Origin of the sequence: Gordonia sp. (in: high G+C Gram-positive bacteria) (assembly GCF_052106715.1) — a bacterium.
In the GTDB taxonomy this organism is placed as follows: domain Bacteria; phylum Actinomycetota; class Actinomycetes; order Mycobacteriales; family Mycobacteriaceae; genus Gordonia.
Map to the genome: position 1 here is coordinate 77,964 of NZ_JBQEDL010000008.1, position 54,544 is coordinate 132,507.

General features: G+C 66.4%; 49 protein-coding genes, 2 pseudogenes and 1 riboswitch (1 of these 52 running past the window's edge). Of the genes and pseudogenes, 21 read left to right on the forward strand and 30 right to left on the reverse strand.

Going from position 1 to position 54,544, the window contains the following annotated elements:
- Both ACTIMF_RS06085 and ACTIMF_RS06090 read left to right on the forward strand, forming a co-directional pair.
- Window positions 1-967: the 3' portion of an NADH:flavin oxidoreductase gene (locus ACTIMF_RS06085; protein WP_442349386.1), read on the forward strand. The gene continues 311 nt to the left of window position 1, outside the view; only the last 967 of its 1,278 coding nucleotides appear in the window; its start codon lies off the left edge, out of view; its stop codon occupies window positions 965-967.
- Window positions 960-1,730 carry an SDR family NAD(P)-dependent oxidoreductase gene (locus ACTIMF_RS06090; protein WP_442349387.1) on the forward strand — a complete coding sequence of 257 codons (771 nt, stop codon included), beginning with the start codon at window positions 960-962 and terminating at the stop codon, window positions 1,728-1,730. The genes ACTIMF_RS06085 and ACTIMF_RS06090 overlap by 8 nt, the downstream gene beginning before the upstream one ends.
- A gap of 69 nt (window positions 1,731-1,799) precedes the next feature.
- On the opposite strand, the gene ACTIMF_RS06095 is transcribed toward ACTIMF_RS06090, so the two are convergent.
- On the reverse strand, window positions 1,800-2,666 hold the full coding sequence (locus tag ACTIMF_RS06095; protein WP_442349388.1) for a TIGR03619 family F420-dependent LLM class oxidoreductase: 867 nt from the start codon (window positions 2,664-2,666) through the stop codon (window positions 1,800-1,802).
- A 176-nt stretch (window positions 2,667-2,842) separates the two neighbouring features.
- On the opposite strand from ACTIMF_RS06095, the gene ACTIMF_RS06100 reads away from it, so the two are divergent.
- The 6 genes and pseudogenes from ACTIMF_RS06100 to ACTIMF_RS06125 all read left to right on the forward strand — a co-directional run.
- A complete protein-coding gene (locus ACTIMF_RS06100; RefSeq protein WP_442349389.1) occupies window positions 2,843-4,003 on the forward strand; it encodes a Rieske 2Fe-2S domain-containing protein in 1,161 nt (386 codons plus the stop codon).
- Between the two features lie 7 nt (window positions 4,004-4,010).
- The gene (locus tag ACTIMF_RS06105; RefSeq protein ID WP_442349390.1) at window positions 4,011-4,265 is read left to right on the forward strand and encodes a hypothetical protein; all 255 of its coding nucleotides are present in this window, start codon (window positions 4,011-4,013) and stop codon (window positions 4,263-4,265) included.
- The gene (locus ACTIMF_RS06110; RefSeq protein ID WP_442349391.1) at window positions 4,262-6,031 is read left to right on the forward strand and encodes a 3-ketosteroid-delta-1-dehydrogenase; all 1,770 of its coding nucleotides are present in this window, start codon (window positions 4,262-4,264) and stop codon (window positions 6,029-6,031) included. Before ACTIMF_RS06105 ends, ACTIMF_RS06110 begins: the two co-directional genes overlap by 4 nt.
- 57 nt (window positions 6,032-6,088) lie before the next feature.
- Entirely contained in the window at window positions 6,089-7,594 is a 1,506-nt protein-coding gene (locus tag ACTIMF_RS06115; protein ID WP_442349392.1) for an MFS transporter, read from the forward strand.
- Window positions 7,595-7,713: 119 nt separating this feature from the next.
- Window positions 7,714-8,244, forward strand: a complete 531-nt coding sequence (locus ACTIMF_RS06120) for a flavin reductase family protein (protein ID WP_442349393.1) — start codon at window positions 7,714-7,716, stop codon at window positions 8,242-8,244.
- Between the two features lie 53 nt (window positions 8,245-8,297).
- A pseudogene (locus tag ACTIMF_RS06125) lies at window positions 8,298-9,164 on the forward strand (alpha/beta fold hydrolase); the annotation flags it as partial.
- A gap of 90 nt (window positions 9,165-9,254) precedes the next feature.
- Here the strand turns inward: ACTIMF_RS06125 and gcvP are convergent.
- The 8 genes from gcvP to secA2 form a co-directional block, all read right to left on the reverse strand.
- Complete coding sequence (gene gcvP, locus ACTIMF_RS06130; protein ID WP_442349394.1) at window positions 9,255-12,128, reverse strand: aminomethyl-transferring glycine dehydrogenase; 2,874 nt, start codon at window positions 12,126-12,128, stop codon at window positions 9,255-9,257.
- Between the two features lie 156 nt (window positions 12,129-12,284).
- Window positions 12,285-12,385, reverse strand: a riboswitch (glycine riboswitch).
- 82 nt (window positions 12,386-12,467) lie between these two features.
- Window positions 12,468-13,103, reverse strand: a complete 636-nt coding sequence (locus tag ACTIMF_RS06135) for a MerR family transcriptional regulator (RefSeq protein ID WP_442349395.1) — start codon at window positions 13,101-13,103, stop codon at window positions 12,468-12,470.
- 292 nt (window positions 13,104-13,395) lie between these two features.
- Complete coding sequence (locus tag ACTIMF_RS06140) at window positions 13,396-13,917, reverse strand: bifunctional nuclease family protein (RefSeq protein WP_442349396.1); 522 nt, start codon at window positions 13,915-13,917, stop codon at window positions 13,396-13,398.
- Window positions 13,918-13,954: 37 nt separating this feature from the next.
- Window positions 13,955-14,638: a transcriptional regulator FtsR gene (gene ftsR / locus ACTIMF_RS06145; protein ID WP_442349397.1), complete on the reverse strand. Its 684-nt coding sequence runs from the start codon at window positions 14,636-14,638 to the stop codon at window positions 13,955-13,957.
- A 41-nt stretch (window positions 14,639-14,679) separates the two neighbouring features.
- Window positions 14,680-15,138, reverse strand: a complete 459-nt coding sequence (gene garA, locus ACTIMF_RS06150) for a glycogen accumulation regulator GarA (protein WP_442349398.1) — start codon at window positions 15,136-15,138, stop codon at window positions 14,680-14,682.
- Window positions 15,139-15,399: 261 nt separating this feature from the next.
- The gene (gene gcvH, locus ACTIMF_RS06155) at window positions 15,400-15,804 is read right to left on the reverse strand and encodes a glycine cleavage system protein GcvH (protein WP_442349399.1); all 405 of its coding nucleotides are present in this window, start codon (window positions 15,802-15,804) and stop codon (window positions 15,400-15,402) included.
- Window positions 15,805-15,908: 104 nt separating this feature from the next.
- Window positions 15,909-16,517, reverse strand: coding sequence for a CDP-alcohol phosphatidyltransferase family protein (locus ACTIMF_RS06160; RefSeq protein ID WP_442349400.1), 609 nt, complete (start codon window positions 16,515-16,517; stop codon window positions 15,909-15,911).
- Entirely contained in the window at window positions 16,514-18,808 is a 2,295-nt protein-coding gene (secA2, locus tag ACTIMF_RS06165; RefSeq protein WP_442349401.1) for an accessory Sec system translocase SecA2, read from the reverse strand. The genes ACTIMF_RS06160 and secA2 overlap by 4 nt, the downstream gene beginning before the upstream one ends.
- A gap of 99 nt (window positions 18,809-18,907) precedes the next feature.
- Here secA2 and ACTIMF_RS06170 point away from each other — a divergent pair, with 99 nt between their 5' ends.
- Genes ACTIMF_RS06170 through ACTIMF_RS06185 form a run of 4 tightly spaced genes read left to right on the forward strand, consistent with a single transcriptional unit; the run spans window position 18,908 to window position 22,244 of the window.
- Window positions 18,908-19,756: an META domain-containing protein gene (locus ACTIMF_RS06170; RefSeq protein ID WP_442349402.1), complete on the forward strand. Its 849-nt coding sequence runs from the start codon at window positions 18,908-18,910 to the stop codon at window positions 19,754-19,756.
- A gap of 28 nt (window positions 19,757-19,784) precedes the next feature.
- The gene (gene ppk2, locus ACTIMF_RS06175; RefSeq protein ID WP_442349403.1) at window positions 19,785-20,615 is read left to right on the forward strand and encodes a polyphosphate kinase 2; all 831 of its coding nucleotides are present in this window, start codon (window positions 19,785-19,787) and stop codon (window positions 20,613-20,615) included.
- Between the two features lie 29 nt (window positions 20,616-20,644).
- Window positions 20,645-21,931, forward strand: coding sequence for a polysaccharide pyruvyl transferase family protein (locus ACTIMF_RS06180; RefSeq protein ID WP_442349404.1), 1,287 nt, complete (start codon window positions 20,645-20,647; stop codon window positions 21,929-21,931).
- 13 nt (window positions 21,932-21,944) lie between these two features.
- Window positions 21,945-22,244, forward strand: coding sequence for a DUF503 domain-containing protein (locus ACTIMF_RS06185; protein WP_442349405.1), 300 nt, complete (start codon window positions 21,945-21,947; stop codon window positions 22,242-22,244).
- Here the strand turns inward: ACTIMF_RS06185 and ACTIMF_RS06190 are convergent.
- Together ACTIMF_RS06190 and ACTIMF_RS06195 are read right to left on the reverse strand one after the other, a co-directional pair.
- Window positions 22,192-23,616: an MFS transporter gene (locus tag ACTIMF_RS06190; RefSeq protein ID WP_442349406.1), complete on the reverse strand. Its 1,425-nt coding sequence runs from the start codon at window positions 23,614-23,616 to the stop codon at window positions 22,192-22,194. The two genes, ACTIMF_RS06185 and ACTIMF_RS06190, sit on opposite strands and share 53 nt — an antisense overlap.
- A 71-nt stretch (window positions 23,617-23,687) precedes the next feature.
- Window positions 23,688-26,108 (reverse strand): Tex-like N-terminal domain-containing protein, encoded by a 2,421-nt coding sequence (locus ACTIMF_RS06195; RefSeq protein WP_442349407.1) that lies wholly within the window; start codon window positions 26,106-26,108, stop codon window positions 23,688-23,690.
- Window positions 26,109-26,212: 104 nt separating this feature from the next.
- On the opposite strand from ACTIMF_RS06195, the gene ACTIMF_RS06200 reads away from it, so the two are divergent.
- Complete coding sequence (locus ACTIMF_RS06200; protein WP_442349408.1) at window positions 26,213-27,403, forward strand: CaiB/BaiF CoA transferase family protein; 1,191 nt, start codon at window positions 26,213-26,215, stop codon at window positions 27,401-27,403.
- Here ACTIMF_RS06200 and ACTIMF_RS06205 read toward each other — a convergent pair.
- The 3 genes from ACTIMF_RS06205 to ACTIMF_RS06215 form a co-directional block, all read right to left on the reverse strand.
- A complete protein-coding gene (locus ACTIMF_RS06205) occupies window positions 27,346-28,638 on the reverse strand; it encodes an MFS transporter (protein WP_442349409.1) in 1,293 nt (430 codons plus the stop codon). The genes ACTIMF_RS06200 and ACTIMF_RS06205 overlap by 58 nt on opposite strands.
- A 106-nt stretch (window positions 28,639-28,744) precedes the next feature.
- Window positions 28,745-29,554 carry an ABC transporter ATP-binding protein gene (locus ACTIMF_RS06210; protein ID WP_442349410.1) on the reverse strand — a complete coding sequence of 270 codons (810 nt, stop codon included), beginning with the start codon at window positions 29,552-29,554 and terminating at the stop codon, window positions 28,745-28,747.
- On the reverse strand, window positions 29,551-30,222 hold the full coding sequence (locus ACTIMF_RS06215; RefSeq protein ID WP_442349411.1) for a FadR/GntR family transcriptional regulator: 672 nt from the start codon (window positions 30,220-30,222) through the stop codon (window positions 29,551-29,553). Before ACTIMF_RS06215 ends, ACTIMF_RS06210 begins: the two co-directional genes overlap by 4 nt.
- Before the next feature lie 165 nt (window positions 30,223-30,387).
- Here ACTIMF_RS06215 and ACTIMF_RS06220 point away from each other — a divergent pair, with 165 nt between their 5' ends.
- Complete coding sequence (locus tag ACTIMF_RS06220; RefSeq protein ID WP_442349412.1) at window positions 30,388-31,962, forward strand: 2-isopropylmalate synthase; 1,575 nt, start codon at window positions 30,388-30,390, stop codon at window positions 31,960-31,962.
- Here the strand turns inward: ACTIMF_RS06220 and ACTIMF_RS06225 are convergent.
- Window positions 31,920-32,378 carry a MarR family winged helix-turn-helix transcriptional regulator gene (locus ACTIMF_RS06225; RefSeq protein WP_442349413.1) on the reverse strand — a complete coding sequence of 153 codons (459 nt, stop codon included), beginning with the start codon at window positions 32,376-32,378 and terminating at the stop codon, window positions 31,920-31,922. The genes ACTIMF_RS06220 and ACTIMF_RS06225 overlap by 43 nt on opposite strands.
- A 155-nt stretch (window positions 32,379-32,533) precedes the next feature.
- Here ACTIMF_RS06225 and ACTIMF_RS06230 point away from each other — a divergent pair, with 155 nt between their 5' ends.
- Entirely contained in the window at window positions 32,534-34,018 is a 1,485-nt protein-coding gene (locus ACTIMF_RS06230) for an MFS transporter (RefSeq protein WP_442349414.1), read from the forward strand.
- Window positions 34,019-34,033: 15 nt separating this feature from the next.
- On the opposite strand, the gene ACTIMF_RS06235 is transcribed toward ACTIMF_RS06230, so the two are convergent.
- From ACTIMF_RS06235 to ACTIMF_RS06285, 11 genes are all read right to left on the reverse strand, one after another.
- Complete coding sequence (locus tag ACTIMF_RS06235) at window positions 34,034-35,011, reverse strand: glutathione S-transferase family protein (protein ID WP_442349415.1); 978 nt, start codon at window positions 35,009-35,011, stop codon at window positions 34,034-34,036.
- 94 nt (window positions 35,012-35,105) lie between these two features.
- Window positions 35,106-35,693: a hypothetical protein gene (locus ACTIMF_RS06240; protein WP_442349416.1), complete on the reverse strand. Its 588-nt coding sequence runs from the start codon at window positions 35,691-35,693 to the stop codon at window positions 35,106-35,108.
- A 118-nt stretch (window positions 35,694-35,811) separates the two neighbouring features.
- Complete coding sequence (locus tag ACTIMF_RS06245) at window positions 35,812-36,336, reverse strand: M15 family metallopeptidase (RefSeq protein WP_442349417.1); 525 nt, start codon at window positions 36,334-36,336, stop codon at window positions 35,812-35,814.
- A 9-nt stretch (window positions 36,337-36,345) separates the two neighbouring features.
- Entirely contained in the window at window positions 36,346-38,478 is a 2,133-nt protein-coding gene (gene helR, locus ACTIMF_RS06250) for an RNA polymerase recycling motor ATPase HelR (protein WP_442349418.1), read from the reverse strand.
- Between the two features lie 148 nt (window positions 38,479-38,626).
- Window positions 38,627-40,213, reverse strand: coding sequence for an alkaline phosphatase D family protein (locus ACTIMF_RS06255; protein WP_442349419.1), 1,587 nt, complete (start codon window positions 40,211-40,213; stop codon window positions 38,627-38,629).
- 62 nt (window positions 40,214-40,275) lie between these two features.
- Window positions 40,276-42,579, reverse strand: a complete 2,304-nt coding sequence (locus ACTIMF_RS06260) for an FdhF/YdeP family oxidoreductase (RefSeq protein WP_442349436.1) — start codon at window positions 42,577-42,579, stop codon at window positions 40,276-40,278.
- 61 nt (window positions 42,580-42,640) lie between these two features.
- Window positions 42,641-43,507 carry a formate dehydrogenase accessory sulfurtransferase FdhD gene (gene fdhD, locus ACTIMF_RS06265; protein WP_442349420.1) on the reverse strand — a complete coding sequence of 289 codons (867 nt, stop codon included), beginning with the start codon at window positions 43,505-43,507 and terminating at the stop codon, window positions 42,641-42,643.
- A gap of 42 nt (window positions 43,508-43,549) precedes the next feature.
- Window positions 43,550-44,683 carry a sulfate/molybdate ABC transporter ATP-binding protein gene (locus ACTIMF_RS06270; protein ID WP_442349421.1) on the reverse strand — a complete coding sequence of 378 codons (1,134 nt, stop codon included), beginning with the start codon at window positions 44,681-44,683 and terminating at the stop codon, window positions 43,550-43,552.
- On the reverse strand, window positions 44,680-45,468 hold the full coding sequence (gene modB, locus ACTIMF_RS06275; protein ID WP_442349422.1) for a molybdate ABC transporter permease subunit: 789 nt from the start codon (window positions 45,466-45,468) through the stop codon (window positions 44,680-44,682). Before modB ends, ACTIMF_RS06270 begins: the two co-directional genes overlap by 4 nt.
- Window positions 45,465-46,286, reverse strand: coding sequence for a molybdate ABC transporter substrate-binding protein (modA, locus tag ACTIMF_RS06280; protein WP_442349423.1), 822 nt, complete (start codon window positions 46,284-46,286; stop codon window positions 45,465-45,467). The genes modB and modA overlap by 4 nt, the downstream gene beginning before the upstream one ends.
- 1 nt (window position 46,287) lies before the next feature.
- The gene (locus tag ACTIMF_RS06285) at window positions 46,288-46,695 is read right to left on the reverse strand and encodes a TOBE domain-containing protein (RefSeq protein ID WP_442349424.1); all 408 of its coding nucleotides are present in this window, start codon (window positions 46,693-46,695) and stop codon (window positions 46,288-46,290) included.
- A gap of 159 nt (window positions 46,696-46,854) precedes the next feature.
- On the opposite strand from ACTIMF_RS06285, the gene ACTIMF_RS06290 reads away from it, so the two are divergent.
- The 5 genes from ACTIMF_RS06290 (at window position 46,855) to ACTIMF_RS06310 (ending at window position 50,155) form a co-directional block, all read left to right on the forward strand.
- Window positions 46,855-47,928, forward strand: a complete 1,074-nt coding sequence (locus ACTIMF_RS06290) for a ThiF family adenylyltransferase (RefSeq protein WP_442349425.1) — start codon at window positions 46,855-46,857, stop codon at window positions 47,926-47,928.
- A complete protein-coding gene (locus ACTIMF_RS06295; protein ID WP_442349426.1) occupies window positions 47,925-49,127 on the forward strand; it encodes a molybdopterin molybdotransferase MoeA in 1,203 nt (400 codons plus the stop codon). Before ACTIMF_RS06290 ends, ACTIMF_RS06295 begins: the two co-directional genes overlap by 4 nt.
- Window positions 49,124-49,600 carry a cyclic pyranopterin monophosphate synthase MoaC gene (moaC, locus tag ACTIMF_RS06300; protein WP_442349427.1) on the forward strand — a complete coding sequence of 159 codons (477 nt, stop codon included), beginning with the start codon at window positions 49,124-49,126 and terminating at the stop codon, window positions 49,598-49,600. The genes ACTIMF_RS06295 and moaC overlap by 4 nt, the downstream gene beginning before the upstream one ends.
- A 76-nt stretch (window positions 49,601-49,676) precedes the next feature.
- Window positions 49,677-49,922: a DUF6457 domain-containing protein gene (locus tag ACTIMF_RS06305; protein WP_442349428.1), complete on the forward strand. Its 246-nt coding sequence runs from the start codon at window positions 49,677-49,679 to the stop codon at window positions 49,920-49,922.
- Entirely contained in the window at window positions 49,919-50,155 is a 237-nt protein-coding gene (locus ACTIMF_RS06310) for a MoaD/ThiS family protein (RefSeq protein ID WP_442349429.1), read from the forward strand. The genes ACTIMF_RS06305 and ACTIMF_RS06310 overlap by 4 nt, the downstream gene beginning before the upstream one ends.
- 6 nt (window positions 50,156-50,161) lie before the next feature.
- Here ACTIMF_RS06310 and moaA read toward each other — a convergent pair whose 3' ends face one another.
- The 3 genes from moaA to ACTIMF_RS06325 are packed head-to-tail and all read right to left on the reverse strand — an operon-like array spanning window position 50,162 to window position 52,076.
- Window positions 50,162-51,160, reverse strand: a complete 999-nt coding sequence (gene moaA, locus ACTIMF_RS06315) for a GTP 3',8-cyclase MoaA (protein WP_442349430.1) — start codon at window positions 51,158-51,160, stop codon at window positions 50,162-50,164.
- Window positions 51,157-51,582: a molybdenum cofactor biosynthesis protein MoaE gene (locus ACTIMF_RS06320; protein ID WP_442349431.1), complete on the reverse strand. Its 426-nt coding sequence runs from the start codon at window positions 51,580-51,582 to the stop codon at window positions 51,157-51,159. Before ACTIMF_RS06320 ends, moaA begins: the two co-directional genes overlap by 4 nt.
- Window positions 51,579-52,076, reverse strand: a complete 498-nt coding sequence (locus ACTIMF_RS06325) for a MogA/MoaB family molybdenum cofactor biosynthesis protein (RefSeq protein ID WP_442349432.1) — start codon at window positions 52,074-52,076, stop codon at window positions 51,579-51,581. Before ACTIMF_RS06325 ends, ACTIMF_RS06320 begins: the two co-directional genes overlap by 4 nt.
- 188 nt (window positions 52,077-52,264) lie before the next feature.
- Here ACTIMF_RS06325 and ACTIMF_RS06330 point away from each other — a divergent pair, with 188 nt between their 5' ends.
- The gene (locus ACTIMF_RS06330) at window positions 52,265-53,707 is read left to right on the forward strand and encodes an ABC transporter substrate-binding protein/permease (protein WP_442349437.1); all 1,443 of its coding nucleotides are present in this window, start codon (window positions 52,265-52,267) and stop codon (window positions 53,705-53,707) included.
- 156 nt (window positions 53,708-53,863) lie between these two features.
- Here the strand turns inward: ACTIMF_RS06330 and ACTIMF_RS06335 are convergent.
- Window positions 53,864-54,535, reverse strand: a pseudogene (locus tag ACTIMF_RS06335) (MFS transporter); the annotation flags it as partial.
- Between the last annotated feature and the right edge of the window lie 9 nt (window positions 54,536-54,544).

The window sequence follows — 54,544 nt, forward strand, 5'->3', positions numbered from 1 at the left end:
CGGCCCGGTCTCATCGAAGAAGATCACCGGCGTCACCGCCATGGCGCCGAGCCGGATGGTCAATCCGACGTCGCTGGAGTACTGCCGACAGATCAGCGCCGCCGAGATATCCGGCGTCATCGAGCACTTCCGTGACGCTGCTGTACTGGCCGCCGATTGCGGATTCGACGCCGTCGAACTGCATTTCGGCCACAATTACCTGCCGAGTTCGTTCCTGAGCCCGCTGTTCAACCGCCGCAGAGACTCCTACGGCGGCGGAATCGACGCACGGAGCAAGCTTGTCCGGGAGATCGCCCGCGAGGTCCGTACCGCGGTCGGCGGCACGATCGCAGTGACCGCGAAGATCAGTATGGACGACGGCGTCCCGGGCGGTATCGACCTGGCCGAGTCGCTCCGGACGGCCCAGTTACTCGACGCGGACGGGAACCTCGATGCCCTCGAACTCACGCAGGGCTCGTCGGTGATGAAGCAGATGTACTTGTTCCGTGGCGATGTGCCGGTCCGCGATTTCGCGTCGGTGATGCCGCAGCCCTTCAAAACCGGCGTGTACGCGTTCGGTCGCAAGATGCTAGGCGAATACCCGTATTACAACCTCTACATGTTGGAGTCGGCTCGCCAGTTCGTGCCCGTGATGACGAGAACTCAGTTGATCCTGCTGGGCGGTATCACCAATTACGACCACATGTCCACGGGCTTGAACGAGGGATTCGACTTCGTCGCCATGGGTCGTGCGCTCCTGCGCGAGCCCGACCTGGTGAACTCCATCCGCGACAACCGCGCTAAGCAGACTCTGTGCACGCACTGCAACCGGTGCATGTACACCGTCTACGGCCGCACTCACTGTGTTCTAGATCCAGACGCAGCGTTCGGCACGCCCGATAACGTCGAATCTCTCGGAATGCCGAGCGCTGCGCGACGTGCCGCTGCGTCCGCTCCCGAGATTCCGAGGACGACGACCGATGCCTGAGCCGCAGATCGGCGAGCTGTCCGGCGCAGTAGCCCTGGTGACCGGAGCGGGACAAGGAGTGGGCCGAGGCATCGCGAGCGCTCTCGCGTCTCGCGGGGCGAGTGTCGTGGCGGTAGGGCGAACTCTCCCTAAAGTGGAGGCGGTGGCTGCCGAACTCCGATCTCGCGGACTCTCCGCGCACGCGGTGCGATGCGATGTCACTGACCCCGACGATTCCGCGCAGATGGTCGACGAGGTGGTTCGAACGTTCGGCGGGCCGTCGATCCTGATCAACAACGCACAGACGACCTTCAACCGACACCTCCTCGACCACACCGAAGACGAGTACCGACAGATCATGGACTCCGGCCCGCTCGCCACCTGGCGCCTCATGACGTTGTGCCATCCGCACTTGAAAGGCGACGGAGCAGTCGTCAATCTCGGATCGGCGGCGGGCGTCCGGTGGGACCCGTCTGGGTACGGGCTGTACGCGGCGGCGAAAGAGGCGGTCCGTTCGCTGACACGGACGGCGGCGTGCGAATGGGCGGACGACGGGATCCGGGTCAACGCGATCCTGCCGCTGGCGATGTCACCGGCATTGTCACAGTGGTCGGAGGCTCGGCCGAACGAAGCCGAAGAGTATCTGCGCACCGTCCCGTTGCACCGGTTCGGTGATCCAGAGCATGACATCGGGGCGGCAGTCGCGTTCTTGTGCAGCGACCAGGCCAGGTACATCACGGGCCACTCGCTGCCGGTAGACGGCGGTCAAGTGCTGATGCGCTGACTCTTCTCGGCGCGATCGACACCGGGTTGATCGCGCCGAGAGGTCTCGTCGAAGACGTCTACCTGCGGTCTAGTCGAAGACCACGCCGACGTCACGGCCGACCTCGGTGAGCCGGACCAACTGCTCGCAATAGTGGGCTGCTCCGTCTGCCCGGATCGTCGCGGTGGCGATGGTCGCGCCTGCGTCACGCGTCGCCTCCAGCGCTGCCATACACGCCGACGGGTCGCCGAGCGGATCAAGAATCCCACCGGCTTGCAGAATGAGCTCGAAGTCCGGCGGCACGTGGCACTCGGCCAGCATCTTCTCGAGCGTTTCGTGCGAGAGGCCGAACGGCACCCAACCGTCGCCGAGAGACAGTGCTCGACGCAACGACCTCATCGATCGACCACCCACCCACAGGGGGACGTCCGTCCGTGTCGCATGTGGTTCAACGAGGACGTCATCGAATTCGAAGTACTGCCCCGAATAGGTCGGGGTCGACCGACCGAGAGACGCCCGCAAGGCCGACATCGCCTCGTCAGCGATCGCACCCCGACCGTCGAACTCGGCCCCCAACAGCTCGAACTCCTCACGGAGGCTGCCGACGCCCACTCCGAGCACCACGCGGCCGCCGGTGACGACGTCGAGAGTTCCGTAGCGTTTCGCGATCGCCAACGGATGGTGATAACCGAGGACCAGCACCTGGGTGACGAAGGCTATCCGGTCGGTCCGGGCGGCCAGAAATCCGAAGGTGGCGAGCGGGTCCCAGTACGTGCCGCCGCGGACCGCGCCTGCGCCGGCGGGGACCGCGACGTGCTCGGAGCAGGTGAGATGGTGAAAGCCGAGCCGATCAGCGGCCGATGCGATCACCGCCAGATCATCGATGCCTGCGCCACGTTCCCACGGACTCGCCCCGGGGGGTTGGGCTACGACGGGGGTGAACAGGCCGATTCGCATCGTGTCCTCACTACTGGTCTCGGTGCGGACCCCGGTGGTCCACAGTGGGTCCAGCTTCCGTCGCTCCGATCGCCCACCGATGTGCGTTCCCGTTGACCGGGAACGTTTGGCGGCGCCCCATAGATGCTCGCCATTGTGATGGGCAGCACAGTGAACACCGAGTGAGGAGACGTGAAATGACGATCACACAGCCTGTGAATGCGCCCGACGACGTCCGGGATATCGATAACGGTCAGAACCCCGAGCGGTTCGCCCGTGGCTGGCATTGTCTGGGGTTGGCCGATTCGTTCCGGGACGGTCGGCCGCACGGGATCGATGCGTTCGGCGGCAAACTCGTGGTCTGGTCGGATTCGAAAGGAAAACTGAACATCCTGGACTCGTACTGCCGACACATGGGCGGAGATCTGTCCCAGGGATCGGTCGAAGGCGACGAAGTCGCCTGCCCGTTCCATTCCTGGCGTTGGGGAGGCAATGGGCGCTGCAAGTCGGTCCCGTACGCCAAGCGAGTGCCGCCGTTGGCAAAGACCCGGGCGTGGAAGACGATGGAGCGCAACGGTCAGCTCTTCGTCTGGAACGACCCCGAGGGCGGCGCCCCCGAGGACTACATTCCGACCATCGAAGGTTACGGCAGCGGCGAGTGGACCGATTGGAGCTGGAACTCGGTCACCATCACGGGGTCCCACTGCCGCGAGGTCGTCGACAACGTCGTCGACATGGCGCACTTCTTCTATGTGCATCTGAATCAGCCGCTTCACTTCCGGAACATCTTCGAGCAGCAGTTCGCCACGCAGGAGATGTCGTTCAAGCCACGCGCCGACATGACAGGCAAGGACTACGTCAACTTCGGCGAGGAGAGCGTCACTCAGTCGTACGCGTCGTACTACGGGCCGTCGTACATGATCAATCGACTCGTGGCCGACGACGGTCTGGAGATCGTTCTCATCAACTGTCACTACCCGATTCGTTCGGATGCGTTCGAATTGCTGTACGGCGTCATGGTCAAGCGCACGCCGGAGATGACGACCGAACGAGCGGACGAGCTGGCCGCGCAGTTCGGGCAGGGCACCATGGACACTTTCGAACAAGACGTGGTGATCTGGAAGAACAAGGCGCGCATCGACAATCCGCTGCTGTGCGAGGACGACGGCCCCGTCTATCAACTACGCCGCTGGTACGAGCAGTTCTACGTCGACCGCGACGACGTGCGCGACGACATGGTCCGTCGCTTCGAGTTCGACGTCGACGTCACGAAGGCCAACGAGTACTGGGACGCCGAAGTCGCCAACAACGTCGCGGCGGCCGAGAAGGCCGGGCTCGCGGCAGGCGCGAAGGGCTGAGGGTCAGATGTTCCGAATCTCTTGTGATCAGTGCGGCACCGCGGTCCTCGCCGAGAAGTACAGTCCGCGCCATACGAGTGTGCAATGGCTCGGCGACGCTGGCGAGCAGTGCCCGCACGCGGCGGCCGAGACTGCTGGCAGCTCAACCGGGAGCCCGAGGCAGTTGTGTCCGGCGCTGCACGCCACGATCGACGGTGCCGCGCGAGACGGTGTGCTGCCGATGACCACCCGCACCGAACCGACTCCGGGACTGCTCGCATGAGCCGCACCGCGCCGAACGCAGCGACTATCGACGTCGACCTGCTCGTCGTCGGCTCCGGTACGGGGATGGCAGCAGCGCTCGCAGGCCACGAACTGGGGCTGAACGTTCTGATCGTCGAGAAGACCGACAAAGTCGGCGGATCCACCGCGCTGTCCGGCGGCGCATTCTGGATCCCCGGCAACCCGGTGATCGACGCCGACGGCGGCGACGACTCCGTGGACCGGGCCCACGAGTACCTCTCTGACATCGTCGGCGACAGCGCGACGCCCGAACGCTGGCAGAATTACCTGCGGTTCGGCCCGTCCGCCGTCCGACTCCTGCAGCGGACGACCCGCCTGGACTTCATGTGGTCCAAGGGTTATTCGGACTACCACGCCGAACGGCCCGGCGGCTCGGCCGTCGGGCGCACCTGCGAATCCAAACCGTTCGACGTCGCGCTCCTCGGGGATCACCGCGACGATCTGCGGGCAGGCAGCATGGCCGCTCCGGTACCCATGCCGATCACCGGCATCGACTACCGACTCATCAACCTGATGGTGACGCTCCCGCGGCGCGGGCTGGGGCGGGCCGCGCGCCGCCTGTCACAGGGGCTGGTCGGCAAAGCACTCGGCCGGGAGTACGTCGCGGGCGGTCAGGCGTTGGCCGCAGGCCTCTACGACGCTGTGCTCCGCTCGGACATCCCGGTATGGCGGAACACCGCTCTGGCGCGGCTGCTCACCGTCGACGGTCGGGTGACTGGCGCCGTCGTCGAGCAGGACGGGAATGAGGTCACTGTGCACGCCCCTCGAGGCGTCGTCCTCGCCACCGGCGGCTTCGACCACGCAGCAGATCTACGTCGCCGACATCAACTCGGGGACCTTCCGGAGTTATCGCTCGGCTCCCCTGGCAACACAGGTGACGCACTCATCGCGGGCACCGATGTGGGCGCGGGACTGGACCTGCTCGAGCAGGCCTGGTGGTTCCCTGCCGTCGCCCCATTGCCTGGTCAGAGCCCCAAAGTGATGCTCGCCGAGCGATCTCTGCCCGGATCGTTGATGGTTGATCGATTCGGCGATCGGTTCATCAACGAGTCGACCGACTACATGAGCTTCGGCCAGGAGGTGCTGTCTCGGCAAGCCGGGGAGCGACCAGTTGGCCAGATGTGGATCGTCTTCGACAAGAAGTATCGGAACAGCTATGTCTTCGCGGGCGAGCTCTTTCCGCACGCCGAGATCCCGCAGGACTGGTTCGACGCCGGGATCGCCTATCGGGCCGAGACCGTCGGCGAACTCGCCGCGGCGACGGGCCTGCCCAATCTGAGAGGCACCGTCGCTAGGTTCAACGAACTCGCGGAAGCAGGAGTAGACGACGACTTCCACCGAGGATCCGGTGCTTACGATCGATACTACGGCGACCCGAGCAACCACCCCAACCCATGTCTGAGACCGTTGACGCGCGGCCCGTTCTTCGCGGTCAAAGTGGTCCTCTCCGATCTGGGCACCTGTGGTGGCCTGCGCACGGACAGCGCAGCGCGAGTCACCACGGATTCCGGTGACGTCATCGACGGGCTCTACGCCATCGGCAACAACGCAGCGAATGCCTTCGGCAAGCGCTATCCCGGGGCGGGAGCCACGATCGGCCAGGGCCTGGTCTACGGGTACATCGCCGCCCACCACGCAGCCGACCGCGTGAGCACGTCCACCCCAGCCGACCTCACCGCCGACATCGACGATCCCCCGATTGTGCGCTCGGTTGACGTCACGAACTCGCCCGGTCCACAGGCATAGTCCCTCACCAGGCGCGGGACACTGCCCGAACAGCCTGGGCCAGAAAGGAATCCACACATGTCCGAACCTTCCAACGTCGTCTCACCCCGTGTAGACGCCGATGGCTCCGGCTGGACGCCGCGTCTCGCATTGTCTCTACTGTCCCTCGTCTTGGTCCTCGAGCTTCTGAGCGTCAGCTACATGATGGTTTCGATGGCCATCCTGCCCATCTCAGCCGAGTACCAGACGGCCCAGGGCGCATGGCTGATCACCGCCTTCTTACTGGTGGGCGCAGTCCTGTCCCCGCTCCTGGGGAAGCTCGCGGACATCGTCGGAAAACGGAAGGTGATCGTCGCCTGCATCACCGTGTCAGCGCTGGGATCAGTGATCTCGGCCGTTGCGACGAGTTACGCGGTGATGATCTTCGGACGTGCACTGTCCGGGGTCCTCGTCCCGACACTGTTCCTGAGCTACTCGTTGATCCGTGACGTCTTTCCGAAGAAGACCGTCCCCCTGGCCGTCAGCATCTGTACGGCAGGCTGCGGACTGATCACCGTCGCCGCACCGTTTCTGACCGGCTGGCTGATCGACGGTTACGGCTGGCGCAGCCTGTTCTGGTTCTTCACCGCGGTCCTCGCGGTGTGTCTGGTGATGATCGTGTGCACCACACCGGAGTCGTCGATTCGCCTCCACGCATCGCTCGACATCCTCGGTTCCATCCTGATCGGAGCTGGACTGGCCGGTGTCCTGATCGCGGTCAGCTTCGGACCGGAGTGGGGCTGGGCGGCTCCTTCGACCCTGACGTTTCTCGTCGTCGGGCTGATCCTCACGGCAGCCTGGTACCGCAGCGCGTCCCGTGTCGTCGACCCGTTGATCAGACTCGACTTGCTGCGACGCCCGAGCATCGCGTGGACGGTCACTGCTGCCGGGAGCATCTACGGCCTCGGGGCCGTGTTCTCGGTGATCCTGCCCATCATGGCGATGACCCCACAGACGTTCGGGCTCGGCTACGGATGGGGCCTCACCGCCGAAGGCTACGCCATCTTCCAGGTGCCACTGGGCGGCATGACCATGCTAGGTGGCGTCGTCGTCGGAGTTCTTTGCGGGCGCGGCACACACCCACGGATTCTGCTGATGATCTCGATGATCCTGTCCGGCATAGGCGGTGTTGCAACTGCGCTGGTCCACGACGACAAGGTCCTGCTATTCGTTTTCGCCGGCGTCGTAGGGACAGGTATGGGCATGGGTTACGCATCGATCCCCAACATGTTGATCAAGGCCGCGCCGCCCGAGTTGCAGGCGTCCACCGCGGGTGTCGCCGGCGTGGTCCAGAGTCTGTCCTCCGCAGTGCTGCCGGTCGTGGCGTTCGCGATCATGAACAACTGGTTCGTCGCTGATCTACCCGTCGAGGAGACGGGAGGCGCCGTCATCTACTCCGACGGCGGATTCGTCTCGGCGTTCCTTCTCGTCGCCGCGACTGCGGCCGTCGGTCTCGTCGCCGCAATCGCGCTGCCGAAGGTCACCCGCCAGTTCACGACGGAGCAGAGTCCCGTGAACAACGAGGTGGGCGCGCGTGGCCACTGAGCGGATCACCGCGCAACTGGCCCGGCTGCACGGTGATCCCCCCGAATCGTCCACCCCGGCAACCCCTCACCCCTCACCGCATCGCCTGCCGACGCCCGGCCACCGACCACGGAGCACGTATGCATAACACCGCCACCCCGACACCGACACCGAGTCCGGCCGACGGCACGATCTCATCTGACCTGCTGCGAGAGGTCATGGGCCACTTCGCGACTGGTGTCGCGATCGTCACCGCCTACGACGACGCCGAACCCGTCGGGCTCACCTGCCAATCCGTCGTGTCGGTCTCCCTCGCACCACCGTTGGTCGCATTCTGTCCCGCCAAGACGTCGACGAGTTGGCCGCGACTTCGACGAGACGGCAACGTCTGCATCAACGTCCTCGCCGACCGGCAGGTCGACCTGTGCCGCCAATTCGCTCGAACGGGGTCCGACAAGTTCACCGGTGTCGAGCACCGGCGCGCTCTCAACGGCGCTCCCGTCATCGACTCGGCACTGGCGCACGTCGAGGCGACCGTTCAGTCGGAGCACGACGCAGGCGACCACACCATCGTCGTGTGCCGGGTGACCGATCTGTCCGCCGATCGGACGGGCCACCCGCTCCTGTTCTTCCGCGGGGCCCTCGAGAACCTGCGCGTCTCTAATCGATGACCGGCTCCGTGGAGCCACTGCCCGCATGCGCACACCATTCCGAAGGAGGAATCATGACCACAGCTCCGGTCATTCCCGATTACGACAGCAGTCTGCGTGAACTGCCCACCGACGACGGCGTTCTGCGTTTTCACGAGTACGGCGACGGTCCGCCGCTCGTGATGCTGCACGGCTCAGGTCCCGGGGTGTCCGGTTGGCGAAACTTTCGCGGCAACATCGGCGTCTTCGGCGAGCACTTCCGTTGCCTCGTCCTCGAGTTCCCCGGATTCGGAGTCAGCGACGATTGGGGCGGGCACCCGATGTCCACCGCGTTGAGGGCGGTGGAGGTCTTCGTCGACGAACTGGGACTCGACACGTTCGACGTGATCGGCAACTCGATGGGCGGAGGTGTCGGCATCGGTTACGACCTCGCCCACCCCGGCCGGATCGGCAAGCTGGTGACCATCGGCGGCGTGGGGCGCAACATCTTCAGCCCGACCCCGGGCGAAGGCATCAAGTTGCTTCAGGAATTCACCGAGAGCCCGACACGAGAGGCGTTGATCAGTTGGCTGCACTCGATGGTCTACGACCCGGCAGTCGTGACCGAGGACATGATCGAGGAACGCTGGGAGCTCGCCACCGATCCCGTCGCGCTGGAGAGTGCCCGTCGAATGTACGGTCGGGCGGCCTTCGCGCGGATGATGCAGTCGATGCATCACTCCGACGCACCCCCGCAGTGGGCGATGTTTCACAAGGTTCGAGCCAAAACGCTCATCACGTGGGGGCGAGACGATCGAGTCAGCCCCCTCGACATGGCGCTCATTCCGATGCGTCTGATTCCGCACGTCGAACTGCACACGTTTCCGAACTGCGGCCACTGGGCCATGATTGAGGCGAAGGCCGACTTCGAGCGCACGGTCCGGTCATTCCTCCTGCAGGACGAAAGAACGGAACGTCCAACGCGCCCTCAGACTAGAGGTACGCCCCTCCACAGCAACCAATTAGGCGAACCCGTCCAGCCGCCGGCCGCATCACACCAGGTTGCGGTCGCCGAACGCGCCGTCGATCCGCCGGACCGCGGGCCAGACCTTGACCCGCCCTCCGGAGGACGGCAGTCCCGACGGGTACACGGCGGTCATCCGGTCATAGCCGTGCTGCCAATCGCCGACGAGGCATTCCGCTGTGTGCGGTGCGCCCGCAAGGGGATTGTCGTCGACGGTCCACGTACCGTCGGCCACCTTGGCGATCTCACCGCGGATCGCGATCATCGCGTCGATGAACGCGTCGATCTCGGCGAGGTTCTCACTCTCGGTCGGCTCCACCATGAGGGTCCCGGCCACCGGGAAGCTCATGGTCGGGGCGTGGAAGCCGTAGTCGGCAAGACGCTTGGCGACGTCGTCGACCGAGACGCCGGTCTGCTTGGACAGATCCCGCAAGTCGAGGATGCACTCGTGTCCCACCCAACCGTTCTCGCCTGTGTACAGCACCGGGTAGTGGTCGCCCAGGCGGCGCGCGATGTAGTTCGCTGACGCGATCGCGGTTAGCGACGCCGCGCGCAGGCCCTGCGCGCCCATCATCGCGATGTACGCGTAGGTGATCGGGAGGATCGACGCCGAGCCGTACGGGGCCGCCGAGATCGTGATGCCGGTCGGGTCGAGTTCCTCGGCGAGTGGGTGACCCGGCAGGAACGGAGCCAGGTGCTCACGGACGGCGACGGGGCCGACACCCGGACCGCCACCGCCGTGCGGGATGCAGAATGTCTTGTGCAGGTTCAAATGCGAGACGTCGCCGCCGAACTGACCGGGTCGGGCCAATCCGACGAGCGCGTTCAAGTTCGCCCCGTCGACGTACACCTGGCCTCCCGCGTCGTGGACGGCGCCGCAGATGTCAGTGACCTCGTGCTCGAAGACGCCGTGTGTGGACGGGTAGGTGATCATGATGGCCGCCAGCTCGTCACGGTGCTTGTCGATCTTGGCGCGCAGATCGTCGAGGTCGACGTCGCCCGAGTCGCGGCTGGCGACGACCACCACGCGCAGTCCGGCCATGACGGCCGACGCCGCATTGGTGCCGTGCGCGCTCGACGGGATCAGGCAGACGTCACGGGCTTCGTCACCGCGTGACCGATGGTAGGTCCTGATCGCGAGGAGTCCTGCGTACTCGCCCTGTGAACCCGCGTTCGGCTGCAGGCTCACCCGGTCGTAGCCCGTGACGGCGGCAAGCCAGTCTTCGAGCGTGGTGATCAGCTCACGGATGCCCTCGGAGTCGCCGAGCGGAGCGAACGGATGCAGTCCGCCGATCTCCGGCCACGTGATCGGCTCCATCTCGGTGGCTGCATTCAGCTTCATGGTGCACGAGCCGAGCGGGATCATGCTGCGATCCAGCGCAATGTCCTTGTCCGACAAGGCGCGCAGGTAACGCAGCATCGCGGTCTCGGTACGGTGCGAGGTGAACGCCGGATGCGTGAGGTACTCACTCGTTCGGTTCTCGATCGAGCGAGCGAACGACATCGACCGGGCAGGCGCCCCTCGGCCGTCTCCCACGTCGAATGCGCGCAGGACGACGGCGACGTCCGCGTCGGTCGTCGTCTCGTCGCACGCGACACCGACTCGGTCGACGTCGACCAGTCGGAGGTTGACGCCTTCGGTCTTGGCCGCCGCGACGACGTCCGCAGCGCGGCCGTCCACGCGCACCACGATCGTGTCGAAGAACGCGTCGTGCTCGACGCTCAAGTCTGCATCCGTCAACCGGTTCGCGAGGTCGGCCGCGGTGTCGTGCACGCGACGCGCGATCTCTCTGAGGCCGTCCGGTCCGTGATAGGCCGCGTAGGTCGCCGCGATGATCGCGAGGAGTACCTGCGCGGTACAGATGTTGCTCGTCGCCTTCTCACGGCGGATGTGCTGTTCCCGAGTCTGCAGTGCGAGCCGGTAGGCGACGGCTCCGTCGGCGTCCTTTGAGACACCGACGAGTCGGCCCGGAAGCTGACGCGTCACCTTAGTGTGCACGGCGAGATAGCCCGCGTGGGGGCCGCCGAAGCCCATCGGGACGCCGAAGCGCTGAGTGGTGCCGAAACATGCGTCCGCTCCGAGTTCGCCGGGCGGGGTGACGAGCGTCGAAGCCAACAGGTCGACTCCCGCGGCGACCAGAGCGCCGCGCTCGTGCGCTGCCTCAATGATCGGACCGGCGTCCACCAGTGAGCCCGAGGCACCGGGAGTCTGGAAGATGACGCCGAAGAAGTCGCCGTCGGGAAGTCCTGCACCATCTGCGGTCGGCTCGAGGTCGGCTTCGACGACCTCGATGCCGAGGGGCTCGGCTCGCGTGTCGATGACGGCGCGGGTCTGCGGGAACAGGTCGCCGTCCACCACGACGCGCCGAGACTTCGCCTTCGCCGCGCGACGCAGCAATGTCATCGCCTCCGCCGCTGCGGTGCCCTCGTCGAGCATCGACGCGTTGGCGACCTCCATACCGGTCAGGTCTGACACCATCGTCTGGAAGTTGAGCAGGACCTCCAGGCGCCCCTGACTGATCTCCGGCTGGTATGGCGTGTACGCGGTGTACCACGCCGGATTCTCGAGGATGTTGCGCTTGATCACGGTCGGAGTGTGGGTGTCGTAGTATCCGAGGCCGATCATGGATCGGGCGACGACGTTCCGGTTCGCCAGCTCACGCATCGCGGCGGTGGCCGAGGCTTCGCTCAGTGGGGCGGGCAACGCGTCGAGTCCGGTGGCGACACCGTCGTCGCCGGTTGAGTCCGCGATCGTCGCGGGCACGACCTCGGCGGCGAGTTCGTCGAGCGATGCCACACCGAGTATGTCGAGGATGCGAGCGAGTTCGGCCGCATCGGGGCCGACGTGCCGCTGCGAGAACGGCGAGGAGGGGGCGGGATTCGGCAGGGACGTGTCCGTCACAGGAGGGACCTATCTGTCGTCAGGTCCGAGCGACGCTCGGACTGGGCCCTCCCCCTCTGTCCATGTCGCGCAGCGACGCCTGAGAGATTCGGCTGCGGGTGACCGCGGCCTTTCACCGTGGGCGGACGAGCGGACCCGTCACTTTCCAGAGACGCCGTCAATGCCACGGTCCCGGGTGCCTGAGAGTTTGACGGAGAGGTGTTGCTCCTTCGGCGGACGCCCGAGGTGATCGGACGACGCTCTCCCGTGGCGTAGCGGCGCACGGTCAGGATACCAACTCGCGGCGAGCACACTGCTGGCTGCGGCTGGCGGCGCTGGTCACAGTAGGCCGCGCCGAGGCTATCCCGTCTTGCGCGTCCGATTCTTACGACGGGCGGCGAGCTCATCTTCAGGAGACTCCTCGCTGACGCCACCGTCGGCACGCTCGGCTGGGAAGTCAGCGATCGTGCCGGTCAGTTCGCGCATCGCTCCGGACACTGCGATTCCGAACACGCCCTGTCCGCCTTGCAGGAGATCGACGACCTCTTCAGCCGATGTGCACTCATAGACCGTGGTGCCGTCGGAGAAGAGGGTGATGCGAGCAAGGTCCTCGACGCCACGACGGCGCAGGTGGTCGACAGCGACGCGAATGTTCTGAAGGGAGATGCCGGTGTCGAGCAGACGCTTGACGATCTTGAGGACGAGGATGTCCTTGAACGAATACAGGCGCTGGGTACCGGATCCGCCGGCGCCGCGAATCGACGGGACAACGAGCTGGGTTCGGGCCCAGTAGTCGAGCTGGCGGTAGGTGATGCCTGCGATCTGGCACGCAGTGGGGACGCGGTACCCGACGAGCTCGTCAGGAACGATGTCGTTGGGAAACAGACCCGGAGCGATGTCGTCGAGACCACCCTGTACGGCTTCCTGCTGTACCGGCTCCTGCTGAGCAGGTTCGGTGACACCTTCGGTCCGAAGATCTGTCGGCTTGTCGCCCACGGTTACTCCCTCGCGCAACTGGACCCTGGCCGTGAGTCCTTCTAAAAGGGTACTCCCGCACACGGTCGATGTGTGTTGTACCGAAGCGAACGGCTCCGGTGTCGAGTTAGAAACTATGAGGATTACGACCGGCTATCAACGCAACACACCGTAAACCTCAACTTCAGGTTCAGCTGTGCATCAACAGTGATCGCACAGTTACTCGATCGTTACCAATGAGGCTGGTGTTACTCATGTGACTCAAGTGGCGATATTCGCGCGATTCTCATTCGCTCGAGATAGCCGAGCGGTCTCAGCTCGCCGTAGGCCCGTCGGGCCCGAGGAAGTCTTCCGGCGACACCTGATCGAGGAACTCGCGGAACGCTTCGACCTCTTCCTCACTCGACTCGGCCGGCTCCCCATCCGGCGATGGCTCGTCCTCGTCCTGGATCAGCAGTCCCGCGTCGTCGAGGACCTCATCGGCGGCCACGATCGGCGCGCCCACTCGCATCGCGACAGCGATCGCGTCCGAAGGGCGCGCCTCGACGACGACGTCGCCGTCGAACACCATCTCCGCATAAAAGGTTCCCTCACGCATGTCGACGATCCGCACCTCGACAAGTGTCCGATCGAAGGCCGCGACGATCTGTTCGATCAGGTCGTGCGTGAGCGGCCGCGGCGGCTCCACGCCCCGCTGCTCGAGCGCGATCGACGCCGCTTCGCTCTGGCCGATCCAGATCGGCAGATATCGCGAACCGGATACCTCGCGTAGCAGCAGGACCGGCTGATTCTGTGGCGGCTCCACCCGGATGCCGACGATTCGCATCTCGCCCATGATCGTGTCTCCTTAGACGAACTCGTGGAGTGGAGGGTCAGTCGAGCGCGGAGCGCACGGCAGCCTTCACCAACTGCGTGTGCAGCGTCACCGACAGCGCTGCCATCTCGCGGACGAGTTCCTCAGCGCGGTCGCGCGCACCGGTTCCCTTGCCCTTGGCTATCGGCCCGGCGATCTGTGCGACCAGACCAGCTTCTCGCTCGGCGCTCACCTTGAACGCGCGCAGGTGCCGGGTCTCGACGCCGAAGTTCGCTAGCGCTGCCGCGGCCTCGACCAGACGCACTGCGTCCTCGTCGAAGAAACCGCCCGGCCCGGCCGACAGGAGTCCGTTTCGCATCAACTCCGAGATGAAGGCGGAGTCGACGTTCGTCCGCTCGATGAGAGTCTCGCGGGCCACGCGACCGCCGCGCGAAGAGAAATCCGTCGCCGGGGCGACTGCGGTCCGCGCCGACGACAGCAGACGTGCACCGCCCGCTGTGTCGGACGCATCCGTGTCGATGGCGTCGAGTTGTTCGCGGATCACCTTCAGCGGCAGATACCGGTCACGCTGCGCGGTCAGGACAAACCGCAGTCGCTCGCAGTCCGCGTCGCTGAACCTGCGGTACCCCGACGGAGCACGGTCCGGGGTGACAAGCCCCTCCGCTTCGAGGAAGCGGATCTTGGAGATCGTCACGTCCGGAAAGTCCTCGGAAAGGACCGCGAGCACGGCGCCGATGGACATAGTCCGATCGCCGCTTCCTTCCGACCGTGCAGCCGATGAGGTCACGATGCGGCGGGGCCGGCTTCCCCGGCGCGCGGGCCGGCCAGGAACACCAGTCGGAACTTGCCGATCTGGACTTCGTCGCCGTTGGCGAGCGTGGCGGTGTCGACCGGTTCACGGTTGACGTACGTCCCGTTCAGGCTGCCGACATCGACGACCTGGAAGTCGTCGCCCTCGCTCCGGAACTCGGCGTGGCGCCGACTCACGGTCACATCGTCGAGGAAGATGTCGCTGTCGGGATGGCGGCCGGACGACGTCGCGGCCTGGTCGAGCAGGAAGCGTGAACCGGCATTCGGCCCGCGCTTGACGATGAGCAACGCGGTTCCGGGCGAGAGTCGCTCGACACCGGTGTCGCCGGGCTCCGCCGACGTCGCGGGCGCGTCGATCTCCTTGATGAACTCCTCCCGGAAGACCGAGGTCGTCTCCACAGGCGCTTCAAAGCCGTTGTCGTTACCGGTCACCACATCTCCTTAACCACTGCGGTCGGCGCCCGGGTTCCGGGGTCGGCGACCACTTCGCCATTTCTCATATGCATTCCAGATGCGTTTCGCCGCTGAAACGCACGTCGTACGGCAGGACGAACGTTCGCCTTCGAACCTACCGTCTTGCGTCCCATCGTCGCCCGGGTTGAGCGCGATTGAACGAACTACAGAATCATATCCGCCCCCGCTGACATCCAGCGGCCTCGTCGACGTTGACGTGACGGATCGTTAGCGAATCGTTCAGCTTCCGACCGTGGCCGCGTAGCCTGCCGCGTCGAGCAAGTCGGCCAGTAGACCGTCCACATCGACGTCGTCTGCGACGGTGATCTCAACGAGCCAGCCGTCGTCGTACGGCGACGAGTTGACCAGTTCGGGCGCACCGTCGAGTGCGTCGTTCACGGCCGCGATCGTGCCGTCGAGCGGCCCGAAGATGTCCGAGACACTCTTGGTCGACTCGACCTCGGCGAACGACTCCCCGGTCTGAACCTCGTCACCGGAGTCGGGCAACTGGACGAACACGACGTCACCGAGCGCGTCCTGCGCGAAATCGGTGATGCCGACACGGACCGTCTTGTCACCGACCTTGCTGACCCACTCGTGGTCGGCGGTGTACCGCAGATTCTCCGGGATCTTCGTGTCGCTCACGGAAACTGCCTTTCTGGTTCGAGAGGAAGGTGGGCGTCCGTCGAAGGAAATCCCCCGGCCGGATCACGCTTCGATCTTATCGCCCGACCGCGCCCCGGGCCGCATCAGGCCGCAGATCGCCTCGGAACGCGGGGCATGGTGCGCAGCACGTCGACGGTCTGGATCCAGTACAGGACCAGCGACCAGACATACATTGCAACGCCCCAGATCAGGAACGCCCAGCCGATCGGGTACGTGACTGTCCCGATGATCCCGTCGATGTGGCCTGCGAGAAGCCACGGGAACGCGCTCATCAGGGCGAAGGTCGCCGCCTTGCCGACGTACAGCGTCGGCAGAGCCGTCACACCTCGCGAAGACAACACCGGCGCGGACAACAGGAGGAGCACATCGCGTCCGATGATCAGGCCGATCAGCCACCACGGCACGAAGTCGCGGATGCCGAAACAGATCGGGATCACGATCACGTACAGGCGGTCTGCTGCCGGATCGAGCAGTGCTCCGAGTTTCGACGACTGGCCGAGCCACCGAGCGAGCTTGCCGTCGAGCCAGTCTGTGACACCGGAGACGAACAGCACGACGAACGACCACCCTGCCGACTCCTCGACGAGGAGGAGCCAGATGAACACCGGGATAAGCAGCAGCCGCGCGACCGACAGTGCATTGGGGACTGTCCAGATCGCATCGGAGCGGTCGGCGCGCTGCTCCTCGGTCATCTGAAGATGCCCACGATTCCCTGAATCGCTTGTGCGCCAGCCGATGCGAAATGGTTCTCGTGGACGAGGTACGTCCAGGTCATGGTCGAGCGGTGCATGTCCGCATCCGCGAAGTCAATGCCGCCGGCAGTGATCTTCGCGGTCGTGAACGTCTCACGAGATGCGACCATCGCCTCGTCGACGATCTTGGTGAACTCGGCGAAAATCAACTTGTGGAACTCCTCGAGCGGGCTCTGCTGGCCGAGCGCCCGAAGGTGGATGCTCGCCTGCACGTCCGCGACGTAGGCGAGGTGGTCGGCCCAGCCGCGATCGAGGTGGTACAGGACTATCTGCCGTGCGACGTCCTCGAGCACGTCGTCGCTGACCGTCTCGGACAGTTCCTGATAGCGCTCGGCTTCGAGTTCCTTCAGGTCGGTGAGGGCCTGGTCGGTCCTCAGGACGGCCATGCGGCGACGGACGATAGAGTTCCGCTGCTCGTTGACCTGCTTGTTGAAGTCCCAGGTGTTGGCGTGCAGCTGGAGCATCGCGCCCTCGGCGATCCGCTGCGCCTGCTGCACCACCTCGACACCGCGCGGTCCCGTGGAGCCTTCGCTGTCGATCGGGCGGATGTCCCGCAGGTGCGTCTGGTTCTTGGTGACCAGTGGATCCTCGAGGCTGGAGAAGAACACCGAACGGCCCGGATCGCCCTGGCGTCCCGCGCGGCCGCGGAGCTGGTTGTCGAGGCGCTCGGTGTCGTAGCGGCCGGTACCGACCACGCACAGACCGCCGAGTTCGACGACTTCGTCGCGCTCGTCATCGTCGCCCTTCGACCCGCCGAGCCGGATGTCGGTGCCTCGGCCGGCCATCTGGGTCGACACCGTGACGGCACCCTTGCGCCCGGCCTCGGCGATGATCGCCGCTTCTTCCGGGTCGTTCTTCGCGTTGAGGACGACCGACGAGACACCCGCGCGGTCGAGGAAGTACGCGAGCTCCTCGGACTGCGCGACGTCGTGCGTTCCGATGAGCACCGGCTGCCCGGTCTCATGGGCCTCCCGCACGTACTCGACGACGGCCTCCATCTTGTTCGCCTTGTTGTCGAACACGCGGTCGGGCTCGTCCTCGCGGATATTCGGCATGTTCGACGGGATCTGCGAGACGCCGAGCCCGTAGAACTGACGAAGCTGTTCACCGGCCGCGATCGCGGTACCCGTCATTCCCGCAACACGCGGGTACCGTCCCATCAGCGCCTGCACGGTGATCGTGTCGATCACCTCGCCGGACGCCGTCGGCTTGAGGCCCTCCTTGTACTCGACAGCGGCCTGGACGCCGTCGGGCCAGCGCTGCAAGCGCGCCACTCGACCGCGGGCGGCGTTGATCAGATGGATCCCGCCGTCGCGGACAATGTAGTCGACGTCGCGCTCGAGCAGGTAATAGGCGTACAGGGCGACGTTCACGTGCACCAATGTGGTGCCGACGTGCTCTTCGTCGTAGAGGTCGATGCCACCGAGTGTGTCCTCGACGAACCGGGCGCCGTCTTCGGTGAGCGAGACGTTCTTACCGTCGGCGTCGAGGTCGTAGTGCCTGCTCTTGAGGTGCGAGACCACCTCGTGGATCGCACTGTTCGGCGTGTCCGCTTCGGTCGACCCGGCCAGAATCAACGGCACGAGGGCTTCATCGACGAGCACCGAATCCGCTTCGTCGACGAGGACGACCTCCGGTTCGGGCGAGACGAGTTCGTCCTCGTGCAAGGCCAACTGGTCGCGGAGGACGTCGAACCCGATCTCATTGACCGAGGCGTAGGTGACGTCACAGGCGTATGCGGCTTGCCGCTCCCCCCGCGTCGAATGCTCGGACAAGGTACCGACCGTCACACCGAAGATCTCGTAGAGCGGCTTCATCCACGCGGCGTCACGGCCCGCGAGATAGTCGTTCACCGAGACCACGTGCACATGCTTGCCCTCGAGCGCGTAGCCGATGGCCGCGATGGCGCCCGAAAGGGTCTTGCCTTCGCCGGTCGCCATCTCCACGACGTCGCCGTCGAGCATCCGCAGCGCACCCTGCAATTGGACGTCAAATGGAGTCATCGACACCGTCCGCTCGCCGGCCTCGCGGATGAGGGCGAGGAATCGCACCCGCCCCTCAGGCGTATCGATCTCCAGATCGGCTGCGGCGTCGGCGAATTCGGAGTCGGACAACCCTTCGGTCCACTCAGAGTGTTCGTACGACTGCTCGATCAGGGAGATGGACTGCGACTGATTGCGCGACGCCTGAGCACCGAGCATGCGCCACATGGCGTTCGTGAGCTTTCCCACTAGCTACCTGTTCCTCACGTGAATTCGTTGGCCGATCGTGATCTACCGTACGCGGCGAGCACACGGGAGCGCCGGACCGACTGCACTACCGTGGCCGGTATGGACCGACGACGCCGCGGCAGTACCCACCCAATCGCATTCGTCCGCGTCGCTGCGACGGGGGCGGCACTCGTCGCTGCGCTCTCCGCATGCAATTCCGGGCCCGGCGGCACAGCGGACTCGGAGAACGATCCGGGCAGGCTGGTCGGCAAGACGTACGTGTCCGACGATGCGACTGACGCCATCGTCCCCGGCGGCGGCCCGTTCGTCCTGAGCTTCGGCCCCCAGAACAGGATCAGTGCTAACGCCGGGTGCAACGGCCACGGAGGGACCGTCGAGTTCGACGGCGCCACGATGAGCGCCGGGCCGCTCATGGGCACCATGATGGCGTGCCCGCCACCCCGGGATACCGCGGACAAATGGGTGAGCGACCTGTTCGACTCACCGTTGACCTGGGCTCTCGACGGTCGGCGGCTCACGCTGTCTCGGGGAGACCTCGAGGTGCGCCTCGACCAGCGGGTCGATAGAGCCGTCGCAGGCACCAACTGGCGGGTGAAGTCGCTCATCGCCGCGAACGGTGTCACGACGTCCCGCGTCCTGGAGGAAATCGCTCCGACCGTCACGATCGGCGCGGAGGGGACGCTGCGCGGGTTCACCGGCTGTAACCGCATGACCGGCGAGGCGACGGTTGCCGGGTCCCGCCCGACACAGAAGGTGACGTTCGGCCCGATCGCGACCACCCGGAAGGCTTGTCCCGGCGAAGCGGGCGACATCGAACGAGCCGTCCTCGCGGTCCTGTCCGGCGAAGCGACAGCGACGGTCGATGGTGATCGGATGCGGCTGACGAACGTCGCCGATCCGTCGATCGGGCTCGAACTGACGGTGAGTCGCGAGTCCGGGGGCAAGTGAGTCACCGGACAGATTAGGCTTGTGCGCCATGAGTAAGAAGTCGGGCGGCGAACCCAAGCTCCCCAAGGATGTCTACGAAGCCGAACTGTTCCGACTGCAGACGGAACTGGTGGCTCTGCAGGAGTGGGTGCGCACCACGGGTGCCCGGGTCGTCGTCGTCTTCGAGGGACGCGACGCGGCAGGCAAGGGCGGAGCGATCAAGCGGATCACCGAGTTCCTGAGTCCTCGCGTGTGCAGCGTGTCTGCGCTGCCCGCACCGACCGACCGCGAGCGCGGCCAGTGGTACTACCAGCGTTACGTCGAGCATCTGCCGACGAAGGGCGAGATCGTTCTGTTCGACCGCTCCTGGTACAACCGGGCCGGTGTCGAGAAGGTGATGGGGTTCTGCACGCCCGAAGAGCACACCCGCTTCCTCCGGCAGACGCCGATCTTCGAGCAGATGCTGATCGACGACGGAATCATCTTGCGCAAGTACTGGTTCTCGGTGTCCGACGAGGAACAGCTCCGTCGGTTCCGCGCACGCCGCGACGATCCCGTCCGCCAGTGGAAACTCAGTCCGATGGATCTCGAGTCGGTGTACCGCTGGGAGGACTACTCGCGAGCCAAGGACGAGATGATGGTGCACACAGATACCTCGTCGAGCCCCTGGTACGTCGTCGAGTCCGACCACAAGCGCAATGCGCGACTGAATATGATCTCCCATCTGCTGTCGAGCATCGAGTACGAGCACGTCGAGCGCGAACGGGTGAAGCTGCCGAAGCATCCGATCGAGTCCGGCAATTACCACCGTCCGCCGCGGTCGCTGTCGAAGTTCGTCCCCGACCACGTCGCGGCCCTACTCGGCGACGCCGAGCGCTGACCAGGCTTCGCCGGAGGAACCGATCAGCAATGCCCACACCGCCTCTGCCCGCCCTCACCGTGCCGTCCGCGATCTCCGCTGCACGTCGCCTGAGCGGGCGATTGCGCCGCCGCGTCGATTCCGCTGACGTCATCTACCTGGTCACTACGTCGGGGTTCCCCAACTACGGTGACGAACTGATCACCGAGGCGTGGCTACGCCTGCTCGCGGTCCGTCGCCCGATGGCACGAGTAGTCGTCGACTCCCCCCGTCCGGGTCATGCGGCCCTGCTGCTGCGTCACGCGAACAAGCGCGCAGTCTTCGTCGACACCTTGTGGCAGTTCGTGCACTACGCGAACAGCGACGACCCCTCGTGCGTCGACCCAGACGCTCCGTGGGAGTGGGTGGCGCACGCCGCCAGCCACCTCGGGGTCTCCCCACGCGATGACGCAGGCGTCGACATGCTGTTGCAGGCCGAGGTGATTCATCTCGTCGGCGGTGGCTTCGTCAATGCGATGTGGCCGCACCACAGATGGCTGATTCCGGCGATTGCCGCCGTGGCCGAGCGGACCGGCGCGCGAGCAGTCGCCACCGGCGCGGGCCTCACCCCGGCCGAGACCGGGCGAGCACATGATGCGATGCTCGACGCGGCTGCTCGGTTCGACGTCTTCGACGTCCGCGACTCACCGACTGAGCGACTGCTGGCCGGCGTGCCTGGGCTCTCCCGCACCGGCGACGACGGCTGGCTGTCGCCCCGCGTGCCGTCCGCTGGCAGTAGTTCCGAGTCCGGGGTGTCCGGCTCCGGCGTGCCTGGGGTGGTGCTGTGTGCTCAGAGCGACCTGACCGACGGATTCGCGTGGGAAGGCGGCACCGGTCTCGATGCGCTGGCCTCCTACATTCGGGCCGTCTTGGATCAGTGGGAGGTGCCGGGGTCCGATGTGACCGTCGTCGAGTGCATCCCAGGTCACGACTACACCATTCCGACGATGCTGGCCGACCGCCTCGACGGTGCCCGAGTCATCCCGTTCCGCAGCGCGTGGCACGACGGTCTCCCCCCGGGCGGCACCTGGCTGTCGACCCGATACCACCCGCACCTGCTCGCGGCGGCGGGAGGCGCGTCCGGCGTCGCGATCTCGGCCAGCCCCGATTACTACGCGACCAAGCACCAGGCGCTTCTCGATGCGGGGTCACGGTGGACGGTCGTCGCGGGCAAGGTCGACGAGATCCCCGTGCGACCGTCCGCAGGCGGTTTCACCGTCGATGCAGTCCGCGAGAACGTCGCCCGCAAGCGAACACTCGCACAGCACCTCTACCCGATCGGCGTCCGTTTCCGGTAGTGTCAGCGACTCTATGTGGATCGGTACTCTCGAACTCGATTTCCTCCTCGGCGACGTCCACTCCCTCAAGGAGAAGCGGTCGGTGGTCCGCCCGATCGTCGCCGAGATCCATCGCAGGTTCTCCGTCTCTGTCGCCGAGACCGGGCATCGTGAACTGTATCGGCGCGCCGGAGTCGGGCTGTCCGTGGTGAGCGCGGACGCCGCGCACGTGACCGAACTCCTGGACGCCGTCGAATGGCACGCTGCGGCGCGCCCGGAAGTCACTCTCCTGTCGGCACGACGTCGTCTGGTGTCGTCGGAGGATCTGGAGTAGGCACGGATACGGATACCTGCGCAGCGGGCACCGCGGATCCCTCGTCAGCCGCCGCTGGATACTCGTCGGCGACCGCGCGATAGACCGGGGTGGTGAAAGCGAACAGCGCGGCCAGGATCGTGAGGACCCCCGCGGTAGCGAAGATCACCGCGATCCCGCGTCCCGGTCCCGCACCGAACAGCGGTTGGATCACCGAGGCGCCGTCCGCGTCTGCCCACGGAATGACGATGTTCTCTGCGATCGGTGCGATGAGGAACGCCGTCACCGGTGCCGCGGCGGCCTCGAACGCTCCGGCGAAACCGAACACGCGTCCCTGCCGAGGAAGCGGGACGACCCGTTGGATGACCGTCTGCTCCGCGGCTTCGACCGCCGGCATGACCATCATGAACAGCCACACGCCCACGACGAGTAGCCACGGCCACGCCCGGATCCCGATCACCGCGCCGAGGACGCCGGTGACCAGGACGGCGATCAGCATGGTTCGCATCGGGTTGGCGCCGAGACCGAACCGCCCGATCAGCGCTCCGCCCACCACAAACCCGGTGGCGCCGAATGCGAAGACCACGCCCCACGTCTGCACCGAGAACAGTTCGAGGCCGTACGGGTCGAGAAGCGCCATATGGACGCCGCCGACGAAGTTGTTGAACGTCGAGAAGACGATCAGAGCGAACAGCCCGGGGACCAAGCGCACCGCCCGTAACGATCCCCGGACGTCGAACGTGCCGTGCACATCAGACGCAGCGGGCTCGGACTCCTCGGGGAGCGTGATGAACATGAGGTCGATCAATCCCGCCGCCACCAGGGCGAGCGCGATCGCAATGATCACGCCCATCCCGAGGAAGCCGATGGACAGGCCGGAGAAGACGCTGGTCACCATGAACGTCAAGCCCTGCACGGTCCCGACCCAGCCGTTGGCGTTGGCGCGGCGGTCGGGGTCGACAAGGATCGTGACGGTCGTCGACAACGCAACCGCTCGCATGTTCTCGACCACGGCGCCGACAAGGACGATCACGGCGAACGACCAGACCCACGGCGACGACAGGTCGCCGGAAGCGGTGTCGGGCATCACGACGAACACGAGCGCGGACAGGCTGAACATGCCGAGTGTGAACACGGCGGACCAACGCATCACCGCCAGTTTGCGGAACCGGTCGACGAGCGTCCCGAAACCGATACTCGACCCTGCAATCAACAGCATGTATCCGCCGCCGATCACGCCGGTCGCGATCACGTTCCGAGTCTGCAGGTACAGCCAGAACGTGAGGGCAAACCACAGGTAGCTGGTGGTCAGCCCGGCGATCGCAGTGTTGACGAGAGTGTGCGCGAACGTTCGATCACGCTCGTGAGCCGATCGTCGGTTCGCGTTCGTCATGTCACGTAACGTAGGACCGTTCGGAGTGCTACGTCGAGCGATTTTCCGCCCGTGCCGGGCCTACGGTGGAGTCAGCGACCGAAACCTGCATCGCGCAGCGCTTGCGCCATCGATCCGCCCGCGGCCTTCTCGTCGCGACGTGCACCGCCGTTCCGGCTCCGGCCTTTGCTGCTCTGCCCCTTGCTGCTCTGCCCCCTGCCTCTCGTGTCTTTGCGGCTCTGGCTCTCGCGCCCCGTCTGTTGTCTGCCGCCTCGCTGCCGGTCCTCGGCTGCCCGGCCCGCGTCACCTTCGCGCTTGCCCTTGTGCCCCGCTTCATCGTTCAGGCGAAGGGAGAGCCCGATACGTTGCCGGTCGACATCCACGTCGACGACCTTGACGCGCACGACCTGACCGGACCGCACGACGTCGTGCGGATCCGACACGAACGAGTCGGACATCGCCGAGACATGGACCAGCCCGTCCTGATGGACCCCGACGTCGACGAACGCGCCGAACGCGGCGACATTCGTGACGACGCCCTCCAACACCATCCCCGGCTTGAGGTCGGCGACCTTCTCGACCCCGGACGCGAACGTGGCCGTCTCGAACGCCGGTCGCGGGTCACGACCGGGCTTCTCCAGTTCGCCGAGTATGTCGGTGACGGTCGGAACACCGAAGCGGTCGTCGGCGAACAACTCCGCTCTCAGCCCGCGCAGCGTCTTCGTGTCCCCGATCAACTCGCCGAGTCCGCGCCCGGTCCCGTCGAGGATCCGGCGGACCACCGGATACGCCTCCGGGTGTACCCCGGATGCGTCCAGCGGGTCGGCTCCACTGCGGATCCGGAGGAAGCCTGCACACTGCTGGAAGGCCTTCGGTCCCAATCGCGGCACGTCGAGCAAGGACGTGCGGCTCTCGAACGCTCCGACGTGGTCGCGGTGCGCCACGATCGCCGTCGCGAGTCCCGGCGTCACGCCGGACACGCGCGCCAGCAGGGGCGCTGAGGCCGTATTGAGATCGACGCCGACCGCGTTCACCGCGTCTTCGACGACGGCGTCAAGACTCCGCGCGAGCGTCGCTGGAGCGACGTCGTGCTGATACTGCCCGACGCCGATCGATTTCGGATCGATCTTCACTAGTTCGGCCAGCGGATCCTGCAGGCGACGTGCGATCGACACGGCGCCGCGGATCGAGACGTCGAGGTCGGGAAGCTCCTGCGAGGCGTACTCGGAGGCGGAGTACACCGACGCGCCCGCCTCGCTGACCACGGCCTTCGCCGGTGGCCGCGCGCCGGAGGCGGCGATGTCAGCGAGCAACTCCGCGGCCAGAGCATCGGTCTCGCGAGACGCCGTGCCGTTGCCGATCGCAATCAGCTCCACATCGTGGCGGGCGATCATCGCAGCGAGCTCGGCCTTGGACTGATCCCACTTCTTCGCCGGCTGATGCGGGAAGACAGCGCAGGTGTCGACTACTTTGCCGGTGGCGTCGACCACCGCGACTTTGACGCCGGTGCGAAAACCCGGGTCGAGGCCGAGCGTCGCACGGGTACCGGCGGGGGCCGCCAGCAGCAGATCCTTGAGGTTCATCGCGAAAACGGCGACAGCCTGCTCTTCGGCCCTCTGACGCAGCCGCATCCGGGCTTCGATCGTCGCGGTGATCATCAGCTTGGTGCGCCACGCCCAGCGGACGGTCGCACCCAGCCACGCCGTAGCCGCACCCGGATGCGAGGCGTCGACGCCCAACGTCTGGGCGACGAGTGCCTGATACGGCTCGTCCTCGCCGCCGTCGAACGTGAGAGTGAGGGCTTCCTCCTTCTCACCGCGGAGTACGGCGAGCACGCGGTGCGATGGCATGTCCTCGAGGGATTCGGCGAAGTCGAAGTAGTCGCGGAACTTCTGGGCGGCCTGGTTCTGTTCGGCACCGGGCCGGACCGCTGAGCGTAAACGTCCCTCGCCCCAGAAGCGGGCGCGGACCGCGCCGACGAGATCGGCATCTTCGGACGCGCGCTCGATCAGGATGTGCCTCGCGCCATCGAGAGCAGCGGAGGTGTCGGACACCTCGCCGACCAGATACTCGGTTGCGGCATCCTCAGGAGTGAGCGACGGGTCGGCGAGGAGCGCCTCCGCGAGTGGTTCCAGGCCTGCCTCACGCGCGATCTGCGCTTTGGTGCGTCGCTTCTGCTTGTACGGCAGGTAGATGTCCTCGACGCGCGCTTTGGTCTCGGCAGCCAGCAACGAAGCACGCAGCTCGTCGGTGAGCTTGCCCTGCTCCTCAATGGCGGCGATGACAACGGCGCGACGCTCGTCGAGTTCACGCAGATACCGAAGGCGTTCGTCCAGCAGGCGCAGTTGGGCGTCGTCCAGGCTTCCGGTCGCCTCTTTGCGGTAGCGGGCGATGAACGGGACGGTCGAGCCGTCGTCCAGGAGCGCAACGGCAGCCCCGACGCGGCTCTCGGCCACCCCGAGTTCGCGGGCGATGCGGGTATTGACGGACTCGACGGGCGCAGTGGTGGTCACCGGAAGCAGGCTACCGAAGACTCCCCCGGCCTGAACCGAGGGGGAACACCGCCCGGTGTGTTCAGACTATGGTCGGTGGTGATCACACGACGGGAGCAGTGCCGATGACCGATCTTCCCCTCGACGGCGTGACCGTCGTCGCGTTGGAGCAGGCGGTGGCCGCTCCCCTCGCGACCCGCCATATGGCCGACCTGGGTGCACGCGTGATCAAGGTGGAGCGGGTCGGCGAGGGTGATTTCGCTCGCAACTACGACCGGGCTGTCGAGGGCTTGTCCAGTCACTTCGTATGGCTCAACCGCGGCAAGGAGTCGATCGCGATCGACCTCAAATCGAGTGAGGGACTATCGGTGGCGCGCCGGCTGATCGATTCGGCGGACGTGTTCGTTCAGAACTCGGCTCCTGGCGCCGCGGCGCGGCTGGGTCTGGACCCGGTCGAGCTCGCCGCAGCGGATCCGGCGTTGATCACCGCAAGCATCACCGGCTACGGCGACGGCGGACCGTTCCGGGATCGTAAGGCCTACGACTTGCTGATCCAGGCGGAGACCGGACTCGTATCGTTGACCGGAACTCCGGATGCGGCAAGCAAGACCGGAGTCCCGTCGTCGGATATCGCCGCGGGCATGTATCTCGCCCAATCGGTTCTCGCTGCCTTGTTTCGCAAGGCCCGGACCGGGCGAGGCGCGGTGCTCGACGTGTCGATGTTCGACGCGACCGCGGAATGGATCGGCCACCCGATGTACGTGCAGATGCATACCGGCGAGCAGCTCCCGCGATGCGGGCTCGGCCATGCCAGCATCGTTCCGTACGACTCCTATCCGACCGCGGACGGCCGGTTGCTGATCGGGGTGCAGAACGATCGAGGGTGGCGGGCACTGATGGCCGACGTCTTAGGGCGTCCGGATGTTGCAGACGACCCACGGCTCGTGTCGAACACCGACCGGGTCGCGCACCGGGCCGAGTGCGACGACGCGGTTGCTGCGGAGACCGTCCGCTTCACAGCTTCTGACCTGTCGTGTCGGCTTGAGGCAGCAGGAGTCCCGTCTGCCGTCGTGAACGACGTGGCCGGACTGGTGAACCACCCGCAGCTCGCTGAGCGGGACCGTTGGCGAACAGTGACGACGCCGGCGGGTCCGGTACGCGGGCTGCTGCCTCCGATGGGCTTCGACGACCTGGAACTGCCGATGGGCGACGTGCCTGAGTTGGGGGCGCACAGTCGCGTGCTGCTCGCCGAACTCGGCTATGACGAGGCGGCTTCGGAACGACTGGTCTCCGGCGGTGTGATCGGAGTCGAATAATCACCGCGTCTACGACGGATCAACGACTTGCCGACCAACACCACGAGACCGATTGTCGTCGCTTGCAAGATCGCTCCACCGACCATCGGAGCGCGCGGGCCGAAGTGGTCGGCGAGTATCCCAAGCAGCGGTGACCCGATCGGTGTCCCGCCCATGAGCAGCGTCATGTACAGGGCCATCACGCGGCCGCGCACCTGCGGGTCGACGCTGGTCTGCACGTACATATTGGTCGACGTGAGAGTGACGAGCGCCGAAAGCCCCAGGACCGGCAGACAGATGCCGTAGACGGCCGCCGTCGGGGCCAGGCCCGACACTCCGAGCACGACGGCGAACACCGACGCCGAGGCGACGACGAACCGCAAGCTCGGTACCAGTCGGCGACGGGCGGCAAGAAGCGCGCCGAGGAGCGATCCGATACCCATGACCGAACCGAGCACGCCGTAAGCCGTCGCACCGAGACCGAACTCGTTGCGCGACATCAGCACATTGGTCATCTGGAAGTTCATTCCCCAGGTCCCGACGGCGAAGCCGACTCCCAGCGCGATGACCAGATCAGACCGCTCCGCTACGTATCGGAAGCCTTCGCGCAGTTGCCCTCTCGCACGCGGGAGCGGCTCACTGCGGATGAGTTTCGACTCGTCGAGAAGGAGGAGTGCGATGAGGAACGCGACATAGCTGACACCGTTGGTGAGGATGGCCCAGCCGCTGCCGAACGCCGCGATGATGAGCCCGGCGATGCCAGGACCGATGAGCCGCGCAGCGTTGAACCCGGAACTGTTGAGGCCGATCGCGTTGGTGAGGCGGTCGGCGCCGACCATCTCGGATACGAACGCTTGCCGCGCGGGCGCGTCGACCGCCGAACCGATGCCGAAGACGAATGCCAGGGCGTACACGTGGACAGTCGTCGCGACGTCGGTCACCGCCAGGAGCCCGAGGATCAGTGAGGAGACCGCCATCCACGACTGCGTCAACATCAACAGTCGGCGCTTGTCGAAGCGGTCGGCGAGCAGACCGCCGACCGGTGAGAGCACCAGAGCGGGCAGGAACTGGAGCGCGGTGGTGATACCGACAGCGACCGGCGAGTTGTCGGACACCTGCAGAACGAGCCAGTCCTGGGCGACACGTTGCACCCAGGTGCCGATGTTGGAGACGAACGCGCCCGCCACATAGGTGCGGAAGTTCGGTACAGCGAGGGAGGCGAATGTCGTCGACCCGCTACCCCGCCGTTTCGCCACTCGTACGCGCTCCCTCGTCACCGATGTCTATTTAGACAGTCCAGACTGCATAACCCGCCGGGCCCGTCGACTATTCCCGCGGGTCGGTCTACGCCCGGCAACCGGTTCACCCGAGTGCTGCCCGAGCCGTTCTGCCGATCGCGCGCGCACTCCACCGCCCACCGTCGTGCCCGACGGCGATCGGGTGCTCGAACGCGTTGCTGATGACCTCCGTGGTGACCACGTCGTGCACGAGGCCCGACGCGACGACGTCACCGTGTGCGATGACCATCGCGTGGCTCGTGGTCTCGGGCAGTTCCTCCAGATGGTGGGTCACGAGGATCGATGCGACGTCGGGCGAGGTATGCGCCAGGGAGTCGACGGTCTCGAGCAGTTGTTCACGTGCGGCGACATCGAGGCCGGTCGTCGGCTCGTCGAGCAGCAGCAGGTCGGGTTCGGGCGCGAGTGCGCGTGCGACGAGGGTTCGGCCGCGTTCGCCCTGCGACATCTCGGGCCACAGAGAGTCTGAGCGGTCGGCGAGCCCGACTTCGGCGACCACGCGGCGGGCACGCTCGAGCTGACCGGTGCTCGGTTCCCACCGCATCGCTGTATCGATGGTGCCTGTGAACCCGGTGAGCACCACCTCAAGCGCCGACAACGGCGAGCGCAGCGGATGCCGCGGATTGACGTGCCCGATGTGGCGACGCAGCGCCTGCATGTCGACTCGACCGAGCCGTCTGCCGAGCACGTCGACCGTGCCCGTCGTGGGATGCGTCTGCGCCGCACAGAATCCGACCACCGTGGTCTTGCCCGCACCGTTGGGCCCGAGCAGCGCCCAGTGTTCGCCCGCACGAACGGTCAGGTCGATACCGTGCAGGATCTCGCGCCCGTTGCGACGGAACGTGACGGCGTCGAGCCGTAGGACTTCCTCGGTCATGCAAGAGCCTCCTTCAGTGCGCTCAGATGCGCACGGCTGGCGCGCGCCGCATCATCGGGGCTGCGATCGGCGACGGCGTCGACCAGAGCTGCGTGCGCGTCATGGTCGGCGACGCCACCGTACTCGCCGCGGATCGCGAGCATGTCGACCATGGCCTCCCGCATCCGCGGCGTGGACAGGTCGAACAGGTCGGTGAGAATGTCGTTCCCGGCGGCGACGACGACCGCTCGATGGAAGTCGAGGTCGGCGTCGACGTGCTCCGATGCGGTCGCGACTGCGCCCTCACGAGCGACGAGCGCCTGGCGAATAGCGCGCAGGTGAGCGGGCGTCCGTCGCGCGGCAGCGAGTGATGCAGTCTCGGTCTCGACTGCGATGCGGGCTTCAATGACCGTGATGATCGACGCGCGGCTCATTAGCATCACACGGTCCTCGGGCGCGTCGAGCGCCGCGACGAAGACACCGGATCCCTGGCGAGTGGTCAGCACTCCCCGACCAGACAACTGCCGGATGGCCTCGCGCACAGTGGATCTGCCGACACCGAGCTGTGGAGCCAGAGTCGTCTCACCGGGCAACTTCGCGCCGAGCCTCCACTCCCCACCGCGGATCCGATCGAGCAGCAGCCCGGCAGCCTGGTCGGCTAGCGGCACTCGCTGTACGCGTTCAACCATCCGCTTCTCCTCTACTTGTCTGAGTACTTCTGCTACATTTTAGACATGCGACAACAGGTCCTCCTCCTTCTGCGCCGCGGCGAGTCCTGAACCGAGAGATCGGCGACTCGTCGCGGGTGCCCCGCACGCCGATCTCCTCGACTCGCTCTCCCGAAGGATTCCGACATGACCGACTCTCCCGCCGCAACCGATTCCTGGAACCGCCAACGACCGTCCGGAATGCCGTCGCACAAGTACCGCGACGTCCATCACCGCGTGGACGTCCCGCTGTCGACCAGGACGTGGCCCTCAAACAGGACTACCGCGGCGCCGCTGTGGGTGCCCGTCGATCTGCGCGACGGGAACCAGTCCCTGCCCGAGCCGATGAACCCCTCTCGCAAGCTTGCGTTCTTCGAGATGATGGTCGACATCGGCTACACCGAGATCGAAGTCGGTTACCCGTCCGCGTCGTCGACCGACTTCCAGTTCGTTCGCATGCTCATCGACGAGGACCGAGTCCCCGAAGACGTGACCATCGTTGTATTCACTCCCGCGCGCCGCGACCTGATCGAGCGGACCGTGGCATCGGTCGACGGCGCACGGGGCGACGTCGTGATCCACCTGTACACGGCGACCGCACCCGTGTGGCGAGACCTCGTACTCGGCCGGAATCGCGCCGACCTGCTGGAGCTGATAGCCGCTGGTGCGCGAGACGTACTGGAGTTCGCGGGAGACAAGGACCACGTCCGCTTCGAGTTCTCTCCGGAGGTCTTCAACCTGACCGAACCCGATTTCGCGCTGCAGGTCTGCGACACGGTGACGCGATTGTGGGATGCGTCACCGGACCGTCCCGTGATCCTGAATCTGCCCGCAACCGTCGAAGTCGCCACCCCGAACGTCTATGCCGACCAGATCGAGCTCATGCACCGAAGCCTCGCGCGCCGCGAGTCGGTGATCCTCTCCGTGCATCCGCACAACGATCGCGGTACCGGGATAGCCTGTGCCGAGCTGGCGGTACTCGCCGGCGCGCAGCGCGTGGAAGGTTGTATCTTCGGCAACGGCGAACGGACCGGCAACGTCGACATCGCGACCCTTGCACTGAACCTGCATGCGCAGGGCGTCGATCCGATGATCGACTTCTCCGACATCGACCGGATCCGGCGCGTCGTCGAGCGGGCGAACGGCATCGAACTGCACCCCCGCCACCCCTATGTCGGCGACCTCGTGCACACGGCGTTCAGCGGAACGCACCAGGACGCGATTCGGAAGGGCCTGGCAGCGCATAGCGCACGTGCGCAGGCACCCGCAACCGGTGAGCGGTGGGAGGTGCCGTACCTGCCGATCGACCCCGCCGACATCGGCCGCTCGTACGACGCGGTGATCCGAGTGAACTCGCAGTCAGGCAAGGGCGGAGTCGGGCACCTGCTCGAGAGCGCTTACCGATTGCGGCTTCCCCGCCGAATGGAGATCGACTTCGCACGCATCGTCCAAAGCCACACCGACGGCACCGGCGCCGAGATCGACGCGGCACATCTGTGGAAGTTGTTCCAGGCCGCGTACATCCGGCCCGAAGACGACGCCGCGCGCACCATCGTCGAAGACCACCCGGCGACCCTGAGCGTCGACGGCGTCACCCGCGACGTGAGCCTGATCCTGTGGGAGCACGGCGAGGAACGCGGTTGGGTCTGTCGCCCCGCAGGCGAGACCCCGGACGGAGGTCAGAGCCCTGCCGCGGAGAGCCTGTCGAAGGCATCGTTGTAGGCCTTCAGTTCTCGCAACAACCCCTCCGGGGTCCCCGGCGCGAGGTCGGCGAACACCGCTTCCAGACGCCGCGCACGCCTGAGTCCGTCGTGCTCGAATGCGGCCCGTCCGGCGTCGGTCGGTCGATGCAGACGGCTGACCTGTCCGGGGACCTCGAAGCGTTCGATGTACCCCTGTTTGATCGCGGTGTTGACCTGCCGATTGACCGTGGACTGCTCCAAACAGAGTTCGTCGGACAACTCCCGCAGCGTGCGAGGTCTGCTGTCGCCGAACAGCCAGAGGATGGCGAAGGCCGATGTCTCGAGAATCGCACCGTCGTCGACATGGTTACGTCGGCGCCGCATCCGCAGCAGTTCGTCCACGAGCCCCCGATAGAGCGACGAGGACAAGACCTGGTCATCGGATTCCGAGTACATGCGAATCGACCCCTTTCAGACGGCGCTATGCTCCTGACTCCGGAGGCGGCTCGTCCACCGCGACATCCGCTACGCCCGATTTTGACTGTGCATCCTACATATGTAGGTTACATACGCACACCCGTGCCAGTCTGACCACCTGAAGGAACGCAAGCATGTCATCGGACGACACAGCTGAGAAGAGTGCTACTCCCCTGACGCCGGGCAGCCGAGCGGGATCGGCAGGTTCGCCGATCGTCACTGTCATCGTGCTGTGTCTCGGCGGCCTCATCGCGTCGCTCATGCAGACCTTGATCGTCCCGATCCAGCCGACGCTTCCCGAACTGCTCGGCACCTCCGTCAGCAACGCATCGTGGGTCATCACCGCTACCCTGCTCGGCGGCGCCGTCGCCATGCCGGTCGCAGGCAGGCTCGGCGACATGTTCGGCAAGCGGCGGATCCTCCTCTACAGCGCCGTCCTCCTCGCGATCGGATCGCTGATCCCAGCCGTCACGTCCTCGTTGATACCGGTGGTCGCCGGACGCGCTCTGCAAGGTCTGGCGATGGGCTTCATCCCTGTCGGCATCAGCCTGATGCGTGAGGTGACCCCGCCGAAGATGACGGCGTTCGCCGTGTCGGCGATGAGCGCGACGCTCGGCGTCGGCGGCGCGATCGGCATGCCGCTGTCTGCGTTCATCGCCGAGACGTACGACTGGCACATGCTGTTCTGGGTCTCGGTCGTCCTCGCGCTAGTCGTCGTCGCCCTCGTGTTCTTCGCCGTCCCTCGCGTCCACGACGCCGTCGGCGGACGGTTCGACTTCGTTGGAGCGGTGGGTCTCGCGATCGGTCTGTCGAGCGCTTTGGTCGCCGTCACCAAGGGCAACGACTGGGGGTGGGCCTCCGGAACGACCCTTGGTCTCCTCCTCGGCGGCGTCGTGATCCTTCTCCTCTGGGGGTACTTCGAACTCCGCACGACGAGTCCGCTCGTCGACCTCCGGACCACTGCCCGCCCGTCCGTCCTCCTGACGAATATCGCAGCCGTCGCCGTCGGGTTCGGCATGATGGCGCAAGCCGTCGTGATCCCGATGCTGATGGAACTCCCCGAGACTGCGGGCGGGATGGGGCAGACGATCTTGCAGGCCGGCCTCTGGATGGCCCCCGGCGGTCTGATGATGATGGTGTTCGCCCCGGTGTCCGGCTTCCTGATGAACACGATCGGCGCCAAGTACACGCTCGCCATCGGCGCGACTGTTCTCGGCGCCGGCTACCTGTGCGGCTTCCTGCTGATGGACGCGCCGTGGCAGCTCGCGATCGCCTCGCTGATCGCCTCGGCAGGCGTCGGGATCGGCTATGCCGCGATGCCGACCCTCATCATGGGATCGGTCCCGATCACCGAGGCAGGCGCAGCCGTCGGCCTCAACGGACTCATGCGGTCGGTCGGAACCACCACGTCGTCGGCGATCATGGCGGTCATCATGACCAGCGCGACCGTGAGCCACGACGGAATCGCGTTTCCGTCACACTCTGCGTTCGAGACGTGCTTCCTCGTCGGTGCGATCGCCGCATTCGTCGGCGTGGCGATCACACTGCTGATTCCCTCGGTCAACAAGCGCGCACTCGAGGTCGTCACGAGCGACCCGACGCAGGCCACGATGCGCTGAGAGCAGGATCCGCTCTTACAGCGGGGCCGGCGCGCTTCCTCTTCCGAACGGGGACCCACCGAGGCTCTGCCGTCCGTGCGCGGTATGCCAGTTGGCGAGGTCCGGCCCCTTCGGGATGATGCCGGACGGGTTGATGTCGAGGTGGACCTCATAGTAATGGCTCTTGATGTGATCGAAGTTCGTGCAGTCGCCGAACCCCGGAGTCTGATAAAGGTCGCGAGCGTACGCCCACAGCACCGGCATCTCGGACAGCTTCTCGCGATTGCACTTGAAGTGCCCGTGGTAGACGGGGTCGAAGCGCGCAAGCGTCGTGTACAGGCGGACGTCGGCTTCGGTGATGGTGTCGCCGACGAGGTACCGCTGATTCTTGAGTCGCTCGCTGAGCCAGTCCAGGCGCGAGAACAGCTGATCGTAGGCCGCCTCGTAGGACTCCTGCGATCCGGCGAAGCCGCACCGGTAGACACCGTTGTTGACGTCCCGATAGACGTGTGCGTTCACCTCGTCGATCTCGGCGCGCAGGTCCTGCGGGTACAGGTCGGGCGCCCCGTCGCGGTGGAAATCGACCCACTCCTGCTCGAAGTCGAGAGTGATCTGCGGGAAGTCGTTGGTGATCACCGCCCCGGTCGGGACATCGACGATCGCGGGGACTGTGATGCCCTTGTCGTACCCCGGTATGCGAGCGAAGTACGCGTCCCGCAGGTGCGAGATGCCCAGGACCGGGTCGACCTCGCCCGGATCGAGATCGAACGTCCAGGATCGTTTGTCATGCGTCGGCCCACACACGCCCATGCTGATCGCGTCCTCCAAGCCGAGGAGGCGGCGGACGATGATGGTCCGATTGGCCCACGGGCACGCATAGGAGACGACGAGTCGGTACCGTCCCGCTTCGACGGGGAAACCGTCGGCGGCGTCGCGGGTGATTCGAGTCTCGATGTACCGGGTGTCCCGCTCGTACGGCTGATTCGCCTTCACGTACGTGTCGTGTTCACTCATGGATGCCTCTCCTCGTGATCGTCGGCTTCCGGTCCGGCTGCGGCCTCCGCTCGAGTGGCCCGAACACCGGGATGTCCGGAGAACGTCGTCATCCTCAGAATGCCTTACCCAGTTCGACGTCGACGTCGATCAGCCGCGCCCGCAGGGTCTCTGGCTTGTCGATCTCGTCGGCGACGAACCGGGCGATGACTCGTCGGATCTCGTCGTCCACCTGAGCCAGGTAACGGATGATCGAGCCGCGCATGTTGTACGACGCGACGTTGACGACGACGTCGCGGGGTTGCGGCGGTCTCACCTCGATGCGTAACTGAAGCGGCTCGGCGCAGCGCACCGTCAGCGGAAGCGTCACGACGCCGTCGACGTCGTACCTGATTCGGTCGACCTTCAGGTCGACCAGAAGAGCGATCCGCAACGGTAGGCGGACGGTGAAGGTGATCGAGTCACCGACCTGGCGCAGAATCTCCGGCTCGGCGATCTCCACGTCGGCGCGAACCTTCGCCACTCCCGCCGGACCCACGACGAGGGGCCCGACTTGGAACTGTTCGCCCGCGACGGCGGCAAACGCCGCCCCGACTCGTTCCTGGGTGACGGCGACTTCGAAGAAGCGTCTGCCGAACTCCTCGTACGTCAGGTAGCGACGTCCGTCGTCGGTCGTCGAGTCGACGGTCTCGTTGTCTGCCACGCATACATCCTGGCCTACAGACGTGCGAACGCCTAGCGCTCTCGAGGTTTCCGTGTCCGGCATGTCGACAGTGCGCGTGTCGGGGTCTGCAGCGGGCGTCATGAGTCGCCGCTCCACATCATCGGTGGCCTGCGTCGGGGATCCGCGGCGGACACGGAGTGCCGGGGAATGTCGCGAACTCGAAATGCCACCACTCGTTGTCGAACGAACGGCACAGCCCGTATCGGTTGCCGTTGCGCTGCAGCCACGCTGCTCCGGTGCGCGGACCGACGTCAATCGCCCGACCGGTGACATGCGTTGACTCGTTCGGAGGCAGCACCCACCGACGGGCCTGCGCGGCGCTTCCGTAGTCACCGAGCCCCTGCTGCCACAGTGCTCGCTGCTCGGCTCGCGTTCGTTTTCCCGACGTGATGTGCAGGGCTGTGCCCGCCCGCTGCGCGTCCCGGCTGGCGAGCGTGTAGGCGACGGCGAGTTCCGGGGTCAGGCCTCCGGTGCCGGCGGCCATCGGAATTCCGAGAACGCGGGCTGGCGGCGCGGCGGCCGCCTGACCCGTCCCGAACTGTCCTGCCCCGAATTGGCCCGTCCCGGCCAGGGCGGCGATCGACGAGACCACGGCTGCTGCGAGGATCACCCGGATGCGCATGGCCTGAGACTACTCGTTGGTGAGGACGATCAGCGCTCGTGTGGACCTCGTCATCGCAACGTATCGATCGACGGCTCCGGCGACACCGTCGCCGAACTGTCCAGGATCGACGAGGATTACGAGATCGAACTCGAGCCCCTTAGCCGTGCTCGGCGTCAATACCGCGATCCGGTCGCCCCCACCGAGTCGGGACCCGTCGAACTCGGGTGCGCCGATGACGCACACGGTGCCGTCGTAGTTCTCGCGCAACCAGTCGGTCACCGTCGCTTCGAGATCGGAGCCGTGCCCGTACGTGACGGGGGTCCCTCCGGTTCGGACGGAGCTCGGCACGTTCGCGTCGGGGAGTGCCTGGCGGATGACCGGTGCGGCCGCCGTCATGATCTCCTCCGGGGTGCGGTAGTTGACGGTGAGCGTGCACAGGCGCGCGTCGCCTGCACCGACGCGTCGAAGTCGCTGCGCCCAACTCTCGGTGAAGCCGTCTCGAGCCTGTGCTCGATCGCCGACGACTGTGAAGCTGCCGGACGGACAGCGGTCGACGAGCATCCGCCACTGGGCGTCCGTCAACTCCTGCGCCTCGTCGACGATGACGTGAGCGAACGGCCCGGCGAGTACGTCTGGCTCCGCACGTTCGGTACCCGCATCGTCGACGATCACGTCCTGGATGTCGTCGGCGCGCAGCATCGACACGAGAGCCTCGCCGTCGTCGGACCCGGCGATCAAATCGCTGACCACCGTGTCCATCGTCCGTCTGCGTTCGGCGGCCTCGGCGCGGTTGCGGGCTTCGCGGCGGGCCGCGGCGGAATCTCCGAGCCGTCTGCGCGCCGCATCGAGGATCGGCAGGTCGGCATCGGTCCATGCGTTCGCGTCCGAGCGTTGCAGGGCGGCGACCTGCTCGTCGGTCAGGTGCGGCGCGCACCGGCGGAGATAGGCTGGGACGGTCCACAGGTCGGAGACGAGATCGTCCGGCTCGAGGGTCGGCCACGTTCTGCCGAGCGCGGCGGCGAGATCACTGGACCGAGACAGTGCCGAGCGCATCTCGTCGTCCCCGTCGGCCACGACGTCCACGAGTGCCTCCCACACGTCGACGCGTGCTTCGTTATGCGGCACGCCGGGCTCGGCAGCTCCCACGGCATCGGCCCAGTCGGTGACGCTCACCCACACGTCGTCGAGGTCGGTCTCGACCCACGAACCCTTGCGCGGCGGCTCTTCGTAGAACTGCACGGCGGCTTCGACGGCGGATATCATCGCGACGGTCGACTTGAGCCCGGCGACTCGGCGGTCGCTCTCGGTGCCGGCCTCATCGCCTTCCGGAACCATGTCGGCGAGCGTGCAGGTGACGACGGCTTCTTCCCCGAGGCTGGGCAGAACGTCGGCGATGTAGGCCAGATACGGCCGGTGCGGCCCGACGACCAGGAGTCGACCTCGGCCGCCCTGCAATCGCGGATCGGCGTACGCCAGATATGCCGCTCGGTGCAGTGCGACGACAGTCTTTCCGGTGCCGGGTCCTCCATCGACGACCAGCGGACCGCGCGAGGACGCTCGGATCGCCGCGTCCTGGTCGGCTGCGATGGTCCCGAGCACGGACGTCATCGTCGAGGAGCGACTAGCAGCCAATCCGGCGAGGAACGACGACTGTGCGTCGAGTGCCCCCGCCGGTGCGTCACCGCCTGCCCCGAACCATTCATCCCAGTAGTCGACGACCACGCCCCGTGACCATCGGTAGTGGCGGCGACTCACCACGCCGCACGGGTCGGCGAGGGTCGCGGTGAAGAACGGTTCGGCATCTGCCGTGCGCCAGTCGACGAGAAGCGTTGAGCCGGCCGCATCGGTCAGACCGATGCGGCCGATGTACGTCGACCGTCCGTCGAGCCCCGTGATCCGTCCGAGGATCAGGTCGGTTCCGACATGGGACAGCCTGCGCAGCCGTCGCTCGAGGCGCCGCACCTCCAGATCTCGTTCCACGCCGCCTGCCCCGCGCAGGTCGGTAGCCTTCCGGACAGTGTCGAGGTCGGCCGTCGCGTCGGCGATCTGCTCGTCGACGCGGCGTCGGACGTCGGCGAACGCCGCCTCGTCGACACCGATCACATTCGGGTCGGCCTTGGCTGTCGATACGGCGGAGAGTTGAAAAACGGTGCTGGTCACAGGTCCCTTTCGCGAGCGAAGGCACCATTGTGCACCCGCTCCCGGCTCTTGCCGCAAGCCCCGGCTCCCGCGCTAGGATGAAAGGGGAAAGGCAGCACCGAGCCATCGCCTTTATCGCCGACGTAGGCCCGTAAGCTCCTCGAACCACCTACCGCTCGGGCGTCAACTCCTTGCGATACAGCGACTTTCCGGTCGCATCGCACAGGTCGACGGTCAGTGTCTTCGACGCAGCGGAGATCGTGACCTTTCCGAAGTGCTGGAAGCCTTCGGCCGGCGAGGTGTCGGCCGTCGTCGGTGCGTGGACGAACTCGTACTTCGCGCCGAACGTCGTGTCGAGCGGGCTCGCGGGGAAGGCGCCCGCATGCAGCGGTCCGGAGACGAACTCCCAGAACGGCGAGAAGTCGGAGTATGCGGCCCGGCTGGGTTCGTACGAGATCGCCGCGGTGTAGTGGACGTCGGCGGTCAAGTAGACGACTCCGGGCACGTCTTTGGTCTCCGAGAGTATCCGCGAGAAGGCGATCTCACGTCCGAGTGGAGCGGCGGGGTCGCCCTGCGCGGCAGCCTCCATCGACGGCCGCGCGCCGGGGCGGTCGGTATTCGTGTCGGGGACGACGATGCTCAGCGGCAGATCGTTCGCGACCACTTTCCACGTGGCCGTCGAGCGATTCAGACCGTCGATCAGCCACTGGGTCTGCTCGGCACCGAGAAGTCCGTCGGTGTTCGTCGTGTTCCACGCGTCCGGGTTCGGGTCCTTGTACGTGCGCATGTCGAGGACGAACACGTCCAGGAGCGGGCCGTACGGAACCTTTCGGTAGACGCGCCCGCGTTCGCCCGATTCGGTTGGCTGCCACTCGCTCCACGCCCGGCGGGCGCGTCCGGCGAGGACGTCGACGTTCATCTCGGTGTATCCGTCTCGGTCCTGCCCGGTGAGATCCTCCCCCGGGAACCAGTTGTTGAGCACCTCATGGTCGTCCCACGAGATGACCTGCGCGACCGAGGACGCGAAACGTCGGTAGTGCTCATCGGTCAGGTTGTAGGCGTAGTTGCCTCGGAACTCGTCCAGGGTCTGCGCGGGCCGGCTCTTGGCGTCGGCGGTGACGCTGCGATACGCCGATCCGTCGTTCTGCATCTTGGTCGCCTCGACCGGCCCGTCTGCGTAGATCGCATCGCCCGAATGCAGGAAGAAGTCGGGTCGCGCATCGGCGACGGCCCCGAAGATCGGCATGCCGCCGAGGTCGGGGTTGATCCCCCACCCTTGACCGACGACGTCGCCGGACCATGCGAACGTGATATCCGACGGCGCGGTCGGTGCGGTCACCAGAACACCGGTCAGCGGCTCCGAGCGGGCGCCGTCATCGCCTTCGAGGGTTACTCGATAGTGCACCCTCTGGCCGGGCTCGAGGCCGGCGACCCGGATGCGACCTGTGCCGTCGGACGCGGGGGTCAGGAGCGGGCCGCGGAACGTCTTCGCATTGGCGAACGATTCGGTGGCCGCAGTCTCCACAAGCATCCGAGCGGGTTCATCCGAGCGCGCCCACACCAGCGCACCGGTCGTCGTGATCTCGCCTGCGGCCACACCGTGTGTGAGGCTCGGCCGGTGTCGGCGCACCCCCGGCGTCGACTCACCTGAACTACAGCCCGCCAACGCGGTTCCGGCCGGGACGATAAGAGCGCCGACAGCTCCGGCGCGCAGCACGGTACGGCGGGATACGGCAGATATGGTGTGACTCGACATGCCCGTCAGCGTTCCCGCTGCAAGCTACCGTCAGCCCAACGTCGGGTGACGCCGAAGTGGCCTCACGTCGACGCGACGATGCGGACCTGGATGTTCTTCATCAACGGCTGGTCGCTCTGGGTGCTGTAATCGGCCGCTCCCACGAGTGCGTTCATCTCCGGCATGTAGCCGGCCGCCGCACCGACCGGGAGGTCGTAGGTGATTGCCCGATAATGGGTCAGCGACCGCTGGGTGCCGTCCTTCGACGTCGAGACGATGTCGACGAACGCCCCTTCGGTGAGCCCGCGGTCGCGCATGTCGTCGGCGTTCATGAATACGAGCTCACGCAAGTTCTTGATGCCCCGGTATCGGTCGTCACTCGAGTAGATCGTGGTGTTCCACTGGTCGTGTGACCGCATCGTCTGAAGGACGAGGACGTCCGCGTCGTCTGGGATCGCATTCGGCAACGGCGCGTGCGAGAACTCGGCTCGGCCGCTCGGCGTGTGGAAGATCCGCTCTCGCGCGGCCTGCGGGATCCGAAACCCCATCGGCTGCTTGACGAGATCGTTGAAGCCGTCGAAACCGGGCAGGACTCGTGACATCGAGTCCCGGATCCGGTCGTAGTCGGCGACGTAGCCCTCCCACGGGGTCGCACTGTCGGGCAGGGTCGCGCGGGCCATGCCGGACAGGATCGCCAGTTCCGAGCGCAGGTGTCGGGACGCCGGCTTCTTCTTGCCGACGGACAGCTGCACGTTACTCATGGCGTCCTCGCAGGACACACCTTGCGGCCCGCTCTCCTGCTCGTCGCGTTCGGTGCGCCCGAGACACGGCAGGATCAGAGCGCGGCGGCCGTGCGCGAGGTGGCTTCGGTTCAGCTTTGTGCTGACCTGGACCGTCAAGGCGCACTCTCGCAGTCCTTTCGCGGTGTACTTGGTGTCCGGTGCGGCGAGGACGAAGTTGCCGCCGAGTGCGACGAAGACCCGCACAGAGCCGTCGTTCATTCCTTGGATCGTCTTGACGGTGTCGAGTCCAGGGGTGCGCGGCGACACTATTGCACATTCGGCGTCGAGTGCCGCCAGGAAACTTTCGCTCGGGTTGTGGTCGATGCCGCATGTGCGGTTTCCCTGCACATTGCTGTGGCCGCGGATCGGCGACGGTCCTGCGCCCTCCCGACCGATGTTGCCCCGCAGCAGGAGAAGGTTGGTGAATTCTCGAACCGTGTCGACGCCGTGCTCGTGTTGCGTGACGCCGAGGCACCACGCGATGATGCTGCGCGGAGAATCGAGGTAGACCTGCGCGATCTCTCGGATCTGCTTCTCGGAGACACCGGCCTGCCTGGAGAGCTCGTCCCAGCTCGCCGCGCAGACGAGGGCCCGGTAGTCCTCGAACCCGTCGGTGAACCGCTCGAGGAAGTCGTGGTCGATGGCACCTCCGCGCGGGTCGGCGTCTTCGGCTTCGAACACCGCTTTGGCCATGCCGCGGATGAGGGCGAGGTCGCCACCCGGGCGCACCTGCACGTTCATGGTGCTGGTGTCCGAGGTTTGGAACGTGGCCATCTGCCCGACCTCGTGCGGAACGATCGTCCTGGTCGCCGCGGCCTCCGTCATCGGATTGATGTGGACGACCTGGGCTCCGCGTTTCACCGCGTGCGCGAGAGAGGTCAACATCCGAGGCGCGTTCGACGCCGCGTTCACGCCCAACACGAACAGCGCCGTGCACTCGTCCCAGTCCGCGAGCGAGACTGTTCCCTTCCCCGTGGCGATCGACGCGTTGAGCGCGCGGCCAGAAGCCTCGTGACACATGTTGGAGCAGTCCGGCACGTTGTTGGTCCCGAATTCACGCGCCCACAACTGGTAGAGAAAAGTCGCCTCGTTCGAGAGTCTGCCCGAGGTGTAGAACGCCGCCGCGTTCGGTGTGTCGAGCGCCCGCAGCTCGTCGCCGACCATCGCGAAAGCGTCGTCCCAGGTGACGGGCACGTATCGGTCCGTCGCTTCGTCGTAGCTCATCGGCTCGGTGAGCCTGCCCTGGTCCTCGAGGTCGTAGTCGTTCCACGTCGCGAGTTCGGTGACCGTGTGCGCCGCGAAGAACTCGCGGTCGACGCGCTTGTGCGTCATCTCCCACGTCACGTGCTTGATGCCGTTCTCGCAGATGTCGAGGGCGACGCCCTTGTCGTCCGGCCACGCGCAACCGGGACAGTCGAAACCGCGGACCGGGTGGTTCATCGTCAGCATCGTGGCCGAGCCCTTGAACAGCTCGCGCTCCTTGATGAGAACCTTCGCGACCGATCGTGCGGCGCCCCACGCCGCGGCCGGGTGATGATACGGCTTCGACGACCACGGCCTTGACGTTGCCGGGCCGAATCCGCCCTGTCGCGGAACGTCTGGCATCAGACCGGTGAACTCCGATACCGGGGTCGACGTCGTGCTCGGATTCTCGAGGTCGGTCATGTCAGGCCCTCACAGATTGTTCTAGCGGTTCCAGCGGATTGTCGATGCGGTGCGGGTGCGTATAGACGTTCATGGTCTGCCCGCGTAGGAAACCGACCAACGTCAGTCCGGAGTCGCGAGCGAGCTGTACGGCGAGCGACGACGGAGCCGACACCGCGGTCAATACCGGGATCCCAGCCATCACCGCCTTCTGCACGAGCTCGAAACTGGCTCGGCCGGACACCTGAAGCACGGTGCCGCGAAGCGGGAGACGATCTTCGAGCAGCGCCCATCCGATCACCTTGTCGACGGCGTTGTGGCGTCCGACGTCCTCGCGCAGGACGAGCAGTTCGCCGGTCTGCGCGTCGAACAGTCCGGCAGCGTGCAAGCCGCCGGTCTTGTCGAAGACCGCTTGAGCTGCCCGCAGCATCTCGGGAAGCTCCGCAACCTGCGCGGCGTCGACGACCGTGTCGTCACCGGTCAGCGCATATGTCGACACGGTGTGTACGGCGTCGATGCTGGCCTTTCCGCATACCCCGCACGAACTCGTCGCGTAGAACGATCGCGCATGCTCGCGGCCCGGTAGTCGCACATCCGGCGCAAGCGACACGTCCAGGACGTTGTAGGTGTTCTCCCCACCTCCGCCGCCCGGCCCACCGCAGTGGATCGCGCCGCGGAACTGTTCGCCGCGCGCGATGATCCCCTCGGACACGAGGAAACCCGCGGCGAGTTCGACGTCATGTCCGGGAGTGCGCATGGTGACGACCAACGGCTGTCCGGCGATGCGGACCTCCAACGGTTCCTCGACCGCGAGGACGTCGACACGATGAGCGCTGCTCTGCGCGACCGATACTTTGGTTATCGGCCAGCGCGCAGTAATCCGTCCCACACCCTCAGCCTAGCCCGCGCTGGGTCAATCGAGGTCGGCCGATCACGATCGATCGTCGGATCTCACCACCCGCATGTTCCGCGGCGTCAGTACGTAGCGGTCGCCTGCGCGGGGCAACGAACCGCCTCCGACCCGGAGAGCGGCGTCGATCGGCAGCTCCGCGTTCAATCCCGAGGCGATGCCGACCCGCACGACTCCCGCCTGCACCGAGACCGATGCAAGGGCATCGGGCTCAACCCGTGCGTCGAGTGCCGCCGCTGTTTCGAGTGCCGCCGCTGTTTCGACGACAACGTCCCGCGGAGCGACGATGCCGATCGCCGGATCACCCTCACGCAAGTCATCCTCGGGGACACCCCACAGGAGTGCGTTCTCGACCTCGAGCCCATCGGTGTGCCACCTCCCCCGAATCACGTTGAACCCGGCGAGCGATGCGGTGAACGAGCCGCGGGGGCGTACCGCGAGGTCGAACGGCGTACCCGTTTCGACGACGGTCCCGCGATTCAACACCAGGCAGGTGTCTGCCCACTGCCACGCATCGGACATCTCATGGGTCACCAGGACCGCGGTCGTCGCGGTGGCGGCGAGTTGGTCGGACAGCACCTGCCGGACGATGGGCGCGCTCTCGGCGTCGAGGGCAGCGAAGGGCTCGTCGAGAAGCAGGACCCGGGGCTGCGAGGCGAAGGCGCGAGCGATCGCCACTCGTTGCTGCTGACCACCTGACAACTCGTGTGGGCGGGCCTGCGCGCGGTCGGCCAGTCCGATCCGATCGAGCCATTCGGCAACGACCGATCGAACGTCCCGACGGTCCGCGCCCCGAGCCCGGAGTCCGAACCCGATGTTTCGTTCGATCGATAGGTGCGGGAACAGCCGTGCGCGTTGGTCGAGCAGCGCGATCCGCCTGGCTTCGGGAGGCAGTCGGATCCGGCCGGTCTCCTCGATCGTCTCTCCGTCTACGGTCACCGTTCCCGATTGCAGCCGCGCCAATCCCGCGAGCGCGGCCAGGACGGTCGACTTCCCCGATCCGTTGGGGCCCAGCAGTGCGACGCAGCCGCCCGCGTCGACGTCGAATCGCACAGCGACGTCGAACTCCGCGCGAGCTACGGCGACGTCGGCGCTCAGGCGGCCACCCCTCGGAGCAATGAGCTGGGGAGACGTTCTCGCCCGGGACTGCATCATCGGACCGCGTCCTCACGCCAGGAACGCAGACCGCACACGACGACCGCCGCACTGACCAACAGCAGCAGGGACAGCGCGACCGCGGAGTCCTGGGTGACACCGACCCCGTTGAATGCGGTGTAGATCGCCAGCGGCATGGTTCGGGTGACGCCGGGTGCGTTGCCCGCGAACAGCGCTGTCGCGCCGAACTCCCCCAATGCCCGCGCGAAGGCGAGGACCGTGCCCGCCACGAGTCCGGGCATCACCAGCGGCAGTGTGACGCGGGTCAGAACCCGCCATCGCCCGGCGCCCAGCGTCGACGCAATCTCCTCATGCGAGACACCCGACGTCCGTAATGCGCCCTCGACGGTGATGACGAAGAACGGCAGCGCGACGAAAGCTTGTGCGACGACGACTGCGACCGTCGTGTAGGGCAGGCTGTATCCGCTCCAGGCGAAGATCGGCCTGCCGATCAACCCCGACCGTCCGAGCAACGACAACAGAGCCAGGCCACCGACCATCGGCGGGAGGACGAGTGGGATCAGCACCATCGTGCGCATCACCGCCGCGCTACGACGACCGACCCGTCCGACAAGCAGCGCCATCGGCAGTCCGACGACGACGCACACGAGCGTCGCACACGCTGCCGTCGACATTGACAGCCCGAGTGCGGTCATCGAGGCCGACGAGAACAGATCCTCGCCGATGGTCTCCCACCGGACGCGGGAGACCAGCCCGACGATCGGCAACAGCAGGAGCGCGAAGCCGAGGACCGCGGGGACGTATAGCAGCCGGGGCAGCCTCACGCAGGACCGAATCCGTACTGTCGAAGGATCTTCTGGCCGGCTTCCGAGAGCACGAAGTCCCGGAACGCCTTCCCTGCCTCAGGCGAAGGCGCGTCATCGGGGACAGCGATCGGATACCGGTTGACCGCGTCCTCGGCGTTCGGCGGGGTGACGCCCTCGAGTTTGCCGTCGGAGGCCGCGACGTCGGTCGCGTACACCAGACCCGCATCGGCCTCGCCGTTCGCGACGCGCGTGACGACACTCGTCACGTTGGTCTCCTGACTGACCGGATCGACGTTCGCACCAGCCGTCTTCAACAACTTCTGCGACGCCGATCCGCAGGGGACCTCCGGAGCGCACAGCACCGTCGTGGTATCCGGCTTCGCGAGATCGGCGAGGGTCTTGATGTTCTTCGGGTTGCCCGGCGCGACCGCGATCTGAAGAGTGTTGGTCGCGAAGATGTCGCCTTTGCCGCTCAATCCGGCCTCGGTGACCGGCTCGAGACTCGACTCGTTCGCGAACGCTATGACGTCGACGTCGGCGCCTTCGACGATCTGCTTGGCGAGGGCCTGCGATCCGTCGTACACGATCGGCGCAACTCGGTAGTCGGGCTCGGCATCGGTGAATGCCTTGGCGAGATCGTCGAACGACCCCTGTAGGGACGCGGCAGCGAAGATCGTGATCTCACCGGACGAATCGTCGTCGTTCGAGCCGCCGCACGCTGTGAGCACGAGCGCAACCACAGCCATGAGCGCGGCGAACAGCCGGGCCGAGTCCCGCATACGACCCGCAGCACCGACTCCCCTCGGCTGAGTTCGCGTCATTTCAGTTCTGGTCATCTCAGTCTTCCGTATCGGACGGTGTCTCCAGGATCACCGTCGTCGCTTTGACGCTCGCGGTGGCGAGCGATCCCACTTCGAGCCCGAGCTCGCGTACCGCCTCCGTCGACATCAGTGAGACGACACGGTGTGGTCCGCATTGCATCTCGACCTGCGACATGACCGTGTCGCTCACGACACCCGTCACGATGCCGACGAATCGGTTACGTGCGCTCGACGCGCGATCGACGGGGTCGTCGTGCTCGGGTGCCGAGTCGGACAGGAAGCGAGCGAGAGCGGCACCGTCCACGACAGCGCGCCCAGCCGCGTCGGGGTGTGAATCGAGTCTGCCCGCATCGATCCAGCGGCGAAGTGTGTCGTCACTGACTCCCAGAAGCCGTGCAGCACGGCCGATCCGCAATTCAGTCACGATGAGGAGATTATCACCGCATATGCGGAACGCGGTTGTAACGGACTTCTTCGACACGCGTCCCGCCGCCGACAGTTCCGAGCATGGCGCCACCATCGGAATCAGCGCGGTGCGAATCGTCCGGCCGGTCTTTCTCCGAGACCGGGATAGCCTGGACACATGCCCATCTCTCCACTGGTGGAACCCGCGCCGTCGATCCGCGCCGACGAACGACTGCGGGCGTCGCGACAGATCCGTCTCCCAGAGATCGGCGACGCGGGCCAACGACGGCTGGCGAACGCGAGAGTCTGTGTGATCGGCGCGGGCGGCCTCGGCTCCCCCGTCCTGCGCTATCTGGCCGCCGCAGGCGGCGGTGTGATCGGCGGCGTCGGCGACGACGTCGTCGACACGTCCAACCTTCAACGTCAGATCGTCTTCGGCGCCGACGACGTCGGCCGACCGAAGGCCGCCGTCGCCGCCGAACGCGTCCGCGACCTTTCTCCGCGGACGGAGGTGATCGAGCATCGTCTACGCCTGACGAACGACAACGCTGCCGACCTGTTCGCACCGTACGACCTGGTTATCGACGGCAGTGACAGCTTCGACACCCGCTACGCCGTCGCCGATGCGTGTGCGTCCCTCGGCCGCCCTCTCGTATGGGGGTCCGTCCTTCGATTCGATGCCCAAGCCACGGTATTCTGGTCCGCGCCACCGGCGGGCGCCCCGATTACCCTGCGCGACGTGTTCCCCGCTCCGCCGCCTGCCGGCGAGGTGCCGAACTGCGCGGAGGCCGGCGTGCTCGGCGCACTGTGCGGTCAACTCGGCGGCATCCTCGTCACCGAGGCCGTCAAGCTGATCTGCGGTGTCGGCGACCCACTTCTGAACCGGATGCTGGTCCTCGACGCTCTCGGCTCCCGAGTCGACGAGGTGCCGATCGGCCCGGTCGCGACGGCCGCACAGATCGGACGCGTTCACGTCGACGACTCCGAGACGATCACGCGTGCAACACTGCTCGACGTTCGGAATCTCGACGAAGTCGCCAAAGGGGCACTGCCCGGCGCTCGGCATGTGCCACTCGACGACATGCTTGCCGACGCCGGCTCAGTTCCGGTCGGAGACGTCACCGTCGTCTACTGCCAACGCGGCCCGCGCTCTCGCGCCGCAGCGCAGGCTCTCGCTGCACATCATCCCGACACAGATATTCGCGTCCTGCTCGGCGGCTACGCCGCCTGGGCGGAAAGGAACACTTTGTGATCACCGTCGCCGAACACCGCGACCGCGTACTCGCGGAGACGACGCCCACTCCGGTTGTGACCGTGTGCCTCGCCGACGCCGCGGGACTCGTCCTCGCAGCCGACGTCGCGTCGCGTTGGCCCACCCCGCTGTTCGACAATTCGGGTATGGACGGATATGCGGTGCGCGCCGCCGACGCCGGGGAGGGCGCAGTTCTACGCGTCGTCGCCGACGTTCCCGCCGGGTCCGGAGCCGATCCGGCGATCGGCGTCGGCGAAGCCGCCCGCATCATGACGGGCGCACCGGTCCCGTCCGACGCCGACGCCGTCGTTCCGCTCGAGCACACAGATCTCGGCACCGTGATCACCGCCGAGGTTCCCGCCACGATCACGATCACACGAGCGCCGCGTGTCGGCGCCCATGTTCGTCGCGCAGGCGAGGACTCGGCCGCGGGTGTCGTCGCGGTCGCAGCGGGTCAGAACCTCGGACCATGGCAGTTGTCCTCGATCGCCTCTGCCGGTCACACCATGGTGCCGGTGCACCGCGCACCACGAGTCGCCGTGATCTCGACCGGATCAGAACTCATCGATCCCGCAGGCGAACCCGCACGCGGACAGATCCCCGAATCGAACTCGGTCCTTCTCGCCGCAGCGGTCCGCGCCGCTGGAGCCGACGTGGTGAGGGTCGTGACTGTCACCGACGACGAGACCGCGCTCAGGGCACTTCTCGACGACGTCGACGCCGACGCGGTCATCCTGTCCGGCGGCGCCAGCGTCGGCGCCTTCGACGTCGTCAAAGCCGTCCTCGACGGCACCGGAACCGTCACGTTCGGACCGGTCGCGATGCAGCCGGGCAAGCCACAGGGGTTCGGGACCGACGCGTCCGGGCGACTCGTGTTCGGACTGCCCGGCAACCCGGTCAGCGTCGCTGCGACGTTCGAAGCGTTCGTCCGGCCCGCGCTGCTCGCGATGGCCGGCCGGAGCGACATCGACCGGCCGCGCGTGACCCGGACCGCGGCGACCGGATGGCGCTGCCCCGCCGGGCGCACACAGTTCCTACCGGCCGTGCTCGATGGCGACACGATCCGCCCGGCGACGGCCGGCGGCAGCGGTTCGCACCTGGTGACCTCACTCGCGCTCGCACACGCGCTCGCCGTCGTACCCGCCGAGACCGATCAGGTGAACGAAGGCGACGCCGTCGAGGTCATGGTGCTCTCGTGAGTGCAGATCAGCCGTTCACCCACCTCGACAGCAGGGGCGCGGCTCGCATGGTCGACGTCACCGAGAAGACGCCGACGGTGCGCACCGCTACGGCGACCGGTTTCGTGCGGTGCGGCGCGGAGATCGTCGCGGCGCTGCGTGACGGGACCGCGCCCAAAGGCGACGTCCTCGCCGTCGCACGTATCGCCGGCATCGCCGCCGCCAAACGCACCCCAGAACTTCTTCCCTTGGCCCACGTCATCGGCGTGCACGGCGCGGTCGTCGAGCTCGATATCACCGACGACGGCGTCACGATCGAGGCCACCGTCCGGACCGCCGACCGGACGGGCGTGGAGATGGAAGCGCTCACCGCGGTGTCGGTCGCCGGACTGTCGGTTGTCGACATGGTGAAAGGCCTGGACAAGTCCGTAACCATTGAGCAGATCAAACTCATCCGTAAGACCGGAGGCAAGAGTGGAGACTGGGTGCGATGACTGCTCCCGACTACGTCGCGGTACTCCCGACTCCCGCCTCGCACACCCATCCGCACCGCTCGAAGGACAGTCACAGATGACCGAGAGAGCTCTACCGAATCTGGACAGTTGGATCGCCGACCTCACGCCTGCGCTGGGGCTCACCGACGTCGACGTGCCACTGCGCACACTCCTCGACTTGACGCGCGATGTCGCGCACAACGTCGCCCGTCCCGCCGGGCCGATCACGACCTACCTGGTGGGTCTCGCCGTGGCCGACGGAATGTCCGTCGACGAGGCGCACACCGTCGTCACTCGTCTGGTCCAGGAGCGCGCCGAATGAAGATTCGCTACTTCGCCGGTGCGGCCGACGCCGCCGGGCGCCGCGACCAGGACGTCGCCGGTCCACTGCCCCTGACAGCACTCCGCACTGCGCTCGCCGACGAGCACGGGCCCGAGTTCGCCGCCGTGCTGGGCCGCTGCTCACTGATGGTCGACGGTGCCCGCGCCGACGACGATGTCGTCGCCGCCGACTCCGCGACCGTCGACGTCCTCCCCCCGTTCGCCGGGGGCTGAGCGGACTCATCCCCCGATGGCCGACATCGGACGATCGGGCTGCAGGAAGTCAGGTCCGTCGATTCCGTGCGCCGCCCGCTTCTCGCCGATGGACCGCCGGACCATCGCGGCGAGATCGGCGTCCGAGCCGCCCGACCGCAACAGCCCGAGGAGGTCGGACTCGTCGTGCGCGAACAGGCAGTTGCGCAGTTGTCCGTCTGCGGTGATCCGGACGCGGTCGCACGACCCGCAGAACGGGGCCGTCACGGAAGCGATCACCCCGACGGTCGTCGAGCCGCCGTCGACTCGGAACACTTCCGCGGGATCGGAGCCGCGCTCCCCGACCGGCTCGAGGGTGAACTCCTCGGACAGCCGGTCCAGGATCTCCTGGCCGTCGACCATCTCTACCCGCGACCAGGTGTGTCCGGCATCCAACGGCATCTGCTCGATGAACCGCAACTGCGCATCGTGCTCGCGCGCGAATCTCACCAGGTCGACGAACTCGTCGTCGTTGACGCCGCGCATCGCGACCGTGTTCAGTTTCAGCGGGCGCAGATCGGACCGCTGCACTGCACGGATCCCTTCGAGTACGTCGTCGAGGCGATCGCGTCGGGTCAACGCGTGAAATCGCTCGGGGTTCAGCGTGTCGATGCTGATGTTGACGCGTTCCAGACCGGCCTCGACGAGGTTGTCCGTCACCGCGGCCAGCCCGAGCGCGTTCGTCGTCATCGACACCCGCATCCGGCCCTCGCCCGTCCGTAGGGCCGCGAGGCGTCGCACCACGCTCACCGCGTCCGGACGCAGCAGCGGCTCGCCGCCGGTCAGCCGCACCTCGTTGATACCCAATCCCGCGAGCACGCGGCCCACCCGCTCGATCTCATCGGTGGTCAACAGATTCTGCTTCGCGATCCACGGCACGCCCTCGGCGGGCATGCAGTACGTGCACCTCAGATTGCATTTGTCGGTCAAGGAGATCCGCAGGTCACGATGCACACGACCGAATCGGTCTACGAGCCGTTCACTCATGTCAGCCCTCCCAACCCGACCCACGCCGACGTGCCGTCGGACTCGACCTGCTTCTTCCACACGGGCAATTCCGCTTTGACGCGCTCGACCAGCTCCCGGTTCACCTCGTACGCCTGGGCCCGGTGCACCGACGACACCGCGCAGACGATCGCCACACCGCCGACGTCCAGGTCGCCGACGCGATGACTCACCGCGATCCGGACGTCCGGCGTGTCGACCGATTCGGCGATCCGCGCCAGGATCCCGTCCGCATCGGGGTGTGCACTGTACTCGAGCAGGACGACGGCGCCTGCGGCATCGGGGTCGTTGTCGCGGACAGTTCCCACGAACAGTGCGGTGGCCCCGACGCTCGGGGAGGCGACAGCATCCAGGTGTGCGCCAACGTCCAGCGGCTCGTCGTTCAACGACGCGGACACGATCATTCGTGGTCACCTCCGTCCAGCTGAGACACGACGTGATCGGCGATCTGCAGGATCACCGGTACGCCGTCACGGACCGCACCCGTCGAGCCTGCCAGGTTCACCACCAGAGATCGTCCCGCGACGCCTGCGACCCCCCGCGAAAGCATGGCCTGGGGGAGACTCGCCGCACCGACTGCTCGCACCGCGTCTGCGATCCCCGGCAGTTCACGATCCAAGAGCGGCGAGGTGGCCTCGGGTGTCACATCGCGGGCTGCGATGCCGGTGCCCCCGGTCGTCACCACCAGGCGAGAGCCCGCGTCGACGGCGGCACGGATCGCTCCCGCGATGTCGGTGACCTCGTCGGGCACCACCGTCACATCCGCATCCCAACCCGCACCCGCCAACTGCTCGACGACCAGCGGACCGGATCGGTCAACCGCGGCACCTGCCGAACACCGATCCGACACGGTGATCACGGTCGCAGTCTTGAGACGTTGTGGGGCTGGACGGGACATGACTCCAGTGTCCCACGCTCGTGCACCACGGAGTACGAGCAGGACGAGGCACGGACGGACAGCCTTTGGGGCCGGGCAGAGGATGACGACGACCGAGTCGCCAGCCGAGCACAATCGATGAATTGTCCGTGTCGCACGCCCCCGTTCGGACACCGACAGCAGTGTTTACTTGCTCTATGACGTCCCGCATGCGCGCCATCACGCCGCTTCTGGCCGTACTCTTCGCCGTCCTCGCGCTGACGTCGGCGTGCGCTGGCGGGTCAACGGATTCGGATGTGATCAGGTTCGGCACCGAAGGGACCTACAGTCCGTTCAGCTACCACGATCAGAGCACCGGCGAACTCGTCGGCTACGACGTCGACGTGGCGAACGCCGTCGCCGACAAACTCGGCAAGCGCGCCGAGTTCGTCGAGGCGCCGTGGGACTCGATCTTCGCCGCACTCGGCGCGGGCCGGTTCGACGTGGTCGCGAACCAGGTCACCGCCACACCGGAGCGAGAAGCCGAGTATTCGATGTCGAGCCCGTACGCGGTCGGCGAAGGCGTGATCGTCACGCGGGCTGACGACGACACGATCACGTCCCTCGACGATCTCGCTGGCCGAACCACCGCACAAACGGCTACCGCCAACTGGACCGACGTCGCCCGCGAGGCCGGCGCCCGAGTCCAGACCGTCGAAGGCTTCACCCAGGCGATCACCCTGCTGAAGCAAGGCCGCGTCGACGCAACAGTCAACGACAGCATCGCGGTGTACGCCTATCTCGCCGAGACCGGCGACGAGTCCGTCAAGATCGCCGGGAACACCGGGAGCAAGAGCGAACAGGCGTTCGCGTTGCGCAAGGACGACCCGCTCGTCGACGATCTCGACGGCGCGATCGACGAGTTGCGCGCCGACGGGACGTTGACCGAGATCTCGAAGAAGTATCTCGAGGCCGACGCCAGCGGTGCGAGTGCGACCCCGGCGCAGCCTCGGTCGACATGGCAACTCGTGAGCGACAATCTGTGGCCGATGGCGAAGGCGACCGTCACGACGACGATCCCGCTCGCTGCGATCAGCTTCGCAGTCGGTCTGGCGATCGCCGTCGTCGTGGCATTGGCCCGCATCAGCGACAAACGACTGGCGGCGTGGGCCGCTCGGGCCTACATCTCAGTGGTCCGCGGAACGCCGCTGCTGGTGCAGTTGTTCATCATCTTCTATGCACTGCCCGAGCTAGGGCTCAAGGTGCCGCCGTTCCCGGCTGCCGTCGTCGCATTCTCGCTGAACGTCGGCGGTTACGCGGCCGAGGTCATCCGCGGCGCGATCATGTCGGTTCCAAAAGGCCAGACCGAGGCCGCCCTCACCATCGGGATGAACTACCGGACGACGATGCGGTCGATTGTGTTGCCGCAGGCCGCCCGCATCGCGGTGCCCGGCTTGTCGAACACGTTGATCTCATTGGTCAAGGACACATCGCTCGCCTCGACGATCCTGGTGACCGAGCTACTGCGGGTCGCTCAGATCGCCGCGGCGCCGACCTTCGAGTTCCTGGCGCTGTATGTGACCGCCGCCGTCTACTACTGGGTGATCTGTCTGGTGCTGTCGACGCTGCAGGGCCCGTTGGAGACGCGGCTCGGTCGGTTCGTCGCGACGTGACCCGCTCAGTGTCTGGCGTTCGATGTGGAAATAGTCGGCGATCCCGACGCCTGCGGCGAGGGCCGCGACGAGTCCAGCGAAGATCAGTCCCGCATCGCGTAGTCCGAGCGAGTTCGCGAGGACGCCGACGCCGATCGCAGGGAACGCCAGCATCACATAGATCACTGTGAAGAACGCCGACGAGACGCCGCCCCGGAACGCCATCGGAACCAGTTCCACCGTCGTCGCCAACGCGACGTTCATGGACACACCGCAGGACACACCCACACAGACGGCCGACACGATCAACGGCGCGAGGGCAGGCCCGGCCAGCGCCCACGCCAGGAACCCGGATGCGACGACCATTCCGAGGCAGGCCGCAGGCAGGGCCGCCCGCTGGGCGATCCGTCGGGCCAGCAGTTGCCCGGACGCGACCGATGCGAACACCACGAACACGACGAAGCCCGTCAGCCAGTGTGCGTGCAGATCGAGGTCGTTCGCGAGAAAGAGACCCGTCACCGCGGTGAGGACACCGCTAGAGGCGAAGCCCGCACCCGCGGCGAGGGCCCCGCGAGCGAACGCCCCGCGGATCTCGGCGGGCACTCGCAGGCGCTGGACCCGTGGCCGCCATCCGCGCCGCGGACCGGGAGCCTGTCCGTACCTCTGCACGCCGAGGAGTGCGAGCCCGGCCAGCACGAGGTGCGCTGCGAACGGTACGACGAGCGGCGACGAACTGACGTCTGCGATCACACCGCCCATCACGTTGCCGATCCCGAGGCCGCCCGAGTTGACGGCGACAGCCAACGCGCCTGCGCCCGCACGCCGCTCGGTCGGGAACAGGTCGACGATCGCCGCGGT

Coding starts and splice junctions, on each gene's coding strand:
- ACTIMF_RS06270 (WP_442349421.1), bottom strand. CDS start 44,683: ATGATGCAGTCCCGGGCGAGAACGTCTCCCCAGCTCATTGCTCCGAGG.
- modA (WP_442349423.1), bottom strand. CDS start 46,286: ATGACCAGAACTGAAATGACGCGAACTCAGCCGAGGGGAGTCGGTGCT.
- ACTIMF_RS06325 (WP_442349432.1), bottom strand. CDS start 52,076: ATGTCCCGTCCAGCCCCACAACGTCTCAAGACTGCGACCGTGATCACC.
- ACTIMF_RS06120 (WP_442349393.1), top strand. CDS start 7,714: ATGCATAACACCGCCACCCCGACACCGACACCGAGTCCGGCCGACGGC.
- ACTIMF_RS06310 (WP_442349429.1), top strand. CDS start 49,919: ATGAAGATTCGCTACTTCGCCGGTGCGGCCGACGCCGCCGGGCGCCGC.
- ACTIMF_RS06185 (WP_442349405.1), top strand. CDS start 21,945: ATGTGGATCGGTACTCTCGAACTCGATTTCCTCCTCGGCGACGTCCAC.
- ACTIMF_RS06210 (WP_442349410.1), bottom strand. CDS start 29,554: ATGACCGAGGAAGTCCTACGGCTCGACGCCGTCACGTTCCGTCGCAAC.
- ACTIMF_RS06225 (WP_442349413.1), bottom strand. CDS start 32,378: ATGTACTCGGAATCCGATGACCAGGTCTTGTCCTCGTCGCTCTATCGG.
- ACTIMF_RS06170 (WP_442349402.1), top strand. CDS start 18,908: ATGGACCGACGACGCCGCGGCAGTACCCACCCAATCGCATTCGTCCGC.
- ACTIMF_RS06215 (WP_442349411.1), bottom strand. CDS start 30,222: ATGGTTGAACGCGTACAGCGAGTGCCGCTAGCCGACCAGGCTGCCGGG.
- ACTIMF_RS06160 (WP_442349400.1), bottom strand. CDS start 16,517: ATGACCGAGGAGCAGCGCGCCGACCGCTCCGATGCGATCTGGACAGTC.
- ACTIMF_RS06260 (WP_442349436.1), bottom strand. CDS start 42,579: ATGCCAGACGTTCCGCGACAGGGCGGATTCGGCCCGGCAACGTCAAGG.
- ACTIMF_RS06220 (WP_442349412.1), top strand. CDS start 30,388: ATGACCGACTCTCCCGCCGCAACCGATTCCTGGAACCGCCAACGACCG.
- ftsR (WP_442349397.1), bottom strand. CDS start 14,638: ATGTCCATCGGCGCCGTGCTCGCGGTCCTTTCCGAGGACTTTCCGGAC.
- ACTIMF_RS06090 (WP_442349387.1), top strand. CDS start 960: ATGCCTGAGCCGCAGATCGGCGAGCTGTCCGGCGCAGTAGCCCTGGTG.
- ACTIMF_RS06200 (WP_442349408.1), top strand. CDS start 26,213: ATGACCGATCTTCCCCTCGACGGCGTGACCGTCGTCGCGTTGGAGCAG.
- ACTIMF_RS06190 (WP_442349406.1), bottom strand. CDS start 23,616: ATGACGAACGCGAACCGACGATCGGCTCACGAGCGTGATCGAACGTTC.
- ACTIMF_RS06180 (WP_442349404.1), top strand. CDS start 20,645: ATGCCCACACCGCCTCTGCCCGCCCTCACCGTGCCGTCCGCGATCTCC.
- ppk2 (WP_442349403.1), top strand. CDS start 19,785: ATGAGTAAGAAGTCGGGCGGCGAACCCAAGCTCCCCAAGGATGTCTAC.
- ACTIMF_RS06320 (WP_442349431.1), bottom strand. CDS start 51,582: ATGATCGTGTCCGCGTCGTTGAACGACGAGCCGCTGGACGTTGGCGCA.
- ACTIMF_RS06115 (WP_442349392.1), top strand. CDS start 6,089: ATGTCCGAACCTTCCAACGTCGTCTCACCCCGTGTAGACGCCGATGGC.
- ACTIMF_RS06305 (WP_442349428.1), top strand. CDS start 49,677: ATGACCGAGAGAGCTCTACCGAATCTGGACAGTTGGATCGCCGACCTC.
- ACTIMF_RS06255 (WP_442349419.1), bottom strand. CDS start 40,213: ATGTCGAGTCACACCATATCTGCCGTATCCCGCCGTACCGTGCTGCGC.
- ACTIMF_RS06330 (WP_442349437.1), top strand. CDS start 52,265: ATGCGCGCCATCACGCCGCTTCTGGCCGTACTCTTCGCCGTCCTCGCG.
- ACTIMF_RS06230 (WP_442349414.1), top strand. CDS start 32,534: ATGTCATCGGACGACACAGCTGAGAAGAGTGCTACTCCCCTGACGCCG.
- moaA (WP_442349430.1), bottom strand. CDS start 51,160: ATGAGTGAACGGCTCGTAGACCGATTCGGTCGTGTGCATCGTGACCTG.
- ACTIMF_RS06290 (WP_442349425.1), top strand. CDS start 46,855: ATGCCCATCTCTCCACTGGTGGAACCCGCGCCGTCGATCCGCGCCGAC.
- ACTIMF_RS06105 (WP_442349390.1), top strand. CDS start 4,011: ATGTTCCGAATCTCTTGTGATCAGTGCGGCACCGCGGTCCTCGCCGAG.
- ACTIMF_RS06100 (WP_442349389.1), top strand. CDS start 2,843: ATGACGATCACACAGCCTGTGAATGCGCCCGACGACGTCCGGGATATC.
- ACTIMF_RS06245 (WP_442349417.1), bottom strand. CDS start 36,336: ATGCGCATCCGGGTGATCCTCGCAGCAGCCGTGGTCTCGTCGATCGCC.
- ACTIMF_RS06235 (WP_442349415.1), bottom strand. CDS start 35,011: ATGAGTGAACACGACACGTACGTGAAGGCGAATCAGCCGTACGAGCGG.
- ACTIMF_RS06110 (WP_442349391.1), top strand. CDS start 4,262: ATGAGCCGCACCGCGCCGAACGCAGCGACTATCGACGTCGACCTGCTC.
- ACTIMF_RS06140 (WP_442349396.1), bottom strand. CDS start 13,917: ATGGGCGAGATGCGAATCGTCGGCATCCGGGTGGAGCCGCCACAGAAT.
- ACTIMF_RS06095 (WP_442349388.1), bottom strand. CDS start 2,666: ATGCGAATCGGCCTGTTCACCCCCGTCGTAGCCCAACCCCCCGGGGCG.